The organism is Alkalibacillus silvisoli (genome assembly GCF_039521975.1).
GTDB lineage: Bacteria > Bacillota > Bacilli > Bacillales > Alkalibacillaceae > Alkalibacillus > Alkalibacillus silvisoli.
This window is the reverse complement of sequence record NZ_BAAACZ010000029.1, coordinates 1-57,671: the sequence shown is the minus strand read 5'-3', so window position 1 is coordinate 57,671 and position 57,671 is coordinate 1. Positions and strand designations below refer to the sequence as shown.

Below are 57,671 nucleotides of genomic sequence, written 5' to 3'. Positions count from 1 at the left end.
AAAGTTATTAAATGTAATGATTGGCCTAAAGCCCTCTTCCAACTCGTTAAACGAATTAACGATAACCTTTCATTAATGCTACTCCATGTTTTCGGTTTAAATAAAAAGTTATAAAATAATAACGTTAATACATATAAAAGTGAAATAACAGCGACATAAGCTTGCTCTAGCCAAGACAGTGCGTTGATTTCAGTTAAATGTTGCTCATCAAATAGACTGTTTCTTCCTAACGATAATAAAGTAAAATGAACGGTCATCTGCTGGACAAAGTCACTCCGTTCATCGCCTTCTAATTGTGAACCAATAAAATAGTTAACTGTATTAACACCACTTTGGGCTGCAGTAATATAATCTTGACCACTCTGTAATAACAAATAGCCTAATTGCGAGGCGAAAGGTTGTCCTTCATTTAAATAAACATCAATCGGCTCATTAATTCCACTTCTTAATTGTGAAGTAAATCCTTCTGGCACACGAATAATCGCTGCAATGTTAGATTCATCAGTAAATGCCTCAACCTCACCATCGACTCGTATAAATTCAACATGTTCTTCTAAGGTTTCATCTCCTTCTAACTGCTGAATTAATGTTTCTGTTTCAAACGTTTGGTCCTCATCAATAACGACTAACTCAACCTCGTCCAACTCTGATTGGGCCGCTTGTAATACTAACATGCCAACTATGAAAACGAACGCTACCGGTAAACTTATAACAAATAATAAAAGAGCAGGCGACTTTAAGACACGCTTGAATTCAAATAAACTATAGTGAAAAATCATTTCCCCCCGCTCCCTTCATTTAAAACGGCCACAAATCACCCAACACATCATCTAACTGGCTAGAAAACCTTGACTCAATTTGTTCAATAAGTGGGACTATTTCTTCAAAAATGTCCTCATCTAACCAAGTAACCGTTTCTTCATCGATTTTTGTAATATTAACCTCATCCGCCAATTCAACATCTCTTTCAACTGAGAATTCCAATCCATCTACCGGAAAGTCATACCAATCTAAATCATCACGATTAAGGATTAAATTAACATAAGTATGATGGTTGCCCGTTTCACCTTCATAATGATATTCATTCGTCACTTTTCCTTGAAGAGGCTCTTGAATCATATCATCAGCTACAAATAATTCAAAATCGGTTTGTTTTCTGCCCTTTGTATAATTAGTTGCCCAGTCTAATCTAATGGCTTCATAAGCTTGGGCTGAAGCTATATCATCTTGAATAAATAGGGCATGATCAACATGAAACCCATTTTGAACTTCTTCACCTTGAGCCAAATACTGAAGGTCAAGTAGCTTTTCATGATTCACTTCATCAATTAAAACATTAATCATCGTTTCAAAATCATCATCTTTAAGGTCTGTCTCGATCAATAACTCAACATCAAATTGTCGTCCTTTGTAATCAACATTTCCTTTCAACTCACGCTTTTCCACCCATTCAGAAGTAAATCCAACTTGATAATGCACTTTATTAGAAAATGTCATATGACTTATTTCAGTTAATAGATCTTGACTCAAACCATCATCTTCCACAATTTGTTCTAATAGCTCTTCTAAAAAGTCATTCGCCTCTTGTTCACCAAGCTCTATCGTTAACTTATTTCGCTCTGAATCACCATTAACTCCTTGTTCCAACTGGTAATTTAACTGACTAATATACCGAACAAACATTAAACCATACTCAATTGTTTCACGACTCATCATTTCATTAACGGTCCAATGGTTTGCTGGTTCATACAACTTTGGCACATTTAAAGGAACCGCATTCAAAAAAGGCATATCAACTTGATTTTTAATGCCATAAGAATTTGGTAAGAGCCAATCAGCTTGTAATGCTATAAAAGATTCATTCTGATACAGTAATCCTTCTAGCAAATGGACCCCCATTGCTTCTATGTCATATTGATAAGCCACTTCATTCTGCTGTGGTGCTATTGTTCTAACCCCGTTAACCTCAGTCGATAATAACAAACTTCTAATCGTACTTAAGCGGTTTTCATCTGATTGTATATTACCTTTTGTAATAAATTCCGTTTCAGAAGGGCTATTCGCTAAAGCTTCACTTAGTTTCATTTCATCTTCTTGATGAGGCGTAATATATTCTTGTAACTGTTCAATTGTTTGTCTCTCCACTTCAGCATACTCAACCATTGGATGATTAAACAAAACGTTATATAAATAAATCCCAACGCAAATTAAAATAATAGCTAATACAATGATTAGTTTTTTAAGACGTGTATTGGTTAAGGAGTGGATTATTTCTTTAATGAGTTTCATCAGATTCTCCTCTAGATATATTGTTAATATTATACTATTAATTTCTTTAAGCGTTAAGCATCATAACAAAAGAGAAATTTGAGATAGTAAAAATTCCTAAGCGCTGATAAATTTCCGCGAGCGCTGATAAATTCTCTCGAGCGCTGATAAATCCACCCGAACGCTTATAAAATAATTCAACCAAATCGCACTGCCTCCCCAGAACTGCACCTTCACTCATCACTATACAACATCTCTTATTCATCACTTAACAAAGCCAAAATTAAAATCAAAAAAGACTGTAGATTCACCTACAGCCTCATAACCTTACTTAATTGTTTTATTTCGTTGTCCTGGGGGTACGAAGTCATCATCTTGTCCTGGTGGTACAAAGTCTGAATCTTTACCTGGAGGAGTTTTCCCGTTACCGTTCCCACCATTCCCAGGATGCTCCTCACCTGAACGTTTGCCTGGTGGACCATCTTCTCCGAAAACTGGATGATCATCATCAGACTTTTCTTCGTTTTGATCGCCATTGCCATTATTGTTGCTTTGGCTATTATTATTATCGCTATCGCTATTTTCATTTCCACTGTTTCCGTTATTATTCCCTTGACCTTGATTATTTCCCTGGTCATGATTCCTTTGACTTTGGTTATGTTCATTTTGATCGTTTTTATGTTCACTAGATTCTTGTTCACGATTATTCGAGGAATCGGAATCTCCCTCTCTATTACCCTTTATGTCACCAGAATCTTGCCCTTCTAATTCTTCAATGAGCTCTGTTAAACGATCTTCATCTATCTTTTTCTGTAAGTCAGGTGGTAACTCATCCCGGTTAGTACGATCTAAAAACCTTGCTAATACCCCTTCGATTCTTTCATCTTGGTTGGTTTTATGAATACTTTCATCATCGTCCACGCGTTGATGAACGACTTGTTCAGTTTTTTCGCCTTCATCCTCTTCACCATATAGTACTTCTGTTGCATACATGAGATTCATTGACGTGTTTTTTTTAGTTGCTTCTTCTCTTAAGTCTTCGGGTACTTCAAAGGATGCAATATTTATGTCTTCATCAAACTCACTTAATAATTGGCTAGATAATGAATATAATAATGGCTCTTCATCTTGTAATAGATGTTCGACATAACTAACACCAAGTAAAATATGGTGATCATCCTCTAAATAACCTAAGTCACGACTTAAATTGATCACATTTGATGATACCGCTTCAAGTGATCGTCCTTCAAATGAATCTAAATCTTCCAACAATTCACTTCCATTATTATTTAATGCCTCAGCACTTATGACATCATAGGATTCATCTATTACAAACTCAATGCTCGGGTTTATATCAAAATTAACATAAGCATAGGCATACGTCTGGCTACTGTTCATCCAAAAGTAAAGTGGGGCGATTAACGCCAAAGACAACACAACAGTTACTAGAGCCTTCCACCTATTTCGAGCTTGCAATATATTAAGAAAAGATAACACTCGAGATGTTTGTTCCACTGGTGTAAAAACAACTTCCTCACCAATGTAAGGATCATTTTCTAGTTGAGCTTTATAAAATGACCCATCTGATGTCAACATAATATGGTATCTTTTCTTTCGTTCAATGACAATGCCCTTATGCACTAACTCACCCCCTGGACATATTCTTTTAGATAAATAAAGTCTTCAACGAGTAAAACAAAGACAGCGAGAATATACTTTCGATTCCGTTCGATTGTCTTTTTACTCACATTAACATACGGTTCAATTTTCTTAATTGGTAATCGCTTTTTTGCTAAGACATACTCTCTAAACTCTTCATTCTCATAAACAAACCTGGCAACCTCTTTAGCAGACTCTTTAGCATCTTGGTGCTTAGGGGAGATTGATACTAATTCAGAAAAAGACAATTTAAACTCTTTTAACTTACGGTTGTATTCTTCAATCTCCATTTGTCGATACCAAGTCGCTTGATCTTGTTCAAAGGCATCTTTTGATACTTGTGATAGCCTCCAATTCTCTGTTGACTGCTCATCTTCATCATCTGATTGATCAAGCGGGACCGTTGTAATATAGGCAGATTCTTTTCTTATATAATCAATAACCTTACGTGTAATGACTAGTCGTGCAAAGGTTAAAAATGAACTACCTTTCTCTTCTGAATAAGAATCAATCGCCTCATTAAATGCCATTAACCCTACACTAAATTCATCATCTCTCTCGGTATCAATATATCGTTTACAAACCTTAGAAACAGAAGTCGCTATGAAAGGTTGATAGCTCGATAACAGATAATGACGGGCATCTTCATCCCCATCTTGAACAGCGCGCACCTGCTCCTCGAGGGGAACGTCTTGCTCATGTTTCAGACGTTGTAACACCCCTCATCACCCCCAACTAATTATATTTTTCGTAATCAAATTGTAATATTTGTCCGTTTAATTAAATTCCATATATTCATAAAAAGCGTCAATTGGAACCGCTAATCCGACACGTCCATGCTCATCATCATTTCTTGTTGCGTAAATGATGGCAATGACTTCTCCATCTTGGTTGATGACAGGACTACCACTATTGCCGCTATATATAGGTGCATCAAGCACTAATACATTAGAATCAATATTTAAAGCAGAACCTTCTCCAATAACCGTACCTTGATTAGCAATGCCACTAAACCCAAGCGGACTACCAATAAAATAAAACGGCTCACCTGTTCTATAGCTTGTCTCTTCAGCTAATGCTAACTTAGGAAAGTCACTGCCATCTAATTTCAATAAAGCTAAATCTATTTCAGGGTAGCTTTCTTCAACTGTAGCACCATAAGGACCATCATTATTAAAGTAGACCCATAATCTTTCACGTTCATCAATGACATGTTCATTCGTGATCACATAACCATCCTCAGAAATCGAGAACCCCGTACCTCGCCCTACACCTGTATCGATCGTTACAATTGACTCTCGGTAACTTTGCACATCTTCATCTACCATTAATTGTGCCGATGTTCTTAAGAAATCAATTGCCGGTATTGAAAACATAGCCGGTAAAGTAGCAGTAATATTAAAAAATAAAAAAGCAGCAATTAGCCAAAACATCCATTTCGGGAAAGGGCGTTTCGACTCCTGCTGTTCTTGCATTCTTTTATGACGAAGCCGTTCTTTTTCAGCATTTAATAACTCTTTTATCTCATCTTCATCAAGTTCTTCGTAAAGGTCCGTCTCATCTTCGGTCTCAAGACGTTTATGCTCATCAGTCATCCCTATTTCCCCTCATCCAACCCATAAGGTCTAACATTATTTGTTATATCATATCACTTCTCGTAAGACCTTACCATGAGTATTATACCAAAGGCCTTGTTAGACTTTAATAACAATAGAATTACAACCTTATTACATACTTAAAAATAATACGACTAAAAGTGTAATAAACAATAAGCCAACAATAATAAATGACAAGATTCTAGAGACATTGATCGTCACCTCTTCCATCCACTTAACAGGTCTAATCCCACTCACAAAAAAGATGATAATACCACTTAAAAAGATACATGTCACATTTGTTGTAATTAGTAAAAATGACCAATATGTATCGACCCAGAGCGCTTGTCCAATTGAAATCCCAAAAGTCACAGTTGGAGGAAGTAACGCCACTGCTACCATAACCCCAACCATTCCGCTTGAAACTCTATTTAATAATGCTAAGGCTCCAGCTGCACCTGAAGCGAGTGCAATAAATATATCTGCTATAGATACAGCTGTCCTTGATGTATATTGTGTCGTTTGAGTCCCTTCTTCAAAGAAATAACCAAATGAACTCGCAATGCCTATGATTATGACAAATCCCATTAATAAAGTTGCCAATGCTTGCCATAGCCTTCTAAGGTCTCCTAAGACAGCTGCAAACGATACTGAAATAGCCGGTCCAATTAATGGTGCAATCGCCATAGCTCCAATAACAACCGCTTCACTATCATTAACAAAACCACCTGCAGCGACAATCGCTGAAAAAATAATAAGTAACGTATAATTCATCGTCAGCTTACTTTTCTTTTCGATCATATGGGTTAACTCCTGTCTACTCGCTCTTAGTAGTTTTCCTTTATCTTTTTGGTCCTTCTCTTCTTTTTTTTCATCTTTCTCCCTTTCTTCAATCGTCTCTCTAGAAAAATAAGTATGAACAGGAAATAGAATCGTCTCAAACCCTTCTGACATACTCGATATAGCCTCTAAATAATCTAACACTTCTTCTACTTCATCTTCTGCAACAATCATACGCATTAAGACGCGATTATTAATCTCATATTCTTTCCAGACGCTCTCTTGTGAAAATTCATCTAAAGCCGGCTTGACATCTTCATACTTATGCTTTGGGATATAAACTTCAATTAGCTGCATACTCATTGTTCTCGCCTCTTTCCCCTTCCAAAGTTTCTCTTAGTATTTACATATTTTCACCAAACAATCGCATACTATGTTCAAACGTTTGTGAAGGAGTCATCTATGAAACGCCGATTTAAAAAATCAAGCTACTTTCCATGTAAATTAAATCAACTAGAGAGCGATTTAAAAGAACAATATTTTAACTCATCACCCGACTTATCATCTAAAACGCTTAATAAAGACGGGAAAAAATGCATCGTTATTTTCATTGATTATTTAGTAAACAGTGATAATTTATACGACCAAGTTGTAGACAAAATACAACAGACACCACAATGGGACAACCCATCAATTAAAAACAAAGTTCCTATTTCAGGGGCCCAAGAAAGAAGCGATATTAAATCGATAGGGGATGATTTACTAGAAGGTGGCGCTTGCGTTTACGTTGAAGGTGAGAAGAGCTGTCTCACCTTTATGATTCCTCGAGTAGAAAAGCGAGACCCAGAACGAGCAGAAACTGAATCACTTATTTTCGGCCCACAAATCGCATTTACTGAATCGCTTGATACAAACTTAAACATTATTCATAAGCGAATGGATACAAGCTCACTTAAAGTTGAGAAGTTCGTTGTCGGCGATACCGTTCCTACTGAAGTACGAATTGTTTATTTAGAAGACGTAGCCAATGAAGATAATGTACAAGAATTAAAAGACCGGCTTGAATCGTTAAAAATCGACGATGCCATGGAGGCCTCTGTATTAACCCAATTTATAGAGGACAATTCCTATTCGATCTTCCCTCAATTTCTCTCAACAGAATTGCCAGATCGATTCTGCTATTCACTGAAAGAAGGAAAATTAGGCATATTAGTTGATAAAAGCCCATCTGGAGTTATAGCACCAGTATCATTCTTTAGTTTTTTCGAAACAACTGAAGACTTATATACAAGATGGAACATGGGTTCATTCACACGTATGTTACGTATCATCGCTATGGTTTTATCTATAACATTAACACCAACTTATGTAGCGGCACTAACTTATCATTATGAGATCATACCTGATGCCTTACTCGTTTCACTCGGACACTCAAGAACAAGAGTTCCATTTCCCCCCTTGCTTGAAGCTCTTATATTAGAATTTCTTATAGAACTCATTCGTGAGGCTGGGGCTAGGTTGCCGACTAAGGTCGGTCAGACAATGGGTATTGTTGGAGGAATCGTAGTTGGACAAGCTGTTGTACAAGCCGGATTTACGAGTAACATTCTAATTATTATCGTTGCTTTAAGTGCATTAGCATCATTCACTGCCCCTAGTTACTTAATGGGGTCTGCAATTCGTATTATTCGCTTTCCACTGATCATCTTTGCTGGTTTATGGGGCTTTATTGGAATCGTAGCTAGCTTTGCCTTTATAGCAATTCATCTAATTAAACAGCGTTCTTTAAACAGACCATACTTTGTACCATTTTATCCATTTCAACCAAGAGACATTGATAATTCAATTATTCGCTTACCGTTCTTACACAGTAATAAACGAGCTTATTCTAATAACCCTAAACAAGTTCAACGTTTCCCTAAACCAAAAAAACCTAAAAACAATGATATTGATGAAGAATAGGTGCTATTATGCAATCACAACTGCAAATACCATTAGACAAGAAAATAAAGGCCGTTTACTTATGTATCGTCCTTCATACGGTACAAATCGGGGTTGGTATTGCCGGGTTTCCTAGGCTTGTCTTTATGGAAGCTGGGCAAGATAGCTGGATTTCGATTATTATTGCTGCCATAGGTTTACACATCGTCATTGCTTGTCTTGTTTTCGTTTTGAATTCTTATGGTGATCATGATTTACACGGTGTTTTAACGACTACTTTTGGTAAGTTAATTGGGAAGATCATAACTTTTGTTTTTTTAGTATATTTCTTTTTTTCGTTTTTTAGCGTTCTACTAAATTATATTGAAATTGTACAAGTCTTTATCTTTCCACAAATGTCTTCTTGGTTTATTGCAGCAATCTTACTTATTCTCGTTTTGTATGCGGTAACTGGTGGAGTTCGGGCTGTAGTCGGTACTAGCATTATTTTCTTTTTCGGTACGATTTGGATGATGTGGTTATTATATGAACCTATAACATATGTTCAAGTCGATAGTTATTTACCTATGTTTACAACAGAGCCAAGTGCTATTCTAGCAGGGGTTTTAACTACATCTTACTCACTCCTTGGTTTTGAATTGCTTTGGTTCTTATATCCTTTTATACATGATAAGCCTAAAGTTCACCGTTACAGTCAGCTTGCTATGGTCTTTACTATTTTAATGATTTTAATCATCACAATGGTAACAATTGGGTTTTATAGTAAAGGACAATTAGAAGAAAACATTTGGCCTGTTTTATCCTTGATTAAAGTGATCTCATTTCCTATGTTTCAACGATTTGATTTAATCGCGGTTGCTTTATGGATGATTATTATTTTACCTAATTTAATTCTATTAGCCTGGATGGTTAGTATTGGGGCTAAGCGTGTTTTCGGGTGGAAGCAAAAGTATTATCTTTATTTAGTTTGTTTAATAGCCTTCATATGTCAATATCATTTTGACAGTCGTCATGAAATCAATGACCTGACTGGTTTTGTTGGTGAAGTTGGGGTGTACTTTGGCTTTCTATTTCCTGTGTTAATGGTTCCTTTTGCTATTTATAAGCGGAAGAAAGGAAAGAAAAAAGACAATGCGAAAAATTAAATTTACAGGGATTCTAATCTGTCTTATAACAATGACATTACTATCATCATGTGTAGATGAACGTATAATTGAAGAGTTAGGTATTGTAACGGTCTACGGGTTTGATTACAGTGACTCAGCTGATCAAATTGATGGGACAACTGTGTTATATCAGTTTAATCCAGATATTACAGATGCATCTCAGATCATTCATAGTACAGGTAATACATTTGATGGTATTAGAGACAATGCTAATAAACAATCAGGGTATAAAATTGTCAACGGCCAGCTTCAAAATGTTATATTCGGACCAAATATGTCTGAAAATGGTATATTCCCATATCTCGATTCCATTGAACGAAATACGGCTGTTTCTGTTATGTTATACGTTGCATTATCAGATGAACCAACGAGAAATTTATTATCAGCCTCTAATTACGAGGAAGCGCCTAATATAGGGATCTACTTACAACGACTAATTGAAACTGCTGTTAGAGATGAAAGAATCGTGAGTAGTACATTCCATGAATTTATGCGATCTTATTTTCAAGTCGGGAAAGACCCTGTCGTTCCGATCTTATCAGAAGAAGATAATAAAGTTAGGGTAAATGGGATCGGTGCTTTACAAGATGATGTGCTTGTTGGTGAATATACGATGGAAGAAGCGTTTTACGTTCGCTTATTAACTGACCGCTTTGACTCTGGGAGAGTTGAACTCGCGTTAGGTCTTGAACAATTTGAAGGTTTTATATCCGAACATGCAAATAGAGAACAAGAAGAAGAGCAAATGTTTTTAACGATCGATCAAATTACTAGCGATACCACCATTGATTTAAAAGACAAAGATGCTATAAATTTCATGGTTGAAATATCAATGGACGCACGTGTTATTGAATTATCACAACGTATAAATTTGGATAACCCAGAAGCTATAAAACTTATTCAAGAAGCTGTTGAAAAGAAGTTAGAAAGTAATTTAAAAGAAGTCGTTAAAAAATCAAAAGAAATGAATACAGATGTATTCGGTTTTGGTGTGGAATACGATAACAGGACTAGAGACGAGGAGTTAACAAAAAAACAATGGAGAGATTTATTTCCAACGGTCGAAGTGGATTATCAAATTGACTTAGAAATTAAACGCTTTGGTACTGTTCAGTAATTAAGGCGTTAGCAGGATTTGATTAGTGCTCTGTGTTTTTTTCAACGTTCACTTTATTTTATCAGCGCTCGCGTTATTTTATCAGCGCTCGCACATAAAAAAGATCGCCAAAAATGGCGATCTTTTTTATCCTAATCTTCATCAGCAATTAAACTAGATAATACATGAACACGCAAAATGATCCCTTCTAGACGTTGTTCTTCATTGACAACGGCGATTGGATATTTCGTTTCGACTGCTTTTGGAATAATTTCATCTAAGTAAGCTTCTTTTGTGACTGTTTCGATTTGTTTAGTCATGACATCTTCGAGCGAGCGTTTGTCTTTAATTCCTTGAATCGCATCATCAATCGTCACAATCCCTTGTAACTGACGACTACGATCTGTAACAAACACACTTGATAAGCCATTCGACTCCATTTCGCGTACTGCAACATTCAAGCCATCTTTTAACGATACAATCGCATTAGGCTTCATCATGACATGATCGGCTTGAATAACCTTAGAACGGTCAATGTCTTTAATGAACTCTGCTATATAATCATTTGCCGGTTTTTCTAAAATATTCTCTGGTGTTCCAGTTTGAACAACTTGACCATCTTTCATGACTGCTACACAGTCACCAATCTTAAATGCTTCATTGATATCATGCGTAATGAAAATAATGGTCTTCTGTAAACGCTCTTGAAGGTCTAATAATTCTAATTGCATTTCACGACGAATGAGTGGGTCAAGTGCACTAAATGGCTCATCCATTAGTAATATGTCAGGATCATTTGCTAGGGCACGTGCTAGTCCAACTCGTTGTTGCATACCACCAGAAAGTTCATCTGGATATTTATCTTCCCAACCTTTTAGCCCCACATTTTCTAAATTTTCTCTAGCTATCTGACGACGCTCCTCAACTGGGACACCACGAATTTCTAACCCATATTCAACATTTCCTAATACTGTTCTGTGACTAAACAGACCAAAGTGCTGAAAAACCATTGCGATCTTCTTCTGTCGATACTGCTTTAACTCTTCACCTTTAAACTTCACAATATCTTCTCCATCAACTTCAATCGAACCCGTCGTTGGCTTGTTTAATAAATTTAAGCAGCGAATTAAAGTCGACTTACCACTACCAGAGAGCCCCATAATAACAAACAGTTCACCTTCATTAATATCAAGCGTAGCATTGTAAACCCCAACCGTATTACCAGTTTCCGCTAGTATATCTTCTTTAGACATACCTTGTTCAACCATAGGGATCGCAGCTTTAGGTTTTGGACCAAATATTTTAGATACATTTTGTAGTTTCATTTTAACAGTCATTAATGATCCCCCTTATCTCTTTGGAATCGATCACCAATCCCAGCCGTTACACGGTCAATAATAATGGCTAAAAATACAATACTAATGCCCGCTTCAAACCCTAATGCAATATCAAGTCGGTTAATTGCAATTAATACTTGCTCACCTAAACCACCAGCTCCAACCATAGAAGCAATTACAACCATCGCTAATGCCATCATCGTCGTTTGGTTAATACCTGCCATAATAGTTGGTATTGCTTGAGGTAACTGAACTTTCATTAAGATTTGTTTCTTTGATGACCCGAATGATTCTGCTGATTCTACAACTTCATTGTCGACATTACGAATTGCAAGTTCAGTCAAACGAATAACGGGAGGTACAGCGTAAATAATCGTTGCAAATACTGCTGGCACATTACCTAGTGCAAAGAAGAAGATGACTGGAATTAAGTAAATGAAGCTTGGCATCGTCTGCATTGCATCTAGAATTGGACGCATAAATACAGAGAAGGGTTTGTTCAACGCCATGAAAATACCGATAGGAATACCGATTAATATACATATAACAACAGCTGTAATGACAATTGCCACTGTAATCATTAACTCTTCCCAAAAACCAAAGCTACCAACTAAAAAGATAAACGTACTAAATAATAAGCCCGACTTCCAATTTTGAAAATAGAATCCAATCAAAAATATAACAACTAATATAAGCCACCAAGGCAAAAAGTTTAAAAAATCATCAAAAATAGAAATCGTATTTGATGTTAACCAAAATATAAAATCAAAGAATGGACCTAAATTATTATCTAAAAACGTTACAATATAATCAGCAACATCCCCTAATGGTATCGATATATCAGGAAAATCTTGCATATGTTTCACCCCAAATATGAATTAAATTGTTAAATCTATTAACAAAGCCAACAAATAAAAAAGTAGTCAACCACCATATGGATAGTGGCTAACTACCTTTTTAGTCCTTGAGTTAAATGTCTAACTCTGCTTTTACACTCTCAGCCACATCTTCTGGAACCCATTCTGTCCAAAGATCTTCGTGTTCTTCCATCCACCAGACCGCTGCTTCTTCAGGTTCAGCATCATTATCTAAAATGTAAACTAATGCTTCTTCTGTAAGCGCAGTAGACGTTTCATAGTTATTTAGAAACTCATATACATCTGGTGCCTGTTCAGGGAAATCTTCATGAACAGCTACTGTTACATCATTTGGTGGAAATTCAGTACCACGTGTTTCTTGCCAAGTCTCCTCATCATATGGTTCATCCTCTAATAACGTTAAGTCATAAGATGCTGTCACCCATGTAGGAGACCAATAGTAACCAACCCATGGCTCACCATCTTCATAGGCTGAGGCTAATGATGATACTGCTGCTGAATCAGAGCCAGGTGACATAATGTTAAACATTTCATTTAAACCGTAATATTCAGCCTTTTCTACAATTGTTTCATTCACTGCCCAACCAGAAGGCCCATTAATAATTTGTCCCATTTCACTATCTTCTGGGTCTTGGAATACTTCTGGATAATCTTTTAAGTCTTGAACCGTTTCTAATTCAGGTGCTAGTGGATCAATACCACGTTCTTCATCACCTTCAATAACATAAGTCGGTACATATAAACCTTGGTCATTGTCATCAAAGTTAACGGATACTTCAATTATTTCTTCTAATTCTATAGCTTCTTCATATACTTCACGGATATTATCTGTCCAAACCTCTGAATAAACATTAATATCTCCATCTCTTAAGCCCTGTACTGTATTAGCAGTAGAGCCTCCTAATGTGTCCGTTTCAAAGCCATAACCATGCTCCATAATGTTTTGCATGATCGCATTATGTACTTTGATGCTATTCCAATCTGCATCAGCTAACACAATTTCATCTAGTGTACCATCATCATCTCCACATGCTGCTAATACAAGCATGGCAGACATGACTATAAATACTAACCATTTTTTCATTATTTAACTCTCCCTTAATTAAACCTATTTAGTAGGCAACGTACCTCCCACTTATTCAAGCCATGTTTCATTATATTGCTTCGACAATTTTCTATCAATTTTGAAATAGGTTGATTTATCGCTGTATTTGTACAAATATTTCTATAATAGTTAGTTAGGGTGTTAAAATAGCAAGATCATACTAAATCGCTCCAATATTTTCCGAAAAACAAAGGTGCCACCCTTTATTAGGTCGCACCTTTTCCAATTAATTACTTCATTGTCTTTTTAATCAACTTAATAACATCATCTTTTGTTTTTAATGGCTGGTAAGTTTCCATGTTCTGTTTATATTGATCGCGATTATTATAAAGCTCATTTACTGATTTCACAAAAGATTCACTCGTTACTTCCTCATCTTCTAAAACTTGAGCATAGCTGCGTTTTTTAAACGATTCAGCATTTAGAATCTGGTCACCTCGACTCACTTGTCTAGATAATGGGATTAATAGCATAGGCTTCTTTAAAGCAAGAAATTCAAATATTGAATTCGATCCAGATCGTGAGGCAACAACGTCTGAAAGAGCTAATAAATCTTTTAATTCATCGGTTACATATTCAAATTGAATGTATCCTGTTTGCTTAACGGACTCATCCAATTTACCTTTACCACATAAGTGAATAATCTGATATTTAGCTAATAAATCCGGCAACGCTTCTCGTACGGCTTCATTAATGCTTTTAGCACCTGCACTTCCCCCCATAACGAGTAGTGTTGGTTTGTCTTTAGTAAAACCAGTAAACTGCTCTGCTCTAGTTAAATCACCATCAAACAATTCATCACGTACAATCGCACCTATGTTAATTGCTTTCTTATGTGGCAGGTGTTCATTTGTTTCAGGGAATGTTGTTAAAATATATTTAGCAAAATTCGTGGCAATTTTATTCGCTAAACCAGGTGTGTAATCAGACTCATGAATAATAGATGGAACCCCTGCCATACGTGAAGCCATTATTACAGGTACAGAAACGAACCCACCTTTTGAGAAAACGATTTTAGGTTTTAACTTTTTAATAATGTTGCGCGCTTGCATGACACCTTTAAGGATACGAAACGGGTCTTTCATATTTTCTAAAGACATATAGCGTCTTAATTTACCTGTTGCAATTCCATGATAAGTAACACCATCTATACCCTCGACTAATTCCCGTTCAATCCCTTCATATGAACCAATATAATGAACTTCATAACCTTCATTAATAAATTCTGGTATTAAGGCCAAATTAACAACAACGTGTCCTGCTGTACCTCCGCCTGTAAATACAATTGTACTTTGACTCATTTTATAATACTTCCTTTCTATTCAGATCAAGCAAACTAAGCTATAATGACATATTAGCAAACATTGACGCGTCATAATATAGGAAGGAGTTAAAAAATGTACGAAACACACTCCACCTTCGAAAAAATTACACTTTTTATTAAAATTCTAATACCGATCTTAATTACACAAGTCGGAATATATCTAATGAACGTATTCGACACTGTCATGGCTGGCCAAGTTTCTGCTGAGGATTTAGCTGGTGTTGCGATTGGATCTTCTTTATGGATTCCAGTGTTAACGGGTATTAATGGGATTTTACTCGCTATATCACCTATTGTTGCTCAATTATCAGGCGCCAACGAACGTGCTAAAATACCTTTTGCTGTTAAACAAGGACTTTATTTAGCTATTGCGATTTCTTTAGTTATGCTTATTTTAGGCTATCTTTTCCTAGATTCGATTTTAAATTTATTATCGATTGAACCTGAAGTACAGCATGTTGCTAAGTATTATTTAACTGCGCTAGGTTTAGGGATGGTATTTTTATTTTCTTTCAATTTAATGCGTTCATTTATTGATGCACTTGGTCAAACAAAAACATCCATGCTCATTATACTATTTGCACTACCGTTAAATGCATTCTTTAATTACATGTTTATATTCGGAAACTTCGGTGCACCTCAACTAGGTGGGATTGGTGCTGGAGTGGCATCTGCTATTACTTATATGATTTCATCGATCCTTTCAGTTATGATTGTCCACAAAGTACAGCCATTCAGAGCATATCAAGTGTTTTCAAATTTTGTTCGTCCATCCATCTCTGCCTGGATTGAACAACTGAAGATTGGTATTCCAATTGGGTTCACGATCTTTTTTGAAACGAGTATATTTGCTGCTGTTACATTATTTATTAGCGCTTACGATACAATCACGATCGCAGCCCACCAAGCAGCCATGAATTTTGCTTCCATCTTCTATATGCTACCATTAGCGATTGCTATGGCATTAACTATATCTGTTGGCTTTGAAGTAGGTGGAAAACGATTAATAGATGCACGAATGTATAGCTTTATCGGGATTAGTTCTGGATTAGTTTTAGCCACGGTAAGTGGTGTGTTAATATTTATTTTACGAGAAGAAGTAGCCCAATTATATAGTAATAATCCTGAGGTTATTGTCTTAATGCAACAGTTTTTAATTTTTGCAGTCTTTTTCCAACTATCAGATGGATTTGGAACACCTATACAAGGGGCGTTACGTGGCTATAAGGATGTTAATATTACGTTAGTCATTGCCTTTATTTCTTTTTGGATTATCGGTTTACCATCCGGAATTGCGATAGCTAATTTAACAACGCTAGGCCCGTTTGGTTACTGGATGGGCCTTATTATTGGCTTAGCAACTGGTGCGGTTATTTTAATAATTAGGCTAATTTATGTCATAAAGTCTACAAAGATTTAATTAGGCGAACGCCCATATAATTAAGCGTTCGCCTGAATAATTAGATTTTCGCCTGATTCCAACACAATTAGGCGAATTAAAAAATCCCGTTTTCAGCTTAATTACTGAAAACGGGATTTTTATTTTATAGGAATAAACCAGCGATTGTTGCAGATAGGATAGATGCTAGAGTAGCACCGACTAGAAGTTTCATACCAAAGCGTGAAACTGTCTTACCTTTTTCTGTATCCATACCAGCAACTGTACCTGCAATAATACCAATTGAACCGAAGTTCGCAAAGCTTGTTAAGAATACAGATACAATACCAACTGTTTTCTCAGAGAATTGGTCTTGCATTTCAATGAACTGTAGCATTGCTACGAATTCGTTCGTTACAACTTTAAGACCCATTAAACTACCTGCATCAAGCATTTCTCCTGGGCTAATACCCATTAGGAATGTTAATGGTAACAATAGGTAACCTAGACCTAGTTCTAATGATGCACCAGGGATTACTGCACCTACAACATAATTCACAAGTTCTAGAGCTGCTAAGAACGCAATTAACATTGTTGCTACGATTAGAGCGATCTTACCGCCATCCATCGCACCATTTGCCATCGCCTCGAAGATACTCTTAGAGTCACTAACATCATTAACATCAACTTCATCATCTTCACCAGATACATCTGGTGGTGCAATAATTGATGCAACAATTAATGCACTGAACATATTAAGTGGAATTGCCACTAGTACATATTCTGGTGGAATCATTGTCATATAAGCACCGATAATTGATGCTGATACTGACCCCATTGCTGATGCTGAAACAATGTATAAACGGTTCTCCGTAATACGGTGGAACTGTGACTTAATCGCGATTAATGCCTCAGACTGACCAAAGAACATACTATTTACTGCTGTGAATGATTCAATCTTTGGTAATCCAGTAACCTTGGATAAAGCACCACCTACATATTTAATAATAAGTGGAAGCACTTTCAAGTAAGTTAATACTGAAAGAATTGTTGCAAAGAAAATAATGATTAACAATACATCAAAAAAGAAGACGTTTGGATCATCTGGGTCCGTCATCGCAATACCGCCAACAACGAATTCTACACCTTCACGTCCAAACTCTATTAATTTTTCAAACACATCTGCAATCCATTCAATAATAATGCGACCGATTTCAGTGTTGAACATGAACCAAGTAATTAATGCTTGAAGCACTAACATGATTCCGATACCTTTGAAAGGAATCTTATTGCGGTTGCTAGACATTAACATAGCTAGTCCAATAACTGATGCAATGGCTAACAGGCCTAATATGATATCCATTTCCTTAGTCCCCCTACCCCATAAAAGTTATTAATATTTCATTGACGCTATTGCATTTTACCAAGTAGTTTATGAAAACGCAATCATATTACATCAAATTTTCGGGAAAAATCGCATCACTTCGACACACTAAGTTATTAATTGGATGAAGAACTAAAATATAGAAGAAATAATGGTATTTTATCTCTGAATAAACATTTGTGTCCAATAATTTGAATATTGACCACCTTCTATGAATCCAACGCCAATATGTGTCATGTTAGGATCTAATATATTTTGTCTATGCCCTGCACTATTCATCCAAGATTCAACAACTGCATTAGCAGTTCTCTGTCCGGCTGCAATGTTTTCTGCTGTTCTTCTATAAGACACATTAAACTGATCAATCATATTCGATGGTGAACCATAGTTTGGTGATTGATGCGAGAAATAATTATGATCTCTCATATCCTGAGATTTATATCTTGCCACACGAGATAATTGCCAATCGTGCTGCAATGGTTGCAAACCGTGCTCTTGTCTATATTGATTAGTAATTCGAACAACTTCTTCCTCAATTGCTTTAACCTCAGTTTTTAATGGTACAGTTATTTCATCACCAGGATAAATTAAGTCAGGATTATTTAGCTGTGGGTTAGCTTCTATTATTTCACTAAGTCCAATTTGATAAGCTTTTGATATTTCCCACAATGAATCACCTGGTTGTACAACATATATATCGACAGAAGCTGCATGAGTTCGTTCATGAGGAGTACTTACGTGAATAACAGATATAATCATTAAAACAATCATACTGAATTTAATCATTCTCATCGACCTATACACTCCTTTCACTCTTTCATATTGTGAGCTAAAGGCGTGCATTTTATGTCATTATTTTCTAATACTGTTTTTACGGTTAGAGATTCATTGTTAACACTTACTAACTTTAATTCATAATCATTCTTTATTTGACTAAGTAACTCAACAAGCCCACTTAGTTCAACTCCATGTATAAACCCATCACTTATATGGTCAACTTTTACTTGTGCTTGTATTGAGTGAACTGAATTGTACAACATCTTGATCGGCTTTAAGAATGAGGTCCCACCTATGAAGTGATCTTTAGTTAACTGGCTTACCTTTAGTTCAAACAATTGTTCACGATGTAATAAAATAAGATCATAAGGACGTTGAATCATCTTATTGATGGCATGAATATAGTGAGGTTTTTTCATCGAGTTTGAAACGTCGATTAATAAAATATTTAAATTCGACACTTCTTGATTTTCGATCTCATTGAAAACTAAGCTCTCTTCAAATGGCTGTTGTGTACGTATTTGGTTGAGAATCGTTTTTCGTTTATTTATATGGGTAGGAATTTTAAGACCTTTTATGACGTTTGATTTAACGTGCATTTCAATTAATTGATTAAGCCGTTGTTGTTTGATTGGTGGTGTATGAATGAATTGATTATGAACTTTCGAGCCTTCACCCCTATGAATCAGATGGTCTAATTGTTTATGTCCATGTAAAAATTGCTTACTACCATAACCCAATATTAAACACCTCAATCTTTTAAAAGAGGGATTTCCTTATTATTAATCGATTTGTTTACTCATCTATCATCCCGAAAACACACTGCGATTTTCCGTCGGCGACTGATAAGATCCTCATACTAGCACTTCAGGGGCTCACCCCGAAAGAGAAAACACTGCGACAAACGACCGTAGGGAGGTTTAAGTAGATGTTGTAAACCATCCACCAAAAGCGGATTACCTAAAGGCCAACGTACACAATTAAAGACACTCTCCCTATACTGCAAAGTGAAATTGTACCGCTACCCTTAAAGCCAAAAAATCCCCTTACATATTATTATGCAAGGGGATTCGTGATCAGAATTTTAGCCTTCTAATAGTAAATCATATGGATCTTCAATCAATTCTTTAACACGTACTAAGAATTGTACAGCTTCACGACCATCAACAATTCTATGGTCATAAGATAATGCAAGGTACATCATTGGGCGTACTTCAATGCTATCATCCGGCATAACAACTGCACGCTTATCAATCTTGTGCAAGCCTAAAATACCAACTTGTGGTGTATTTAAGATCGGCGTTGAGAGCATTGAGCCGAAAATACCGCCGTTAGTAATCGTGAATGAACCACCTTGTAAGTCTCCCATTGATAACTGACCATCACGTGCCTTCTTAGCAACGTTCATAATCTCTCCTTCAATACCAGCGAAGCTTAAACGATCAGCATCTCTTACTACTGGTACAACTAGACCTTCTTCAGTTGAAACTGCCATACCAATGTCATAGAACATCTTCTTAACAATTTCATCACCTTGAATTTCAGCATTTAGAAGTGGGAACTCTTTTAATGCTCCAATTACTGCCTTCGTAAAGAATGACATGAAACCAAGTTTAATGCCGTGCTTCTTCTCGAATTCATCTTTACGTTCACTACGTAAGCTCATAACGTTTGTCATATCAACTTCATTAAATGTCGTTAACATGGCTGATTGCTCTTGTGCTTCTACTAGACGCTTAGCAATCGTTTGACGACGACGAGACATTTTCTCGCGCTCTACTGGTTTATCAAATTCCGTTTTTACAGCAGACTGATCTTTCTTTTTAGATTCTTTCTTAGAATCTTGCTTTTTACCACCATCAGTTTTAGCTTTTGCAGCTGCTTCTACGTCTTCTTTAGAAATGCGACCAACTGGATCTTTAGGTTTAATTTCACTTAAATCAATGCCTAATTCACGCGCGCGCTTACGAGTTGCAGGAGAAGCCACTGGTTGATCAGCATCATGATCAGCTGTTTCTTCTCTACTTGCCTGCTTATCTTCAGTTTCTTTTTTATCTTCCTTAGCTGACTCTTCTGTTTTCTCTTCTTTTTCATTAGAGTCTTTATCTGAGCTTCCAGATTTCTCTTCCTTTTCATCAGAGCCTTTATCTGAGCTTTGACCTTCACCGCTCTCATCAACTTTAGCAATGGCGTCGCCAACTTCTACGTCATCACCTTCACCGACTAAAAATTCTGCAATGACCCCTGAATAATCAGAGTTAACTTCAACGTTAACTTTATCTGTCTCTAGTTCTACAATTGGGTCACCCTTCTCAACTTGATCTCCCTCTGAAACTAACCATTCAGCAACTGTTCCTTCTGTAATGGACTCAGCTAACTCTGGAACAATAATTTCCTTCACGACATTCTCCTCCTTTAATCTAGCTTCAATGCTTCATTGATAATACGGCTTTGCTCTGCTTTAGAAACATTCGGATCACCAACTCCAGGTGACGAACGATAAGGGCGTCCAACGTAATGAAGCTTTTGCTTAACTTTCTTAATATCTTGAATTCGTTCTTTAACGAAATCCCAGCTTCCCATATTTTTCGGCTCTTCTTGAACCCAAACAATATCCCCAACGTTTTTATACGTTTTAAGCATTTCTTTTAGTTCTTTATCAGGGAACGGGTAAATCTGTTCAAGACGGGCAAAGTGGATCTCATCAGTGTTATCACGCTTTTCCATCGCTTCTTCTAAATCCACCATCACTTTACCACTTCCGATGACTAAGCGCTTTACCGCCTCAGCATCTTCCCCAGTACCTTTTTGTTCAAGAATATGTTTAAACTTACCTTCAGAAAGCTCTTTATGCTCAACTGCTACACGTTGATTACGTAATAAGCTCTTAGGTGTCATAACCACTAATGGGCGCGCTGCTTCAGTTCCTACAATAGCTGCTTGACGTCTTAGTAAGTGGAAGAATTGAGCTGAGGACGTTACGTTAGCAACTGTCCAGTTGTTCTCAGCAGAAAGCTCTAGGAAACGCTCCAATCTTGCACTTGAGTGCTCAGGACCTTGGCCTTCATAACCATGTGGTAATAACATCACAAGGCTTGCAATCTGCCCCCACTTTGCTCGACCAGATGCTATGAACTGATCAAAGATTACTTGAGCTGCGTTGGCAAAATCACCAAATTGCGCTTCCCATAGTACTAATGTATCATCACTTTCAACACTATAGCCATACTCAAAACCTAATACACCAGCTTCAGATAATGGGCTATTATAAATACTAAATGCAGTGTTTACATCTTCTAATCCATGGAATGGGCTATACTTCTTTCTAGTTTCTATATCAGTTAAGACAGCATGACGGTGTGCGAATGTACCACGTTCAGAATCCTGTCCCGTCATACGAATTGGTGTTCCATCTTTTAGGATCGATGCATAAGCTAATGCTTCACCTAACGCCCAATCAATCTTCTCATCTTCATTAAAAGCTTTCTCCCGGCGTTGCAGGATCTTTTCTAGCTTTTTAAAGCCATTGAAGCCTTCTGGACGCTTTAACATATCTTCATTCAATTTCTTCAAGACTTCTTCATCAACTGCTGTTTCAATCTGATCTAAACCATTAACAACTTCTTCTGGAAGGTCAGGAATTGTATGTTCAACGTCCTCAATTTCTTCCATATTGTTATAAGTCTCACGCAATTTTGACATAACGTTATCTTTAAATTCTTTGGCGTCATCCTTTGAGATCACACCGGCTTCTGATAAACCTTCAGCGTATAGTTCATAAGTTGTCTTATGCTCATCAATTTCTTTATATAATACAGGTTGTGTACCACGTGGTTCGTCCATTTCATTATGACCGTATCTTCTATAACCGACTAAATCAATAATGACATCTTTTTGGAACTTTTTACGATACTGATAGGCTATTTCAACTGCAGATAAGCTAGCTACAGGGTCATCTGCATTGACGTGAATGATTGGCATCTCAAAGCCTTTCGCTAAATCACTCGCATATTTAGTCGAACGACCATCACTATGATTCGTTGTAAATCCGACTAAGTTATTGGCGATAATATGAATTGAACCGCCTGTCTCATAACCATCAAGTTGAGACATGTTTAATGTTTCAGCAACTACACCTTCACCAATAATTGCTGCATCACCGTGAATTTGTACAGTGAATGCTTTATTGAAATCTGGCTCAGCATAACCTGCCACATCACGATTATCTTGCACAGCACGTGTATAACCTTCTACTACTGGGTTTACAAACTCTAAGTGAGAAGGGTTGTGAGCTAACGAAATCTTCGTTGTTTGATCATCTTCACCAATTTCACGATTACCACCGAAGTGATATTTTACATCTCCAGTCCAACCATAATTAATCCCTGTTGAACCTTCAGATGGAACTAATTCTTTGTCTGGTGAATGAGCAAATTCAGAGAAAATTAACTCATATGGTTTTCCAAGGATATGGGCTAATACGTTAAGTCGTCCTCTATGGGCCATTCCCATCAAGATGTGTTCAACCGAATCTTGGTTACCGTGTTTCACCATGCGCTCAAGCATCGGAACCATCATATCTAAACCTTCGATTGAGAAACGCTTTTGACCTACGAATGTCTTACCTAAAAATTGTTCAAAGCCTTCTACATCAGCCAAACGCTTCAGTAAGTCTTTTTGTTCATCTTCACTTAAAGACACGTCAAAAGCACCAGTCTCTACTTTATTGTAGAGCCACTCGCGCTCATCATCGTCAGGAATATGATTAAATTCGTAAGACACCTTACCAGAATAACGTGACTTTAAGTGCTTAATTAAATCCCATGCATTCTTTACATGATTCGGTGGATCAGATACTAATATATTAGCATCTATTTGTTTTAAGTCTGACTCTGTTAAATCATAAGTTTTTGGATCAACTAACGGTGTTGAACGATCATCTTGTTTTCCTACAGGGAAGATGTCCGCTTCTAAATGCCCATGTCGACGAACAGCGTCAACAAGTTTCATAGCAGCTGTTAATTTCTTCAAATCTGTAGTACTTGCTTGATGTCCACTTGAAGGTTCTACACCACCTGACTGCATCCAATCAGGAGCTCCATGTTCTTCAAACATTTGACGCAGTGATTCATCAACTGCATCAGGGTCATCTAAAAATAATTCATACTGCTCTTCAATATAACCCATGTTTGGGCCATGAAAAGCATGCCATACATTGTCGTTAGACCCTTTGATTGCCACTTTTTACTACCCCCATCGATTTGTACATAATTAGTTTATAACAGTTTTTCTCTTCATTCTCTACCATATTGTTTACCCACTTTATGTACCTTTAAAACAGTGAATAGAGAACAAATGGAAAAACATAATATACCTTCAATTAGTATATATGAAAAAGAGGTTATAGAAAAGGTACATGCGCGAAAAATTGCAGAATTATCCCCGTGTTGTCGAAACCTTCCTATATATTACTCAATTCATAAGTTAAGGCTTGATAAGTATAATTAATTAACTCATTTGAATAAGGTACATTTTTTTTAGTAAGGTACTGAACTAAATCACTATTTAACCAATTCCATAAGTAATGCTTAGCATATAGCTCCTTTACATATTCTTGCATTAGCCTTTGCTTAAAAAGCTGTTGATATTCTTTTGCCAATGAAGAAAAATTAACTTCTTCCTTACTCAATTGCTTTAAATGCTGCTGAAGCTTTTTATACATTGCATAATCAAATCCTAACCCCGCTTGAAGCGATTGAGGGTCAGAAAGAAGTAATTGCTGAACTAAGTTATCCAAACGATGCGGCATTTTAATTGCCATACAATCTTCAACATATGTCAACAACTTGTTCCGATAAACTAATTCAGCGCGTTCAATTAATTCACTGTACCATTGCTTTTCTGATTCTAATAGCAGGAAGTCTTCTTGTATTTCGTGATGTAATTCATTTAGTAATTGTTTTGCCGTAATGACTTCACTACCACTCATACAACGGCCCAACAATTTAAATACTACTCTCGACTCCACTCCTACCATACCATCTTGGTTACGCTTCGTAAAAAGATGACCTTCATTGAACTGTTGGACACGATTTAAAATCGATTCACTCTTTATACTTCGGTCTAAACGTGACATTATGACAGCATGAGCAAGCGTTTCTAGTGCTAAATAATCCAGGCGGTCTAAGTCTGATGGATATAGCTTCGTTCGATATAGCTTCACTTCTTCATCCAAAACCATATTGTGAGGTACTTTAATAAAGATCATCCGACTTAATATAGCTTCATTTGTCCCTTGTTCAATATACCTAAGGAGGTCTTCTTCATTCGTATGGCCAATGACAACTTGGTCTGTATATACCATTGATTGCCGTGAGATTTTATACATTCCCTCTTCTGCTAAGGTTAAAAACGGATATAATAATTCTCTTTGGCACTTGAACACTTCATGTAACTCTAATAGCCCTTGGTTAGCTACTTGGAATTCCCCATCATAACGATAAGCTCTAGGGTCAGATATAGAGCCATACTTCGTAATCGTTGAAAAATCAACATCACCAACTAAATCATTAACCTCTTGCGAATAAGGGTCTCCTGGAACAAATGAACCGATCCCTTCCCTTTTATGTTCATTGATCGAAAATTGTTCTACTTTAACTTTCTTCCAATCACCTTCATATATTTCTCTTAACTTTAATTGATTAAGTGGTGATAGAAAGCCTGTAATCGTAAATCCAGTTTTTCTTTCAATTTGTTGTTTAATCTCTAATGGTAAGGCTAAAAGTGGGTTTTCATTCAATGGACATGCTTTAATACGATATACTACTCCTTCGTCCATTTGTGAATATTTAGCCAACGCTTCTTTTAACACCTTTACAAACGTTGATTTCCCACTTCCAGGAGGCCCAACAAGCACTAATATTCGCTTATGAGCATCATACCCTTTTGCAGCTGGGGTTAAATAATCTGACATGACCTGCTTAATAAGAGAGTCCATCCCGAATAATTGGTTGGTTAAATCGCCTTCCAATGCCCACTTTAAAGCGTTATACAATCGTTTATGACTTGATATTGGTGAAATCTTACCATCCAATATATATTGCACAAACTCTTCTAACGTTCCTTCCCATTTCATCTGTATAACCCCCACTTAAAGCTTTCATTTCATTTTATTCATTGATTGAGTGGGGTTATACTAACAGTTCATAAAATAAATTTTAGAAGATTATTTGAACAAGTTTACACTTTTATTCACATTTTATTATCTTTTGGTTATAATAAGGGTACTCATAGTCTTGAACAATAAGGAGGATTCTCCATGACAACAGCAATTATTATGGGTGTATGCCTAGTATTTTTAGTATCAATTTTTACTGCTGGTTATGATGCTCAGCCGGGCGAACCACGTAAATAATGACCAATGAGAAAGTCAGGCTTGTCACCAAGTCTTATTAAAAGCTTACTTAAAGGATAAAAAGCAGAGGGGAGTCCCCTCTGCTTTTTATCCTTTAAGGCTCTATTTAACATTCGGAAAGCCTTGTTGTCGTAAAGCTTCATAAACAATGATCGCTGCTGTATTAGATAAGTTCAATGACCGAACGTGTTCTGTCATATGCACTCTTAAGCATTGATCTTCTTTTCCAACTAACAACTCTAAAGGAATACCATCTGTCTCTCGACCAAAAACAAAGAAGATATCTTCCTTCTGATCACTATAATCATAATCTGTATAATGCTTAGTCCCAAAGTTTTCAATATAATAAAATGAACCATTTGGATAAGTTTGATGTAGCTCGTCTAAAGAGTCATAATACTTTACGTTAACATCATGCCAATAATCTAAACCTGCACGTCTTAGCATTTTATCATCTGTCGAAAAACCCAATGGCCTAATTAAATGTAAGGATGCATTTGTTGCCAAAGCTGTGCGGGCGATATTGCCTGTATTAGCAGGAATTTCTGGTTGGTATAATACGATGTGTAACCCCAATGTTTCCACCTCTTTGTTTATTCTAACGACAGTATTATACCACAAATTATTGACTTATTTTTAACCATTGTTCGTCTTTTGTTTCAAGATTTAACAAAGCTCTTTTACGGTCTAATCCACCTTCATAACCAACTAAATTACCATTACTGCCAATAACACGATGGCATGGAATAATAACTGAAATTGGATTTTTATTAACAGCTCCCCCTACTGCTCTTACCGCTTTCGGACGATTAATTGCATAAGCAATATCTTTATAAGTAACAAGCTGTCCGTATGGAATTTGATAAAGTGCATTCCATACCTCTTTTTGAAATGGGGTTCCTACTAGATTTAGTGGCAAATTGAAATTAACCTGTACTCCTTTAAAATATTCCGTTAATTGATTAATGACTTGATTATTAAAGGTGCAATCTTTTACCAATTCATAACGATCTGGTGCAATTTTCCTTCTTCTTAACCAGTCATGACTGCGCTCATCTCTTACATGTTCAATGAAATGGAGTTGTTCCTGATGACTTCCAACTACTAGACTTCCTATAGGTGAATTAAACGATGATACCTTCATTTTCACCATCAACATAGCTCCTTTCTTATGAAGCTTTACGTATATTCTACTTCAAGTAGTGCTAATCCTTTATCCATCTCTTCTCTTACATCATCATCTTCTTCATAACATTTTGCTAGTTCGATGACGTCTTTAGCATCTTCCCTTCCGATCTTTCCTATTGCCCAAGCTGCTGTACCGCGTATCACGGGCCTTGGGTCTTTTTTCATTAACTCAATCAACGTATCAACAGATTGTACTTCTTTATAATGGGCTAAGGCGATGATTGCATTACGCTGAATTGGCTTCTTCCCTCTCCAAGAACCTGACATATAACCAAAGTTCTCCTTAAACTCCCGATTGGAAATCGTGAGTAAAGGCTCTAGTTTAGGTTTAGCTAGTTCAGGATCTGGTTCCATTTCATCGTGTAAATGAAAATCGACTCCCTTATTTTTTGGACAGACAACTTGACACGTGTCACACCCGTATAAACGGTTCCCTATTTTCGTCCGGAATTCATCAGGTAAAAACCCTTTCGTTAACGTTTGATAGGCAATACAGCGACTTGCATTTAATTGCCCACCTTGAACTAAAGCACCGGTTGGACATTTATCAACACAAATATTACAGTCACCACAACCTTCTTCAATTGGCTCATCTGGTTCAAAAGGAATATTTGTAATTAATTCACCTAAATAAACATAAGACCCATACTCTTCTGTGATTAGATTGCAATTTTTACCGACAAAACCAATACCAGCTCGTTCAGCAACAGCCCGGTCATGAAGCTCACCTGTATCAACCATCGGCTTAAATTCAGCACCGTCAACTTTGTCTTGAAGAAACTCACCAATTAAGTTTAACTTCTCACGCAGTACATCGTGATAATCTTTACCCCAAGAAGCTCTAGCAAATATTCCACGTCTTTCACCTTTTTTACTTTTCGGCGCATCTTTCATTTTCGATGGATAGGCTAATGCGATTGAAATAATAGACTGTGCTTTAGGGAGTAGCTTTGTGGGGGTTGTGCGCTCTTCGATTGAACCTTTTTCAAAGCCTGATTGATAATTAAAAGCCTGCTGAGTCACTAAGCGTTGTTTCAGCGTATCAAACGTATCTGCTGAGGCGATCCCTACCTTTTGAATATTAACCTCACCACAGTATTCAATTAGCTCTTGTTTTAGTTGAGTAAAATTCATCACAACCCCTCCTTTCTAATTCAATATTTCGGCTGTTCAGATCATAGAAACAGCTTGTTAGTTAGGATTTAATAGTTAAATGACGAATACGATTGATGGCAGCAGCGATTTCAAACCTTCTCGGTCTAGCTAAATCTCCTGGATGTTGCCTTTGGCTTCTGCCTTGTTGCGTAAAACTCAATCCATACTTTTCCATATAAACTTCAAAGGCATCGAGCCATTCCTCTAACGTCTTCGCCTTTTGATTTTCTTTAGATAACGCCATATATTTTAACATATTAGCAATCATTCTTGTTTGGGAATCATCGACAATTTGTTCAACTAATGCAAGATCGACAGCTTGTTTACCTAACATAATCGTCTTTTTCCCTTTAGCTTGTACCTTCGCTTTATGGCCTAATACCTTATATATCGATTGTGTATCAATAGTCCGGTTAGTCCACTTTTCAAATGATTCTTTAACACTTGATTGAGTTTGAGGTGAGTCTTTAGCAATTAAGCGAGCTTGCTCTGTTACATTCACTGGTACATAACGGTCCATCATAATAACATCATCTGCTACATCAAAGTAATCACCAGAACCACCCATTACTAAAATAGTTGACACATTTAACTCGTCTTTTAATTGCTTAACTTTTTGAACAAATGGAGTAATCGGCTCTTGGTCTTTAGCTACTAATTGTTGCATACGCTCATCACGAATCATGAAATTCGTCGCACTTGTATCTTCATCAATTAATAAAGAGTTCGCCCCTGCTTCTAATGCCTCGACTACATTAGTAGCTTGTGAGGTACTACCACTTGCATTCTCGGTAGAAAAAGCTCGCGTATCTGCCCCATTAGGTAAATTATTGATAAATGGTGAAATCGACACATTCGAAATACTTCTTCCATCTTCGGCTCTAATTTTGACTGCATTTGGGTCGGTTAACACATACTCGCGACCATCATTTGAAACATGGTCATAAACACCTAATTCTAGCGCTTCAAGCAATGTACTTTTTCCATGATAACCGCCCCCAACAATTAACGTAATCCCTTGAGTTATAGCCATTCCTGATATCGGCTCTTTGTGATGTGGAATCTGAAAAGTTACTTCATTCTCTTTTGGACTTTGAAAAGGAACTGCTTGTTTTAAAGGTTTAGAACTGATTCCGCTCGCTCTTGGTAAGATTGATCCATTAGCAACAAAAGCAATCCAACCTTCTTTCCTCATTTTTTGACGGATAGCATCGTGTTGATCTGCCAATTGGATAGCTTCATCTAAATGCTTTTGACTTAAGCGTAAAGCTGAGGACCCGATAATACTCGGTAGCGCTTTAAACAACAACTTATCTGCTTCTTGACCATTAACTCGACGTCCATTTGCAGGTAAGCCAATCGATAAGCAAACGGTCACCCCTTCTTCAGTTATGTTAACAGCTGTTCGCTCTAATATTTCTTGATCTGGTGCATCAATCGAAATAGTACCGCTTTTTCCACTTCCTTTTACTTGAACTGGTTCATTCATAATCGACCGATGAACTTGCCTTGCAATATAGTCCTCCACATAAATTCTGCGCTTTTTGGTTTGTAACCATTCAGGTTGAACAGACTGAACGTCATTTGGTATAAACATGCGGATTTTAGATGGTGTTGCAAATGGGTCACCTTGAACATAGTCAATGTGTAAAGTGTGTGTATTAAATTGATAATTTCCTTGTATGTCTTTATACGCTTTATAACTTTTGCGATCTATTCTTTGAATAAGTTGCTGTAATTGTTTCATGTCAACTACCTCCATTAAACTTAATCCGTTTTCAACTCTTCAATTCTTTGTATACTGTAACATATCCCTAAAAGATTCACCCTCATGATACTTTTATACTTTTATTACCATGATTTCCCGTGAAATACTTGTCATAATCCCCAAAAAGGAAAAATAACCTCAAGTTAGTTGTAACATTCTTACTGAAAAGACGTCTACTACCTTAATAATATAGAATAGGTGGGGTCATGATGGTGACTAAGTCCAAGTGGAAGATTTTCATTTTAACGTTATGGTTTATCGTGTTTGTAACTGTATTATATGCATGTTCTAATGATGATGAAGTAGAGACTACACAAGAGAGTTATGACTTAAATGCTGATGAAGACGCTGGTTTTACAGAAGAGCAAGCAACAACTGAGGAAGTAGAACAAGCTGAATTGCGAAATGAAAGCGAACCACAATTATCAGAAGACCGCGCTGAAAGTCGTATGGTGATTTATTCAGGAAGACTAGCAATTGAAGTCCCTGACTTCGATGACTCTGAACGCGAATTAACTAAAGAAATTGAAGCGAGAGATGGTTATATTGTTGAATCATCCTCATATGAACATGAGGAAGGGTTAGTGTCTGGTTCAATCGTTGCTCGCATACCTGATGATTATTTTCATGATTTTATGAACAATATTGAAGGTGAACATACGAATGTAACTGAGAAATCGATCCAAGGCCAAGATGTGACTGAAGAGTATGTTGATTTAGAATCTCGATTACTCTCAAAAGAAGCAGTCGAAGAACGGTTATTAAACTTTTTAGATGAAGCAGAAGACACCGAAGACTTATTAAATATTTCAAATGATCTCTCAGGCGTACAAGAGGAAATCGAACAAATCAAAGGTCGAATGGGCTATTTAGAAAACCATAGTGCATATTCAACAGTCCATATTGACATTAGCGAACAACGCGTTAACGTTCCAGAAATCGAAAATCAAGACTCACTTAACACGATTGAACGCGCACAACAGTTATTAATGAACACCGTCAACTTTATCATTAATATTTTCTCTGGAATTACCGTTTTAGTAATCGGTCTCTCCCCGGTCTTAATTCCACTTACAGTTATAGCGCTTATTTTTTATATTAAATATAGAAGGAATAAAGGATAATTATAGTGAAGGAAGAAAAATCTCTCTTCTCCTAAGTACCATAAGGAGGTTGGGACAAGGCAAGAAGAGTTGTTTAATGATGAACATGATGCCTTGTGTAAGGTGAGGAACTCCCGAGAGGAATCAAATTTTATCAGCGCTTAGGGCACTTTTATCAGCGTTCAGACGACTTTATCAGCGTTCGGCAACTTTTAACAGCGCTCAAAACAATTTAGTGTAACGATATAATAGCGTAGAAATCCGAACGAGTCCATTTATAATGAATCGTCCGGATTTCTATTATGACAACTAATCTTGACCTAACTCAATTCACACTTTCATCAATATCAATTGTACGCCTTAAAATCTTCATGATAAATATACCAATAATAAATCCAATGATGTGAGCTAGAATCCCTGTCCAAATCGGTCCTAAAAGAACACCACCAATGTGAAAAGTCGGTGAAGAAATAACCCCAATTGTCCCTATAAATGCAGCAAGTGCAAACGGGATATAAGAAAAAGGTTGACCTCCTCCACCTGCATCTTTATACGCATCCCATATAGCAAACATATAAAGACAAGGATAAAACATAATCCATTGATAATTAGTTGCCTCAACAGCAACATCAATATTCCCTTGAAAACTTGCAATGATCACGTAGTTAAACCTTGCTTGGACATTAATAATAATTTCTAACAAAACTAAGAATATGCCTTTTATATATTTTTTTCTGAGCAATTGAGCAAATCCAGGTAAGGCTATACTCCATATAATGGCTTCTACACGTTTATCTTTAGTCATAATGACCTCTACTCATTTTTTAATTTATTACGATTTGCTGCTTGTGGTGGCTGCTCTAACCAACCATAGTCAATCATCAAATTTGTTCCATCTTGTGTGAATTGTGCTACTTCTGCCATCATTTTTGTATAATGTGCACCTAGGTCATGCCTTGGACTATTTGCCATACTTAACCCGTAATAAGATAATCCTAGACTGTTTAAAAATGTAGTCAAAAATAACATTAACTTATCAGAGAAAACAAACGACGTATGATCGGTGACTTCTGTATCCCAAGTCATCGGAACAGGTAAATCGTTTTCCCTCATAATGGTACTGAAGACTTCGATATGTTTATTTGCTATTTCTTTACCTTGTTGAAAATATTGTCTAAGCTCTTTCGATTGGGTTGTCTGAGCAAATCCTGTCATCGTTGCAGCACCCAATGCATTTCTTTGAATATTGGATACTAAATGTGTAATCTCAGCTCCTATAACGGGCCTTCGATCACCTAACCACCCAGTCAAAAAACTTTGCTTCTTTACAAAGTCAGGTTTTTTTGGAATAGGTAAATAAGGTGGACGCATGTTAGTACCTTGTTCTAATGATACTTGTAGCGTTTGTTCATGAATTTGCTGCATTTCATTTAAGCCATTGACGAAAAGCTGATATACATCTTGTCTTGTTGCAAAAGCAATGGATAAACTATACGTTTTCATTCCGATTTGCCCCAACTGCTTTAAAAACTCCAACATATAGCCATCAGAATATAACCGATTAGATTGAAGGTCGACATCTTCATTCTCATTAAAACCAACAGGAATTGGATAACCTTCCTGTGTAAAGATTTTCTCTGTTTCATTCATTCCATTTTCTGATATTACCAAAGCTCTTTCTATTACAGACTTGACCTTTTCATCCTGAACTTGATTCATAAAATTCTTTAACACACAAACAACGCCCGAATCATTAATGTACGCTACCCAAAGTTCTGATATTTCTGGTGCAGTTAATCGAATATGTTCTGAATCCATGTGCGAATCCTCCATTGTTAAAATCTGATCTAAGATTATATTCTCCTATAATGTTTAGAACATTCATATGTTGGACATAAATTCCCAAATCTCCTAACTACCAAAATTAAGCTCATTTATTAGAAGCTACAAACAAATTTTAGCTTATTCACCTGTTGTTAGTCCTTTTCGATCTGAGGCCATTGGCGGTTGTTCCATCCATCTATTATCAATCATTATGTTAGCTCCATCCTCTGAATATAGTTGTATTTCATAAGATAATCTGTTGTACAGAACACCTAAATCGACTCTTGGACTTTGAGAGGCACTTGTACCATAAAATCCTGTACTCAAAGCAATTAATGCTGATGTATAAAACATCATCAGTTTATCTGAAAAAGTATAGGTTGTGCTTTCAGTTATTTCTGTTGCCCATGTAACAGGTATTGTAAGATTACTCTCCTCTAATTTATTACCAAACAATTTAATATGTTTTTTTGCAATATCGACCCCTCTAGTAAGGAATTGTTTTACTTGTTTATCCTGAGCCACCTGAGAAAAACCCGTTAAAGTTGCTGCTCCTAAAGCATTTCTCTGTATATTAGCATAAAGATTAGTCACTTCACTTGCTATTAGCGGTCTCTTTTCGCCTAAGACATCTAAAATGAATCCTTGTTTTTTAACAAAGTATACCTGTTTCAAATTAGGTAAGTATGGTGGCCTTACATACAGACCTTTTGACAATAATAAATCCTTTGACATTTTAAATAATTGCATGGTGTTAGTAAGGCATTCCATATAATAATCAGTCATGTCCTGTCTTATGGATGTTGATAAACTAGTTGAATAAGTTGTTAGACCGATCATAGACATTTGATGTACAAAATTTAATACGTAAATATCAGAGTACAATCTAGGAGCATTAAGATCCACGTCCTCTTCTAACTTAAAGCCATGAGGAGTTACATTATTTGTTTCAGTAAGTATTGAAGTTATTTCTTGAATATTAGATTTCGATAATTGTAAAGAATATTCAACTACTTGTTTAATTTCTTCATCCTCAACCTTTTCTAAAAAGTAAGATAGCATACAAATACTTGCACTATCATTCATGTATTGACTCCAAAGGGGGGCTATTTCTGATGATGTAAGCCTTATTTGCTTTTCCTCTTGATCCATTTAAAGTACCTCCGATAATATAAATTATATAGTTATACTTTGTAATAATCAGATTGATATGTATCAATTTTTAAAGAACTAATCGTATCAGAAAACGCCACGCCCTGCGCATTACTTAAAAAGGTAAGATGGGCATTTCACCTCTTTTTATCAGCGCTCGCGCTTTTCCTAAACAAAAAATCCGAACGCATTCATTTATGATGAATCGTTCGGATTTTTCATTATTCTATCTTTTTAGTTCCTAGCTCGCTTTTCGTTTTTATACCTCTATTTGGTTACAAAACGGTTCAAGAAATCATTCAGTCTTTCTACATACGTTTCTTCATAAATAGCAAAAGCTTCTCCATGACCTGCATTATCAAACAGTTTCATTTCTGTATGACTATTCGTTGCTCCATACAACTCCTCAGTCATAGACGTTGGGACAAAAGTATCTTCTTGACCATGGATATAAAGAATCGGGATATCCGTCTCTTTTACTTGTTCTAATGCAGATGCTTCTTTTAATGAATAGTCTGCTCTAACCTGTGCCACAACACTGGTAGTAGGTAAAATCGGGAAAGATGGAAGGTTATACATGCGGTTCATTTGATAACCAAACAAGTCATAAGTGCTTGTATATGGACTATCAGCCACAATAGCTTTAACATTGTCAGGCAATTCTTCACCACTTGCCATTAAAACCGTTGCTGCTCCCATAGACAAGCCATGCAACACAATTTCAACATCTGATCCTTGATGCTCAATAACACGGTTAACCCAATCAATTAAATCAAGCCGATCATGCCAACCAAACCCGATATAATCACCATCACTATCACCATGTCCTCTCATATCAGACATGAGTACATTATACCCAAGCTCTTCATAATAATATTGTCCAAACAGCCCCATATCTCGACCCTGACCAAGATACCCATGAGAAAAGACTACTGTGCGATCTATCTTTTCTTCAGCTTCTAAATAATAGCCTTGTAACGTTAAACCATCATACGATTCCATCTCCCAATTTTCGAATGACTGGGTATTCACCCACTCACGCCAACCACCTTCTAAAAATACATTCATCGCACTCGCAGACACGACAAGGTCTTCATTATCTGCTAGAAAATCTTTTTGCTCTCGCTTAATAGCTAAATCGTAAAAGAAATTACTCGCCAATATATTAACCACCATTAAAAGTGATAAGAAACTAAACCCAATGATTAACCATTTTTTTTTATTCATAGATGCTGAACTCCCCCTATAAATATGACTATATATCTATTATAACAGGAGAATGTTCAGAAAAGTTTATCATTTATTGGTAACTAAAGCTTACTTATTAATAACGTTAAAACACCAACTTTTATTTGATCCTCCAAGATCACCATTCTTCCTTATCTAATGCAGAAAAACTTCTGTCTAGTGTGTTAACAACTTATAACCTACGCCGCGAACTGTTTTTATGTAATGTTGACTTAGTTTATCTCTCAAATTTGCGATATGAACATCAATAATTCTTGTTTCTATTATATATTCATACCCCCACAAAGCACTCATTAGTTGTTCTCTGGATAAAGCTTGACCCTTATGTCTGGCTAAATATAATAATAACTCAAATTCCTTTGGTGTTAGTGTTAATAGTTTATCCTTAAAATAAACTTCATACTCTTGGACATAAATCTTTAAATCCCCAACTGTAATCATTTCACCTTGAGACTTCGAATTAAAATCAATTACCCTTCTCATTAAAGCTTTAACTCTAGCTATTAGTTCTTTAGGACTAAATGGTTTGGTCATATAATCATCTGCACCAAACTCTAAACCTAAGATCAAATCCAATTCATCATCTTTTGCTGTCAGCATTAATATAGGAATTGTATACTGTTGTTGACGAAGCTTTTTACATATTTCCATTCCGTCAAGGCCAGGTAGCATAAGATCTAATATAACTAAATCAAAATAGACTGTATTGATTAAATTAATGGCCTCTTTCCCATCTTGAACAGATAATACTTCATAGCCACTCTGCTCCAAATGATGCTGAACTAATGTAATAATTGAAGCTTCATCATCAACAACTAATACTTTCTCAGCCAAAAGAACCCTCTCCTTTATAAACTACGTATTACTCTTAATTACTATTCTACATGATGAATTTTCTTAATAGTGTTAAGAATTTGTAAAGATAGCAATAAACTAAACAAATTGATTTAATATATATAACAGTAATTAACGACATATACCAAAGTTGAGATATAATGGTGTAATAATAGAAAATCCGAACGAGTCATTATTTGAACTCGTTCGGATTTAGAGTTTCGATAGTGCTAGTTCAAAAAGCTTGAGAGCTAATAAATGGACACAAACGCCAACAAATCAAGTTGATCGCTATTAACGACTCATACGTTTCTAGCGACGCGTAAATCTCATTATTAAAAGTAAGAGAAACCTTATCCAAAACGGCCACTGACATAATCTTTAGTTCTCGGGTCTGATGGTAAAGAAAATACTCGATCAGTTCGATCATACTCAATCACTTCACCGTGTAAGAAAAAAGCCGTATTATCAGAGATTCGTGCAGCTTGTTGCATGTTATGAGTAACGACAACGATACTATAATGCTCCTTCAACTCACCAATCAACTCTTCAATCTTAGCTGTTGAGACTGGGTCTAATGCGCTAGTTGGCTCATCCATTAATATCACTTCTGGTCCCACAGCTAAACACCGTGCAATACATAAACGTTGTTGTTGCCCACCAGACAAACCTAGTGCATTGTCATTAAGACGATCTTTAACTTCATCCCAAAGTGCTACTTGTTTTAAACTTTTTTCTACTATCTCTCGTAGCTTAAACTTATTCTTAACACCATGAATACGTGGACCAAAAGCAACATTATCAAAGATTGACTTCGCGAATGGGTTAGGGTTTTGAAAGACCATTCCAATTGCACTACGTAATTCTACTAAGTTAACTGATGGATCAAAGACATTAACATGATGATAAATAATCTCCCCATCTGTTCGAACATTTGGTGTTAACTCTACCATTCGATTTAAAGTCTTTAAAAATGTTGATTTCCCACAGCCAGATGGTCCGATGATTGCCGTTACCTGCTTTTCATTAATCGTTAAATTAACATCTTTTAATGCTTGATTTTGCCCATACCATAAATTTAAACATTCAACTTCAAAAACTTTATTAGCGTGAGTATCTTCAAATAATTCATTTTTCTTATCCAAATCTAATTTCACAGGATCAGCTATTTTTAATGTCATACGCTCTCCTCCTCATTAAAGTTATAGCAACTCATTCTTCTTCCGGAAATGGTTGCGGATCATTATAGCAAAGCTATTCAGTAGAATAACTAGAGCAATTAAGACTAAAGCTGTACCAAAAGCAATTGGCCTTACTGTTGCCGTTTCGGAGTGTTGAGTTACTAAAATATATAAATGATATGGCAATGCCATGAATTGTTCTTTTATATCATGCGGAATTATCGGCAAATAATAAGCAGCTCCTGTTAAAATGATTGGGGCTGTTTCACCAGCCGCTCTCGCTAATCCTAATATAGCCCCAGTGGCCATCCCAGGTATAGCAGGTGGTAATACTAATTGACGGATCGTTTGCCATTTAGTCGCCCCTAAAGCCAATCCTCCCTCTCGAAATTTACGTGGAACTGACTTTAATGCCTCTTCCGCTCCAGTAATAACCCAAGGTAGTACCATAATAGAAAGTGTTAATGCAGCTGCTAATAAACTTCTTCCAAACCCTAATGTCGCAGCAAATAATCCTAAACCAAATAAACCATATACAATTGAAGGCACACCTGAAAGATTACGAATCGCTAATCGAATCATTCGTACAAGTCTTCCTTGTTTAGCATACTCATTTAAATAAATCGCTGCCCCAATTCCTAAAGGGACTGAAATGGTGATAGTTAAGACTGAAACGTAAACTGTCCCAACAATTGCTGGCCAAATACCTCCTGCTGTCATATTCTGTTGAGGCATTTGCGTAATAAAAGACCAACTAATGACTTCTGCTCCGCCACGTAAAATCCAATAAAACAACAAGCATAAGGTGATCACTGTAATTAAAGCAAATGTATAGGAAATTGAAATCCAAATATTTTGTTTGATCTGTTTTTTCCTAAGTATTGCTGTGTTAGTCATTTCGCATCGCTCCTCGCTGTCTATTAATGAGAATATCTGCAATTAGATTCACAACGAAAGTGATGACAAATAAAATGATCCCAACTACAAAAAGCGCACTATAATGTAAGCTTCCCCACGCTACATCTGAGCCTTCAATTGCAATATTAGCTGTCAGTGTTCGAACTGAAGTTAGGAAATCAGGGATTGTAACACCTAAAAACTCGCGTATCGGCATATCAATTGCATTACCAGCAGCCATTAATACTGTCATCGTTTCACCAACTGCTCGACCAAATCCAAGCATAACAGCAGCTATAATCCCAGACTTTGCTGCTGGTAAAGATATGTCTTTCACTACTTCCCATTTTGTTGCACCTAATGCATAAGCCGCTTCTTTAAAATCACTAGGTACGCTATTGAGAGAATCTTCAGCTATACTTATGATCGTTGGCAATGCCATCACAGACAGAATGATTGAGGCAGTTATAGCTGTTAAACCATTAGACAAGTTAAATACATTAGCTACCATGGGTGATAGAACTACTAAAGCTATGAACCCTAATACGACAGAAGGAAAAATAGCAAACACTTCAACAACTGGCTTCAGTATTTCCTTTAATCGTTTAGGAGCTATTTCTGCGATGAAGATCGCCGTAAAAATCCCCCACGGCACTGCTAAGGTTAAAGCTCCAACCGTTACCATGATTGAACTAATAATAAAGGGTAGCGCACCATACCTAGGATCACTAGAAGATGGGTACCAGCTCTGATGAATCAAGAACTCACCTATTCCTACTTCTCTTAAGGCATCCATTCCTTCACGAAATAAAAAACCAACAATTAAAGCTAAAATAAAAATCGCAAAGGTACCTAACAGTAAAAACACCTTTTCCATTAAATAGTCATTAATGTTCGTAACAAAAGACTTTTGTGTCAGCTTCTTTTTAGATACATTATTTAATTGCCCAATATCATTTACTACCTTTAAACCTGGTGGCCTCATGAAGACATCCTCCCCCTTGATTATGTATGAGCCAAGGAAAGAGTCACTTCCTTGGCAATTCTTAAGCTCTTACCAATCCAAACCTAATTCTTCATAAAGTTCTATATTTTCTTCTTCATAATCACCAATTCCATAAAACCCTGTTATATTTAATTGTTCTGTTGCTTCTTCTGATTTAAGCACCCAGTCTAAGTAATGCAACATTAATCCATCTGGTACACCATTTGTATAGAAGTATAAAGGTCTAGCAATCGGATAAGAGCCGTCATTTACGTTTTCAGCTTCTAAAGGGGTAACATAATCACTGTCTTCGTCTATAGCGACATTCACTACATTCACAGTGTCTTCGTTATAACCAATCCCACTATAACCAACACCACCTTCGTCTTGAGCCACACCTTCTACAAGAGCAGCTGAACCAGACATAAATTGAGTGCCTGAAGCCCAGTCTTCACCACCCATTATATTTTCATTGAAATACACATACGTACCTGAGTTACTTTGTCTTGAGAATACTGAGATCGTACCACCTTCATCCCAGCCTAATTCAGACCATTCTGTAATTTCTCCAGTGAAAATGTCTTTAAGCTCCTGAATAGTTAGGTTTTCAACTGGGTTGTTTTCATTTAAATAAATCGCTAATCCATCTTGCCCAACAACAAACGCCTGAACTTCGACATCATTATTTTGCGCTTCTTCTACCTCTTCATCTGAAAAAGCTCGTGAAGCTTGTGCTATATCAACATCATCGTTAATTAATGCTGCTATTCCTGTTCCAGTACCTCCACCTGTTACAGCAACATCACCTGGATAATCCGACATATAAGCTTCTGCAAAAGCTTGGCCTAAGTTAACCATAGTATCTGATCCTTGAGCACTTAAGTAACCTTCTGGACCTTCTTCTAGCTCATTTTGTTCCTCACTATCCTCGCTTGCTGAAACAACATCTTCATCACTTTCTGAATCAGTCGACACTCCTTCTTCTTCCTCTTCAGCACAGGCAACAACAAACATCAACATTACACCTAGTAAAAAGATCAAGCTAAACTTCTTTACTTTTTGATCCACTTGAAAATCCCCCTGTTTTTTTAAGAATTAAGCATGTGGGAAAACAAAGCTTGTCGTTATTGAGTTTAAGAAACGAGAACAAGCTAGGTCCTTCACAACTCCTTACAGATCTCATTTTACTTACCGTTTATTAAGCTAGTATTAAGCACATGTAAAGATTTCGTATAGATTATTCATAAATCATACAAATTACTGAAATACTAAGACTTGGATAGTGTGACGTTTAATATAAGGAGCTGAAAACATGAAAGTAAAAAAGCCAATCCCTAAAACAGGTGGAATTGACCATACGTTGACACTTATTGACCAAGGCTTTCACTTTTTACCGAACAGACGTAAAGAATTAGGCTCAGACATTTTTGAAACACGCTTAATGGGGAAAAAAACAATTTGCATGGCTGGGAAAGAAGCAGCAGAAATGTTTTATGACAACACGATCTTTAAACGAAAAGGTGCAGCGCCACTTCCTCTTAAAAAATCATTACTCGGACAAGGCGGTGTTCATGGTTTAGACGGGGAATTACACAAACAAAGAAAACGGATGCACTTATCATTAGTGACACCTGAACGTCTAGAAGATATGAAAAATATTGCTGTTAACGAACTCGATGCCAAAGTGAAGAACTGGGAGAATAAAGAACAAGTCGTTCTTTTCGATGAATTAAGAGAAATATTAACTCGAGCGGGGTTGAAATGGGTTGGGGTACCTGTAGAGGAGAATGAGGTGAAGGATCGAACAGACGAGCTTAACAAAATGGTCGATTCATTTGGTGGTTCTATTGCTCGTTTTCGCCAAGGTAAAAGAGCTAGAGATCGTCATGAAAAGTGGCTTAAAGAAATTATTAAAGATATACGCTCTGGTAAAATCAAACCACCAGCCTATACGTCTGCTTACATTGTTTCTAATCATCGTGAGCCAAACGGAAAACTGCTCGACTTACAAACAGCAGCTGTTGAATTGAACAACACTTACCGCCCTTTGGTTGCAGCAGCATATTTTATTATTTTTGGTGCATTAGCATTTCATGAATACCCGGAAACTTTTAAAAAAATGCAAGAAGACCAAGACAGCTATAGCCATATGTTTTCACAAGAAGTGCGTCGTTTTTATCCATTCGCACCAGCTATGGCTGCCAAAGTAAAGAAGAGCTTCTACTGGCAAAGTTACCATTTCAAAAAAGATCAACTAGTTGTATTAGACCTATATGGAACAAACAGACATCCTGATGATTGGGAGTCACCAGAAGAGTTTATCCCAGAAAGGTTTAAAGGCTGGAAAGGTAGCCCGTTTAGCTTTATTCCACAAGGTGGCGGTGATTTTCATATTGGTCATCGTTGTGGTGGTGAATGGTTAGCCGTCATGGTCATGCGAACATTTTTTAAATACTTGGTTGGTCATATGACTTATGAGCTACCTGAGCAAGACTTAACCTTTAGCTTAGAACGAATGCCAACTATACCGAAAAGTCATTTTATTATACAAAATGTTAAACGAACTAAAGACTCTGTAGAGGAATTAGAACAACACGTGCAAAGTCGTCCTGTCATTTAATTTAGTATTCACCAGAATATTAGGGAAGTAACAAAAGCGCCGGGGTCCTAAACCCCGGCGCTTTTCATTTCATTACAAAACATTTTTAGATAAAAAATTGTGCATAATGGTATTGAGTTCCTGACTTTTGTTTGATGGAATTTGATGGCGTGCACCATCAATTATTTCTATCTGACTATCTCTAATCTCTGTTGCAATATTATAACCATAACGCCCTAAAAGCTTGTCGTATTCACCATAAACTAATAGAGTCGGCTTCTTTATTTCATTCAACCTCTCAGTACATTTATAAGCTAAGTAAGCACGGTAAAACGACTCCGCATCTATCGGATTTGCTTTTAGTGCTGACTTCATTAACGGAAATAGGACATTTATTTTTCGTGTATTACTAAATGAACCAAAGAAACCAATCGTTTTGGTTATACCTCTTTTAGATATTGCTGCACCTCCTTTAGTAACAGCAGTTAAAATCGGACTATCAACTTCATCTACTGCACCAACTTGAATTAACCCTTTCACGTAATTAGGAGCTGAAATTGCTAATTCAAATGCAATTGAACAGCCAGCAGAATAGGCATATACCCAAACAGGCCCTACATTAATGTCGTCTAAAAGAGACTTAATATCTTCTACAATTGTTGTGAAATCCCACTTTTCATTAGAAGCTGAACTTTTACCATGTCCTCTTAAATCAAAATTTATAACTTGATAAGACTTAGATAAATTTTGACTTTGTGGTCGCATCACGTCACTTGGAAAGACAGGACAATGTATGAATAAGATCGGTTCACCTTCCCCTTTTATTTCATAATATAACTCCATATCATCAACTGATAAAAATGGCATACCACTGACCTCCATTTAACATAAGTTAAAAATTCACTTACTTTTTAAAATGGCTTTCTTTTTAAAAAGAATACAAAACAAGGCTATGTGGTATTGATAAAAGTGGTTACTAATTAAGCTAGGATTAATATTAAGTGGTTCAATACTGGTCTCATTAATGAATAATTTCCAAATATACACCTTTTCATTTGAACTAATAACTTCTAGAAGTATAGTTGCTTAATCAGTTTCTGTTGGAGTAGCATAAATAATATAACGATCTGGGGCATTACCAATATAACCAAATGGATAACATGTCGTTAATACTAAAACTTCATCTGGAGCAGTAGATTGAATCACGGTTCGGTCGTCTGCATCAACTATTTCAGTTTCCTGAATGTCATATGTAAATGTTCCATATTCCATTTGGACAGTGAGCTGATCGCCTATTTCTAAGTCTCCAAAGTTTTGAAAGACGGTATCTCTATGACCTGATAGAACAATTTGGTCACTTTGATTAGGAAAGGCAGTGCCTGAATAATGACCAACCCCTTGTTCTAGATCATCTTCATCTGTTCCTTCAACTATCGGCAATTCAGCATCAAGTCTAGGAACTTCTAAAATTCCAATCACCTCGTCAGTAGCAGGGTTAAAATCCTCGGGTACAACCCCTTTTTCTTGAACATTTTCTGATGCAGAGACTACCGAACGAGCCTTACCTAATGCTTCATCTTGAGCTATATTTCCTGAGAAAACCTGCCAGCCACCGTACACAAGGAAGAATAACCCTCCACCAATTAATATCAATGAAAACCATTTTCTCAAAAGCGATCAACCTCCTTCTATGAAAATCAACAGCACACAACCTTAAGAGAATCTACGTCTCTTTAAATAATCCATATTTTCGCTTAAAGCGTTCTAATATTTTGATCCATGTTACACTAAATAGTAATATGAAAAACACATTGGAAAGAGCATGAGCAAGGTCAAACCAAAAGCTTGCACTATAATAAAGAATAATGGCATTCCAATCGAACTCTTGAATGACTGCAATAACAAACCATAAATTCATCACCCAACCGAATAAAAAGCCCACGATAAAGCCGTATATACAACGACCAATCATGTTTTTCATAAGCCACCTATTATTCAGTAACCCTGCAACCAAGCCAATCATTCCCCAAGAATACATTTGCCACGGTGTCCACGGCCCTTGACCTAAGAAAAGGTTGGAAACGATTGCAGCCAATACCCCAACAACAAATCCACTTTGAGGACCAAGAACAATACCTGTTGCAATAATGACAAAGGTAGTAGGCTGTACACTAGGCAAAGAACTAAAAGGAACTCGACTAACTGCTGCAATGGCTCCTAGTATGGCTAAGAGAACTAGTTCACGACTTGACAGGTTTTTTTGAGCAAAGCGTATCACAAACGGGACAAAAGAGATCAATAACATGAGTATACTAAACAACATGTAATGACGTGCACTTAATAGTGGAGCACTCACAAGTACTATAAAAAAAATAGTACTTAATGTGATTAATAGTCCTTTTGAACGTGCCATTTCTCGTTTGCCTCCTCTATAGTTATAACTGATGGAGCATTAGACTTCCTTGTGATCCGATTCACCGTTGTCGTATAATACATATTTTCTTTAAAAAACTTTCTAGTGTCTTCAGTAGTTGTTATTTGTCCTTGAAATAACAAACTACTCCTAGAAGAATAGCTTGCAGCAAACTCAACATCATGTGTAACCATAACAATGGTTAATCCATCTTTAATTAACGTTCTTAATACTTCTGCTAATCTACTTTTTGATTCCGGGTCTAATCCTTTAGTAGGCTCATCAATCAGTAAAATTGCAGGTTGCGTCAGTAACGTTCCAATTAAGGCTGCTTTTTGTAATTGACCACCACTTAAATCATGAGGATGTCTGTCTTTTAAATCATAAATTTGAAACTGATTAAGAAGTTGGGATATCTTTTCATTTGCATTTTCTATTTGAAAATGTCGAGCAAGCATTCTATATTCTTTCATTAATGTATCTTGAACAAAGTACAAAGCAGGGTTTTGTGGCAAATAACTAACTATTTCATGATAATTATTTTTGATTTTTTTGCCGTCATACTTAATGGAGCCATGCTGATGCTTTAATAGACCAGCAATGATCTTTAACAATGTTGATTTACCAGTTCCATTCGCCCCAAGAATGGCATGCCATTCACCCTTACATACATTCAGTGATAAATTATGTAATACTGGAGGTACACGTTTAACATATTGAAAGTCAATTTCTTTTAGCTTTAGAATATTTTTATTTACATCCCTCGTTTTCTCCATAGTCTTTGATGGATGAATCACCTGTGTTTCTAACCATCCTTGCGCCTCTTTTACGGTGATCGGTATTTGTTTAGACTCGTTACTTTCACTAAAATTCAAAAATATTCTAGATGCACTCGGTAAAAAACGACTAAGTGTAGGGTGATTAATTAGCTTTTTGACAACTTCTTCTGGCATGTCTATATATGAGATCCTTCCTTCATCCATAACCATCACATATTCAGCAACAGTAAATAAATCTTCCAATCGATGCTCAACAATCAGAACTGTAATTCCAAATTCATCATTTAAACGCTCCAAAGTATAGATGAATTCCTTTGCTGCTATAGGGTCCAATTGTGAAGTTGGCTCATCCAAAAGAATAATATCTGGGTCTAGTAATAATACGGATACCAAATTAACTAGCTGTTTTTCCCCGCCTGATAATTCATCTGTTTTCTTTTTTAAGAGACCATTTAAACCAAAAAACTGTGTCATTTCAGCAATCTTTTTATTCATTTCCGGAGTGCTATACCCCATATTTTCCAACCCAAATAATAACTCATTCATCACCGTGTCCATTACTATTTGGTTTTCAGGATCTTGAAAGACCATTCCGATTTCCTTTGCCCGTCTAATTGGTGAATGATCTTCCAATCGCTTCTCCTTATAGTAAATATCACCTTGTAAATCGCCGTGCGGAGCTAGATCATGCTTAATTAATCTTAATAATGTTGACTTTCCACTTCCAGAACTACCACATAGAACTATAAAATCCCCTTTGTGAATAGTAAAATTAATGCTTTTCAAAACTTCCTCGTTGGAATCAGGATAGGTAAAACCTACATTTTCCATTGATAGTATTTCCAATGAATGACCTCCTTACCTTCTGTCAAAATTGGAAAACCAATTAAAAACAGCCAAGTGATGAAGTAAATATACTCGCTTCCACTAAACATGATTGTTTCTAAGACAGGCTCTAACTGTAATACTCCATCGCCTTTGGCCCAACCAAATAAGAGAATAATAGCAAAGCCCATTAAATAGCCCAATGTCAGCCAGTCTTTCGATTTCATCTTAAAAGCCTTATAATTGCTTCTCTTCTGCAATCCATACCCTCGTGCTGACATTGAATCAGCCGCCTGAATCGAATCCTCCAATGCATTAGTTAAAAGCATTTGCATAATCTGCATCCCGTTTTTGGCTCGCTTATGAACAGAGCCTTGATTAATTGCTAGACCTTTAACTTGCTGGATGTTCATCATTTCTTTGACCTTTCTAATCAGAAGTGGAACAAACCTCATTGACAGCATAGTGAGTAACGCCCATTGAGGCAAAACCTTTGAAAATAAATATAAAAGCTTATCCGGTGTTAACACGATATTAAATGTTACGAAAATAGCTAAAATCCCCACCAAAGTTGAAGCAATCATGATCCCTTGGATTACTGCTTCAAGCATAATTGGCTGATCAAAAAGATGAAACAAAATCTGATTACCCCTACGATTAAAAATCGGGGTGAGAAGAATGATGAGTGTACTCATCATTCCAATCATAAAGCCCCATTTTTTTAATTCCCTTCCTTTATCTAAAATGTAATTAAAGGTACCTATTAGAAATAGGGCACCTAACAAAAATAAAGGATGTTGATATAACATTAATCCAATAATAATCAGCACATAATAAACCAATAAAACGAAAGGATGGAATGATTGAATCCCTCTTACCAATCTGAATCCTCCAAATAATTCACTGTGTAACTCCAATCAACGGATTGCCCTTCATGAACTGAATAGATACCAGAGCTTCGATCAATCATAACGTCATCCACTCTTATATGCCATCCACTTAATGGTCCTTCATCAAACTCATATAAACCATCAATTCCTTCAACATACGCAGTAGCACCAGAGCCACGAACACTCATATCAATCTGTTTTTTCTGGGCTATTCGTTGTGTAACATCTAATGCAGTATCTCCATCTTCTAGCGCTACTTCCGTTTCAGGTAAAATGGTTCCTTTTACATCCCCGGTTGTAATTGAAACAGTGACTGTACTCTCAGATTCTTTTTTATCATCGTCTGACTGCCCATCATTTTCGTTTTCATTAGATTCACTATTTTGATTTGAATCCCCTTCACTGGAGTCATTTGATTGTTCTGAACTTCTATTTGAAGAGGAGCTTCCTGAGTCATTCTGGCTTGAATCTTCATTGGACTCTTCTACTTCATCACTATTTGATTCTGTGGTGGTGCTTTGATCACTTTCTTCATGGGTTGAATTTCCCTCATCACTACTATGACCCTGCTCTTCATCATCAATAGAAGAATCTTCTTTTTCAGTTTCTTCCCTTTTTTCAACCTGTTTATTATTTTCTTTTTTGTTTAGTAATGTATCTAATAAATCAGGTGCTATTGATTGTTTATACTCAACTACCCGTTCTACCTCTCCAACCTCATTTACATCAGTTAAAGATTCTTGGTTAGAGTGTGGTTCTTCCGGTGAACAACCTATTATAAAAAAGAGAATAAAACCAAGCATGACCTGAATCAGTAGACGTCTCATGGTAATTACCTCCTCTTTGATGTAAGCATCAGGTAATCCAGTCAACCTGAATTATCCATCAACTCACTTAAAGATTAACACGTAGTCTTCTTTTAAAAACAACGAGCATAATGCCTGCAATCACCATAAATATTCCGATTGCAATAAAAGTATAATTGGATGTTGCCGTATCAGGCAGCTCTTCACCTGATGCTGTATGTTTGATTTCAGTATTTTCATTTGAAGTATCTTGATCTACATCATTATTATTTTCAGTTGAATCCTTCTTGTCATCCGTACTAGATTCTATTACACCTGTAACATTTTCACCTCGATCGTCCTCTTTTTCATCGATTTTATCTTCTTGCTCTTTTGGAACATCCACATCTTTATCTTCTTCTTTTTCTTCATCTTCTTCTTTCTTACCTTCATCTTGCTGCTCTTGATCTTCTTGCTCATCTTCTTTATCTTTATCCTCACCAGTCACTCTAAAGTCAAATATTGCTCCATCATTATTTAGAAACTTATAGTATGCTGCTAAGCCAAATACGCTTTGATTAGAAGCAATACTATTTGATTCATCATCACCAATATTTTGGTCAAAGCCGCCATCATCATTTCGAAATTGAAGTAAACGCTCCACTAAATTAACGCCTTTTTCAGTGGTAAATTCTTCACCTGTTGGGTCAATACCAACCGATACAAGTCCTGTTATAGCCATTGCTATTGATGGACTGGAATCCCCCCCATGGAATGGATCTGGGTATCCACCATCTTCATGTTGAGCTTTTGATAAGTGGGCTGCTGCATTGTCAATAACGGTTTTAATATTTTCATCACCTTGATATGGAGCAAGTGCTGCTAGTCCCATACCGGTTAAATCCACATGAAAGGAATTGCCGAAAAGAGACCAACCACCATCATCCAACTGTTCTTCAATTAAGTATTCAATCAATTTGTCTTTTGACCATGTTGCATCGTCTTCTGTATCATAACCACCACTATTAATCGCCAATAAGGAATAAATAGGGCCATTATTACCTTGACTTGTCATGCCTTCATGATTTGTTAATTTTTCTATCAAGTTATACCCTTCAATATCCGTTGCGTCTTTACCGGCAGCAGTTAAAATTAAAATGTTTCTTGCTGCGTCTGTAACAAGTCGAAATTCACCTTCATTCACTACAACACTTTCAATCGAATCCTCAGCAATTTGTTGCGCTACATCTCTTTTTAATGCATTCAGGGTAATGGATCCATACCAATCCAGGCTGTCATTTGATAAGAGATAATCAATCGATTCATCTGTTAATTGTTTAATATATTCAAGTGTTAATTCCTCTAGATTATCACTTTCAGGCTCATCTACTTCCTCTTCATTTGTAGATTCTTCTTTTCCATCATTGCTTCCTTGTTCTCCTTCAGAATCATCACTTCCAGAGTCTTCATCAATTAGCTCAGTAGCAATTAACTCCAAGTGGTCCCCTTCTTGCATTTGATAATTAACAAGACCTGTCTCCATAGAGTCATCATTTAGATACATGCCCCAGTAAAAAGAATCATCAAGGGCATCATCTAGATCATTAATAAATGTTAGAAACTCGGAATCAACAGAAACATCCAAGTTAATACCTTCTTGGTCTGTTGCTTGGAGTATTGCATCGTATGCTGTTCCAAATTTAACAATATCAACATTCGTTTCCGGTAAAACTTCTTCATCATTCAAACCAACAGCCGATACCTTAACATCAATTGTGGTATGTGGCCATATGTCTTCATCTACGACCTTAAATAATAGATTGTCTCCATGATCTAACTCGTATCCTTCTGCACCTACATCAGCTGTTGAACCATTAACAAAAAATCCCCAATAATAACCCTCTTCAGGTGAGTTTTCATTAATACCTGTAATAAATTGACCAAGGTCTGTATCTTCATAAGTCACTTCTGCTACGTCATCCAACGCATCAAATGCTGTATCCTCGTCTTCAAATGAAACAGCTTTAGTTTCAAATACATCTTCCCCGTCTTCATCAATCGCTGTAATGGTTACTCCACTAGGCAATTCATCTGCATAGGCAGGTGAACTCGAATACATGCCTGATTGAGCAATTAAAAAAATCGTTGCAATAAAAACAATGAATGAACTTTTAATTCCTTTTCCTTTAAATCTATTCACTATATTCCCCTCCAAATTAATCGATCTAATCCAACAAAAAAAACATCTCTTCAACAACGAAGAGATGTATACTTACATTATGCTACAGCGACACTATGTAAAATAAACTTAAAAATTCATCATGCGCTGGCACACCTCCCTATCCTCGTAGGTTGAATGGCGTAAAAAGATAGGCAGGTTTCCTGACTCATGATCATCATTTTCTATTACCTTCCCGTCTATTGACAGTGGTATCTTAATAGAAAACTTCCAATTACAGTGGCGGGACCGTGTCGGATTTGAACCGAACTTCCCTTTTAATGACTTATAGCGTGCTACAAGCCAACCCAACTTTTTCCTATTCAGTTATAAATATCATAAGCTACAAAATCTTAAACGTCAAGCCACTTTAAATAAAAGATATAATTACAATTTATCATCCATATAGAGAGTGTAATCTAAACTGTGTAAGTACAAGAGCGTACGGCTGCTACTTGCCTGTTTAGATTACACCCTCATAAGATTCACTTTTGGTTTTACGTTTTTAACGCTATGGCGAACTTCTGTGAATAGATCTCACTCTTTTGCAAGTGAAGAAATGATATATGTGAATAATTGAATTAATTTAAGAACTAAAAAAGCCTTCACATCAATATGGTGTAAAGGCTTTTTTATTCATTGACTTTTTGAACCTTTCTTCTCCATTTCCTTCCATTTTGAATAATTAAAACCTAACTGAAAGACACCGGTGATTGCCATGATTATAGAAAATACAATTACAGGACCTGTCGGAACATCAAGAAATAAAACAAAGGTGACTAAAAATATGGCGAAAATCCACATCCAAATTGTTCTTATAAACCTTTCTTTATAATTTAATTTTTTGTAAAAGAGCTTACTTCCCATTAAGTACCTCTCCTTTTACTTTGCTCACTATTATTATAATACAAAATCGTGTTATTTGTATTTATTGTAAAAAATTTCATTATAATATTTTGAACAAAAGTTCTTCTAAATAAATCCAACTTTTCGAGAAAAAACTTTACAAAAATTAATGATTACTATCAAGTTTACTTGTCTTTTAGTTACTAAATTTTTCTTTAAAAAGGAGCGATTACATGTTCAACAATGGAACGATATTACTAGTTTTATATCATAATATAACCCCATATCATCAACTGATAAAAATGGCATACCACTGACCTCCATTGATCATGACTTTTCGCACCCATTGATTAAATAGTGCCCATCTTTAAAATGTCACTCTTTAATTAAAAGAATACAAACAACAAAAGGAAAGATGAAGCACAAAAATCCGAACGCTTTCATTTAAGATGAATCGTTCGGATTTTCTATTATGACAACTAATTTTGTTTCAAAATCGCCCTATTAAGTTAACTCCCGCTCTAAAAATGCGTAAAAGTCCACCCACTCTTCAATTAACTTCGAAGTCGGCTTCCCTAAACCATGTCCTGCTTTAGATTCTAACCGTAAAATCGATTTTGTATCCGGTGACTTCTCTAACAATGTCGCATGGAATTTTTTCGCATGTGCTGGGACAACTCGGTCATCACTCGCAGCCGTTGCAATTAAGACAGGTGGATAATTCACACCTACTTTAACATTATGAAGAGGTGAGTATTTGTATAAAAATGGGAAGTGTTCTTCATTTTCAGCACTACCATACTCTGGAATCCAAAACTTCCCGATCGTAAACTTATGATAACGAAGCATATCAATAACTGGGACACGACAAATCACAGCACCAAATAGATCAGGGCGCTGAACCATGCAAGCCGAAACTAAAAGACCACCATTCGACCCACCCATAATCGAAAGCTTTTCTTTCTTCGTATATTTCTTTTCAATTAAGTATTCACCAGCTGCAATAAAGTCATCAAATACGTTCTGTTTATTCTCAAGCATGCCAGCCTCATGCCACTTTTCACCATACTCTGAACCACCACGCAAATTAGCAACCGCATAAACCCCACCTTTTTCTAACCAACGTAGAATTGCAGGGTTAAATGAAGGGGGCAAACTAATATTAAAGCCACCATAACCATATAATATAACTGGGTTTTCACCATCTAAAGGTAAATCCTTATGTTTTGTTATAAACATCGGAATACTCATGCCGTCCTTTGATGAATAAAACACTTGTGTAGTTTCAAACTGTGACGTTTCCACTGCTAATTCTGATTCAGCAAATATACTTAACTCATTAGTATTTAAATCATATTGATAAACAACTGTTGGACTTAAGTAAGAAGTCATCCCGAAAAACATTTCCGATTGATCATGATTTCCTGTTAAATCTGTAATTGAACCCAGTAATGGCACTTCTATATGATGGCTTTCAGTACCATCAAAGTTATACACCTGTAATTGATGATGCGCATCGTGTAAAAACGCCACAACGAACTGTCCATTTATAAACTTTACAGCATGCATTAAATCATTTTGCTCACTAATGATTTCTTCCCAGTTTTCTCGTTCAGGCTGATTCAGATCAATACAAATAATTCGACCTTTGGGAGCCGCCAAATTCGTCTTAAAATAAAAACGCGAACCTTCATTATGAATATAAGTATATTGCGCATCACCCTCATCTAATAAGCGGTGAAAGTCAGTTTTTGAATCCAACTCTTTAACAAAAAAAAGATTTTGTGCAGCTGTCCCTTGCTTTGAATATATACAAATATACTCTCCATCAGTGGTAACAAACGGAATAAACATATAATCTTTAGCATCTGAACGTTCATAAATTAACTCATCTTCACTTTGGTCTGTCCCAATTCGGTGAAAGTAAACCTTATGGTACTGTCCATGCTCATCTTCACTAATAATCTCTGGATTTGGAAAACGACTATAGAAAAACCCTGAGTCATCTGGCGCCCACTCTAATGTTGTAAATTTGACCCACTTTAAGTGATCACTTAACACTTCACCTGATTTAAGATCTTTCACATAAACCTCTTGCCAATCACTACCTTGTGATGAAGTTGCATAAGCTAATAAATGCCCTTCTTGGCTCGAAGAAAAGTTCGTCATCGCAACTGTTCCATCATTACTTAAGTCATTCGGATCTATGACTTTAGACTCGCCATCCTCATCTAGTACATATAGAACTGCTTGATTTTGAAGTCCGTCATTTTTCTGATAAAACAACTTATCCTTCACACGTGTTGGTACAAAGAACTTCGGATAATTCCAAAGCTCCGTTAAACGCTCACGATCCTTTTCTTTAGATGGCGCACCTTTAAAATAAGCTTCAGATTGCTCATCCATTTCTTCAACCCATTTTAATGTATCCTCACTATTAGAATCCTCTAGCCAACGATACGGATCTTCCACTTTCGTCCCGTGGAAATCTTCTACAACATTACTCTTTTTAATAACTGTCATGTTAATTCCTCCTCTCCTTATTTAATTCGATACACGAAATGAAGTTCCTTCTCACTCATTAATCTAACTTTGATAATACAGAACTAATCGTTTTAAAGGCTTGTTTTAACTGGATTTGCTCATCTTTCGTTAAAGTCGATAAACGGTTTTCCACTTTCTCTTCTAACATCTTCTTCTTATCTTCTAGAAAGGCTTGTCCTTCATTTGTTAAATGAATAAACGTGACGCGACGATCATGAGATGACTTCTCTTTTTTTATATAGTGATAGTCAATTAGCTTTTGAATTAAAGGAGTTAAGTTTGATTTATTAATCCCTAAGGCCTGTGCTATCTCTGACATTCGAATGGGACCCAATTGTTGAACTATATGTAAAATATGAAAGTGCGACGGATGTAAGTCACCAGTTTGAAGTAATTGCTCTTGTCCGAATAGTTTCTTAGGAATATAAGGTAAAGCTGATAACGCCTCATCGACTAAGTCATTTGCATGTAAATGATTGCTCAAAATATCCCCACCTTGACTTAAAGTACTATTTGACATTTAGTTTATAATAGTTAATAGTTATTATAGCATAACTTTCTAAACTAAGGGGGAGCGAAATGAATTCAGTTATTACTGTTAAAGACTTAAAGAAATCATATAAAAAAGTCGATGCTGTTAAAGGCATTAACTTTGAAGTCAAAGAAGGCGAAATCTTTGGCTTCTTAGGTCCAAATGGGGCTGGTAAAAGTACAACAATTAATATGATTTGTACGATGCTACCACCTTCTTCTGGTCAAATTGTCATTAACGGCTATGATGTCAATAAAGAGAAAGACGAGGTTCGTTCAAGCATTGGGATTATCTTTCAAGAAAATACTTTGGATGAAAAGTTAACTGCCAATGAAAATCTAATGCTTCATTGTCGCTTTTATAATGTACCTAAAGACAAACGTCACACCAGAATTCATGAAGTGCTTGAAATTGTTGATTTAGTCGATGAGCAGAACCAACGCGTTGAAGAATATTCTGGCGGAATGAAAAGGCGTTTAGAAATCGCTCGTGGTTTATTGCATTATCCTAAAGTACTATTTCTAGATGAACCAACTGTTGGCCTTGATCCTAACACTCGCGCTCACCTTTGGAAATACATTTTAAAGCTTAAAGAACAAGAAGGAATTACAATGTTCTTAACGACCCACTATTTAGATGAGGCAGAAATTAGTGATCGTGTTGCCATTATGGACCAAGGACAAATTATTGCGATTGATTCTCCCACTTCACTAAAAGACCAACTAGGTGGCGATCTAATCGAATTATCAACTGAAGATAATGAACAAGCCTTAAAAGAAATCAATGAAAAGGTTGAAAATGCTGATGTTACTGTAAATGGCGATACAATTCACCTTAAAGTCGCAAGTAGCGATGCTTTTATTTCATCGTTTATTAAAACGTTAGAAATTCCAATCACAACACTAAACATTCGTAAACCGACTTTAAATGATGTCTTTTTAGCATTTACCGGCCGAGAAATTCAAGCTACGGGGGAATAGGAGTGTTAATATGGAAGGAATCATCGCCATATGGCAACGCGATTTAATCAAATTTTTAAGAGATCGAGCTCGTTTATTCGGCTCATTTACCATGCCGATTTTATTTCTATTAATCTTTGGTGGTGGGTTAAGTGGCACGATGGAATCCATGATGGTCGAAAATATCGGTGTGGATTCAAATGAATTTAACTATATCGAATTCGTTTTTCCAGGTATTGTCGCTATGACCCTTCTTATGACGGCAGTGTTTTCTGCTATGTCAGTCATTGAAGATAAGAATTATGGCTATATGAAAGAAATATTAGTCTCACCAATCTCACGTGTCAGTATCGCAATTGGTAAAATGGCAGGAGCAGCAACTGTTTCAACCATTCAAGGCGTGCTTTTATTCGCCTTAATCCCATTACTTGGACTGTCATATGATCTCTTCTCACTCATCCAAGTCATTCCATTTATGTTCTTATTTGGCGCAGCTCTATCTGGTGTTGGCTTATTGTTTGCGAGTGTTATTAGTTCAACTCAAGGATTCCAGTTAATTGTCAATATCCTTGTTTTACCGATGATCTTTCTATCAGGGGCATTATTTCCAATTAATAATATGCCTGGATGGTTAGATGTGATTGTCAAGCTTAATCCCGTAACCTATGGGGTTGATGTCATGAAAAAGATTATGATTGATGTTGAGAAATTATCAGCTTCAATCCAAGAAACGATGGGACTCAACATCACTGTATTCGGTAGACAAGTTACCGTCTTTGAAGAAATTCTCTTTATCGTTGGATTTACGATCGTCATCATTGCCCTTGCTACGTTTAGTTTCAAACGTGCTAATGCATAAAATAATAGACCAGCTTAAGGGGAAACACTTCTCTTTAAGCTGGTCTTTATTTTGCAAACCTTACAATCTGTTCATACACTTCCTCTGGTCGTTCATCAGTAATTAAGTGTCCTGCTTGCTCATAGACAACTAACTCAGAATTTGGTAAATCTTGATGTAGTCTTTCCCCTTTCTTTAAAGGAACAACTTCATCCTCTTTCCCCCAAATTAACAATACAGGTGTGTCGATTTCCATAAGTGCTTCTTGGGACAAATCCCCTTCCCGATGACGCAACAACCTTAGAAGCGCTTTATAAAAATTCATATCCGTTAACGGCTGTTTATACTGCTCGATCATTTCATCAGTAATTAATGAATGATCATACAAAACTTCCTCCATAACATTACGAACATCTTTCTTCTTAAAGTATCGATAGGCATACCAATGAAAGAAAGGTAAATAGGAACTATAACGAAGAAACCGATTCGACTTTTTCAGATATCCTGAACTACATAGAAGGACTAACTTTTTAACACGACTTGGTGAGTGCCTAGCCACATTTAACGCGATTTGTCCACCCATTGAATGACCTACAAAAAAAGCATCTTCAAAATCAAAGTAATCCATAATCGCTAAAACAAGTTTCGTATAATTTTTAAATGAATAATTAAATGTTGTAGATTTCTCACTTTGACCAAATCCCGGTAAATCAATAGCTACAACAGAGTAATGCTCGGTTAATTTGGGTAAAATCTCGTTAAATGTATAAGTAGATGCTAGAAATCCATGAATTAAGATAATCGGGGGTTTCCCATTAAATGAATACTCACAATACACATCTACATCCATTATATTGATCTTTTCTTTCCAAATTAACTCACTCATAATAATCGCTTCCTCTGTTGGTTATTTACACCTTATCATATGTTATATTTTAACCATACAATAATTCTTAAAACTTGAATTAGAAGGAGAGATCAACCATGTCGAAAAAAATAATCCTAGCCTCATCATCTCCCAGAAGACAAGAACTGTTAACACAAATAGAACAACCCTACACCATTCGTAAACCAGACGTTGACGAATCACAAATTATAACCCATGACCCAGTTGAAAAAGTAAAACAACTAGCGATTCTAAAAGGTCGCAACGTTCTACTTCATCATAACGATGAAATCATTATATCAGCTGATACCGTTGTCTCTTATCAAAATACTATTTACGAAAAACCTAAAAGTCGTAAAGAAGCTTACGAAATGATGAAGAACTTTAGCGGTGATACACATGAAGTATATACAGGAATAATGCTTCGCTCCAAAGACGATGAAGTAGTATTTGTTGAAAAGACTGAAGTCGAATTCTGGCCATTAACCGAAGAAGAACTAGATTGGTATGTCGATACAAATGACCCTTATGATAAAGCAGGGGCTTATGGCATTCAAAGCCTAGGAGCCCTGTTTGTAAAGCAGATAACCGGGGATTATTATAACGTCATGGGATTACCGATCTCACGTGTTATTAAGGAAATAAGGAAATTTTAAAACTACAGACAATCTAAAACTTGCTTAATAAGGTTGTTAGAAAATAGCAAGTTTTAGAGTAACTGGTATGAACACTTGCAATTGCCATAACTCTTTTTTTAGATTATTTTTTGGTTTTATGCAATCTTTTAATTAAAGGTTGCATATACTAACATATATACTTATTTATGTGAGGGGGTTAGTGTGTGCGAAGAGAAGGAGGGCACTGAAATGGCTATAGAAAAGTTAGACGAAAAATTTGTTATTGATGAAAAAGCGTTCAGTGAACTACTCCCACCACTTACCACCCTTACGGGTTGCTTGAAGTGGGGGCTTCTTGGGTAATCGCCACTTTTGGTAGCTGACGAAATGGACCAAGCTAACCCTCTTGTTCCAAGAGTTTAATTTCATCAGGCACTTGCTAATAAGCGAATGCCTTCTTTTTTGATGTTGAGAGCTGAATTGTAATCTCTATCGAGTGTTAG

49 protein-coding genes, 1 pseudogene and 1 riboswitch (1 of these 51 running past the window's edge) are annotated in these 57,671 nt (G+C 36.3%); of the genes and pseudogenes, 9 read left to right on the top strand and 41 right to left on the bottom strand.

Going from position 1 to position 57,671, the window contains the following annotated elements; all coding sequences use genetic code 11:
- The 7 genes from ABDZ63_RS14560 to ABDZ63_RS14530 form a co-directional block, all read right to left on the bottom strand.
- A protein-coding gene (locus ABDZ63_RS14560) for an ABC transporter permease (protein ID WP_343784741.1) crosses the window boundary here: on the bottom strand, window positions 1–779 show its 5' portion. The gene continues 397 nt to the left of window position 1, outside the view; only the first 779 of its 1,176 coding nucleotides appear in the window; its start codon is at window positions 777–779; the stop codon falls past the left edge of the window.
- A 19-nt stretch (window positions 780–798) separates the two neighbouring features.
- Window positions 799–2,289 (bottom strand): hypothetical protein, encoded by a 1,491-nt coding sequence (locus tag ABDZ63_RS14555; protein WP_343784739.1) that lies wholly within the window; start codon window positions 2,287–2,289, stop codon window positions 799–801.
- Between the two features lie 46 nt (window positions 2,290–2,335).
- On the bottom strand, window positions 2,336–2,509 hold the full coding sequence (locus tag ABDZ63_RS14550; RefSeq protein WP_343784737.1) for a hypothetical protein: 174 nt from the start codon (window positions 2,507–2,509) through the stop codon (window positions 2,336–2,338).
- Window positions 2,510–2,595: 86 nt separating this feature from the next.
- Complete coding sequence (locus ABDZ63_RS14545; protein WP_343784735.1) at window positions 2,596–3,909, bottom strand: anti-sigma factor domain-containing protein; 1,314 nt, start codon at window positions 3,907–3,909, stop codon at window positions 2,596–2,598.
- Window positions 3,909–4,646 carry an RNA polymerase sigma-I factor gene (sigI, locus tag ABDZ63_RS14540; protein WP_343784733.1) on the bottom strand — a complete coding sequence of 246 codons (738 nt, stop codon included), beginning with the start codon at window positions 4,644–4,646 and terminating at the stop codon, window positions 3,909–3,911. Before sigI ends, ABDZ63_RS14545 begins: the two co-directional genes overlap by 1 nt.
- A gap of 57 nt (window positions 4,647–4,703) precedes the next feature.
- Window positions 4,704–5,522 (bottom strand): S1C family serine protease, encoded by an 819-nt coding sequence (locus ABDZ63_RS14535; RefSeq protein WP_343784731.1) that lies wholly within the window; start codon window positions 5,520–5,522, stop codon window positions 4,704–4,706.
- Window positions 5,523–5,654: 132 nt separating this feature from the next.
- The gene (locus ABDZ63_RS14530; protein ID WP_343784729.1) at window positions 5,655–6,665 is read right to left on the bottom strand and encodes a TIGR00341 family protein; all 1,011 of its coding nucleotides are present in this window, start codon (window positions 6,663–6,665) and stop codon (window positions 5,655–5,657) included.
- A 99-nt stretch (window positions 6,666–6,764) separates the two neighbouring features.
- Between ABDZ63_RS14530 and ABDZ63_RS14525 the strand changes: the two genes are divergently transcribed.
- Genes ABDZ63_RS14525 through ABDZ63_RS14515 form a run of 3 tightly spaced genes read left to right on the top strand, consistent with a single transcriptional unit; the run spans window position 6,765 to window position 10,526 of the window.
- Window positions 6,765–8,264, top strand: coding sequence for a spore germination protein (locus ABDZ63_RS14525; RefSeq protein WP_343784727.1), 1,500 nt, complete (start codon window positions 6,765–6,767; stop codon window positions 8,262–8,264).
- Between the two features lie 8 nt (window positions 8,265–8,272).
- Window positions 8,273–9,388 (top strand): GerAB/ArcD/ProY family transporter, encoded by a 1,116-nt coding sequence (locus tag ABDZ63_RS14520; RefSeq protein ID WP_343784725.1) that lies wholly within the window; start codon window positions 8,273–8,275, stop codon window positions 9,386–9,388.
- Window positions 9,375–10,526 carry a Ger(x)C family spore germination protein gene (locus tag ABDZ63_RS14515; protein WP_343784723.1) on the top strand — a complete coding sequence of 384 codons (1,152 nt, stop codon included), beginning with the start codon at window positions 9,375–9,377 and terminating at the stop codon, window positions 10,524–10,526. The genes ABDZ63_RS14520 and ABDZ63_RS14515 overlap by 14 nt, the downstream gene beginning before the upstream one ends.
- Before the next feature lie 131 nt (window positions 10,527–10,657).
- Here the strand turns inward: ABDZ63_RS14515 and ABDZ63_RS14510 are convergent, their stop codons facing one another.
- The 4 genes from ABDZ63_RS14510 to ABDZ63_RS14495 all read right to left on the bottom strand — a co-directional run bounded on the left by ABDZ63_RS14510 (window position 10,658) and on the right by ABDZ63_RS14495 (window position 15,126).
- Window positions 10,658–11,842, bottom strand: a complete 1,185-nt coding sequence (locus ABDZ63_RS14510) for a quaternary amine ABC transporter ATP-binding protein (protein ID WP_343784721.1) — start codon at window positions 11,840–11,842, stop codon at window positions 10,658–10,660.
- Window positions 11,842–12,699 (bottom strand): ABC transporter permease, encoded by an 858-nt coding sequence (locus ABDZ63_RS14505; RefSeq protein WP_343784719.1) that lies wholly within the window; start codon window positions 12,697–12,699, stop codon window positions 11,842–11,844. Before ABDZ63_RS14505 ends, ABDZ63_RS14510 begins: the two co-directional genes overlap by 1 nt.
- 112 nt (window positions 12,700–12,811) lie before the next feature.
- Window positions 12,812–13,804 (bottom strand): glycine betaine ABC transporter substrate-binding protein, encoded by a 993-nt coding sequence (locus ABDZ63_RS14500; RefSeq protein WP_343784716.1) that lies wholly within the window; start codon window positions 13,802–13,804, stop codon window positions 12,812–12,814.
- Between the two features lie 251 nt (window positions 13,805–14,055).
- Complete coding sequence (locus ABDZ63_RS14495; RefSeq protein WP_343784713.1) at window positions 14,056–15,126, bottom strand: undecaprenyldiphospho-muramoylpentapeptide beta-N-acetylglucosaminyltransferase; 1,071 nt, start codon at window positions 15,124–15,126, stop codon at window positions 14,056–14,058.
- A gap of 96 nt (window positions 15,127–15,222) precedes the next feature.
- On the opposite strand from ABDZ63_RS14495, the gene ABDZ63_RS14490 reads away from it, so the two are divergent.
- Entirely contained in the window at window positions 15,223–16,569 is a 1,347-nt protein-coding gene (locus ABDZ63_RS14490; RefSeq protein WP_343784711.1) for an MATE family efflux transporter, read from the top strand.
- A 124-nt stretch (window positions 16,570–16,693) separates the two neighbouring features.
- Here ABDZ63_RS14490 and ABDZ63_RS14485 read toward each other — a convergent pair whose 3' ends face one another.
- The 10 genes and pseudogenes from ABDZ63_RS14485 to ABDZ63_RS14440 all read right to left on the bottom strand — a co-directional run bounded on the left by ABDZ63_RS14485 (window position 16,694) and on the right by ABDZ63_RS14440 (window position 30,192).
- Window positions 16,694–17,890 (bottom strand): NupC/NupG family nucleoside CNT transporter, encoded by a 1,197-nt coding sequence (locus ABDZ63_RS14485; protein WP_343784709.1) that lies wholly within the window; start codon window positions 17,888–17,890, stop codon window positions 16,694–16,696.
- 180 nt (window positions 17,891–18,070) lie between these two features.
- Entirely contained in the window at window positions 18,071–18,703 is a 633-nt protein-coding gene (safA, locus tag ABDZ63_RS14480) for a SafA/ExsA family spore coat assembly protein (RefSeq protein WP_343784707.1), read from the bottom strand.
- 17 nt (window positions 18,704–18,720) lie between these two features.
- The gene (locus tag ABDZ63_RS14475; protein WP_343784705.1) at window positions 18,721–19,428 is read right to left on the bottom strand and encodes a hypothetical protein; all 708 of its coding nucleotides are present in this window, start codon (window positions 19,426–19,428) and stop codon (window positions 18,721–18,723) included.
- A gap of 344 nt (window positions 19,429–19,772) precedes the next feature.
- The gene (gene odhB / locus ABDZ63_RS14470) at window positions 19,773–21,089 is read right to left on the bottom strand and encodes a 2-oxoglutarate dehydrogenase complex dihydrolipoyllysine-residue succinyltransferase (protein ID WP_343784703.1); all 1,317 of its coding nucleotides are present in this window, start codon (window positions 21,087–21,089) and stop codon (window positions 19,773–19,775) included.
- Window positions 21,058–23,875 (bottom strand): annotated as a pseudogene (locus tag ABDZ63_RS14465) (2-oxoglutarate dehydrogenase E1 component). Before ABDZ63_RS14465 ends, odhB begins: the two are co-directional and overlap by 32 nt.
- Before the next feature lie 274 nt (window positions 23,876–24,149).
- Window positions 24,150–25,823 carry a hypothetical protein gene (locus ABDZ63_RS14460; RefSeq protein WP_343784701.1) on the bottom strand — a complete coding sequence of 558 codons (1,674 nt, stop codon included), beginning with the start codon at window positions 25,821–25,823 and terminating at the stop codon, window positions 24,150–24,152.
- Window positions 25,824–26,204: 381 nt separating this feature from the next.
- Window positions 26,205–26,678 (bottom strand): tRNA (uridine(34)/cytosine(34)/5-carboxymethylaminomethyluridine(34)-2'-O)-methyltransferase TrmL, encoded by a 474-nt coding sequence (trmL, locus tag ABDZ63_RS14455; RefSeq protein WP_343784699.1) that lies wholly within the window; start codon window positions 26,676–26,678, stop codon window positions 26,205–26,207.
- A 46-nt stretch (window positions 26,679–26,724) separates the two neighbouring features.
- On the bottom strand, window positions 26,725–27,255 hold the full coding sequence (locus ABDZ63_RS14450) for a methylated-DNA--[protein]-cysteine S-methyltransferase (protein WP_343784697.1): 531 nt from the start codon (window positions 27,253–27,255) through the stop codon (window positions 26,725–26,727).
- A gap of 26 nt (window positions 27,256–27,281) precedes the next feature.
- A complete protein-coding gene (gene queG / locus ABDZ63_RS14445) occupies window positions 27,282–28,424 on the bottom strand; it encodes a tRNA epoxyqueuosine(34) reductase QueG (RefSeq protein ID WP_343784695.1) in 1,143 nt (380 codons plus the stop codon).
- A gap of 61 nt (window positions 28,425–28,485) precedes the next feature.
- Window positions 28,486–30,192, bottom strand: coding sequence for an ABC-ATPase domain-containing protein (locus ABDZ63_RS14440; protein ID WP_343784693.1), 1,707 nt, complete (start codon window positions 30,190–30,192; stop codon window positions 28,486–28,488).
- A gap of 230 nt (window positions 30,193–30,422) precedes the next feature.
- On the opposite strand from ABDZ63_RS14440, the gene ABDZ63_RS14435 reads away from it, so the two are divergent.
- Window positions 30,423–31,337 carry a DUF4349 domain-containing protein gene (locus ABDZ63_RS14435; RefSeq protein ID WP_343784691.1) on the top strand — a complete coding sequence of 305 codons (915 nt, stop codon included), beginning with the start codon at window positions 30,423–30,425 and terminating at the stop codon, window positions 31,335–31,337.
- Window positions 31,338–31,641: 304 nt separating this feature from the next.
- Here the strand turns inward: ABDZ63_RS14435 and ABDZ63_RS14430 are convergent, their stop codons facing one another.
- The 9 genes from ABDZ63_RS14430 to ABDZ63_RS14390 all read right to left on the bottom strand — a co-directional run bounded on the left by ABDZ63_RS14430 (window position 31,642) and on the right by ABDZ63_RS14390 (window position 40,505).
- Window positions 31,642–32,121: a hypothetical protein gene (locus ABDZ63_RS14430; protein WP_343784689.1), complete on the bottom strand. Its 480-nt coding sequence runs from the start codon at window positions 32,119–32,121 to the stop codon at window positions 31,642–31,644.
- An 8-nt stretch (window positions 32,122–32,129) separates the two neighbouring features.
- Entirely contained in the window at window positions 32,130–33,134 is a 1,005-nt protein-coding gene (locus ABDZ63_RS14425) for a DUF3231 family protein (protein WP_343784687.1), read from the bottom strand.
- A gap of 144 nt (window positions 33,135–33,278) precedes the next feature.
- On the bottom strand, window positions 33,279–34,292 hold the full coding sequence (locus ABDZ63_RS14420) for a DUF3231 family protein (RefSeq protein WP_343784685.1): 1,014 nt from the start codon (window positions 34,290–34,292) through the stop codon (window positions 33,279–33,281).
- Between the two features lie 267 nt (window positions 34,293–34,559).
- Entirely contained in the window at window positions 34,560–35,519 is a 960-nt protein-coding gene (locus ABDZ63_RS14415) for an alpha/beta hydrolase (protein WP_343784683.1), read from the bottom strand.
- A gap of 177 nt (window positions 35,520–35,696) precedes the next feature.
- The gene (locus ABDZ63_RS14410) at window positions 35,697–36,374 is read right to left on the bottom strand and encodes a response regulator transcription factor (protein ID WP_343784681.1); all 678 of its coding nucleotides are present in this window, start codon (window positions 36,372–36,374) and stop codon (window positions 35,697–35,699) included.
- A gap of 353 nt (window positions 36,375–36,727) precedes the next feature.
- Complete coding sequence (gene pstB, locus ABDZ63_RS14405; RefSeq protein ID WP_343784679.1) at window positions 36,728–37,555, bottom strand: phosphate ABC transporter ATP-binding protein PstB; 828 nt, start codon at window positions 37,553–37,555, stop codon at window positions 36,728–36,730.
- A 21-nt stretch (window positions 37,556–37,576) separates the two neighbouring features.
- Window positions 37,577–38,452 (bottom strand): phosphate ABC transporter permease PstA, encoded by an 876-nt coding sequence (pstA, locus tag ABDZ63_RS14400; RefSeq protein WP_343784677.1) that lies wholly within the window; start codon window positions 38,450–38,452, stop codon window positions 37,577–37,579.
- Window positions 38,445–39,437, bottom strand: a complete 993-nt coding sequence (pstC, locus tag ABDZ63_RS14395; protein WP_343784675.1) for a phosphate ABC transporter permease subunit PstC — start codon at window positions 39,435–39,437, stop codon at window positions 38,445–38,447. The genes pstA and pstC overlap by 8 nt, the downstream gene beginning before the upstream one ends.
- A 69-nt stretch (window positions 39,438–39,506) precedes the next feature.
- On the bottom strand, window positions 39,507–40,505 hold the full coding sequence (locus tag ABDZ63_RS14390) for a PstS family phosphate ABC transporter substrate-binding protein (protein WP_343784673.1): 999 nt from the start codon (window positions 40,503–40,505) through the stop codon (window positions 39,507–39,509).
- A gap of 244 nt (window positions 40,506–40,749) precedes the next feature.
- Here ABDZ63_RS14390 and ABDZ63_RS14385 point away from each other — a divergent pair, with 244 nt between their 5' ends.
- Window positions 40,750–42,057 carry a cytochrome P450 gene (locus ABDZ63_RS14385; protein ID WP_343784671.1) on the top strand — a complete coding sequence of 436 codons (1,308 nt, stop codon included), beginning with the start codon at window positions 40,750–40,752 and terminating at the stop codon, window positions 42,055–42,057.
- 72 nt (window positions 42,058–42,129) lie between these two features.
- On the opposite strand, the gene ABDZ63_RS14380 is transcribed toward ABDZ63_RS14385, so the two are convergent.
- The 10 genes from ABDZ63_RS14380 to ABDZ63_RS14335 form a co-directional block, all read right to left on the bottom strand.
- Window positions 42,130–42,903, bottom strand: coding sequence for an alpha/beta fold hydrolase (locus tag ABDZ63_RS14380; RefSeq protein ID WP_343784669.1), 774 nt, complete (start codon window positions 42,901–42,903; stop codon window positions 42,130–42,132).
- A 219-nt stretch (window positions 42,904–43,122) separates the two neighbouring features.
- A complete protein-coding gene (locus ABDZ63_RS14375) occupies window positions 43,123–43,707 on the bottom strand; it encodes a class D sortase (protein ID WP_343784667.1) in 585 nt (194 codons plus the stop codon).
- A gap of 52 nt (window positions 43,708–43,759) precedes the next feature.
- Window positions 43,760–44,449 (bottom strand): ECF transporter S component, encoded by a 690-nt coding sequence (locus ABDZ63_RS14370; protein WP_425541995.1) that lies wholly within the window; start codon window positions 44,447–44,449, stop codon window positions 43,760–43,762.
- On the bottom strand, window positions 44,425–46,074 hold the full coding sequence (locus tag ABDZ63_RS14365) for an ABC transporter ATP-binding protein (RefSeq protein WP_343784665.1): 1,650 nt from the start codon (window positions 46,072–46,074) through the stop codon (window positions 44,425–44,427). The genes ABDZ63_RS14370 and ABDZ63_RS14365 overlap by 25 nt, the downstream gene beginning before the upstream one ends.
- Window positions 46,047–46,934, bottom strand: a complete 888-nt coding sequence (locus ABDZ63_RS14360; RefSeq protein ID WP_343784663.1) for an energy-coupling factor transporter transmembrane component T — start codon at window positions 46,932–46,934, stop codon at window positions 46,047–46,049. The genes ABDZ63_RS14365 and ABDZ63_RS14360 overlap by 28 nt, the downstream gene beginning before the upstream one ends.
- Window positions 46,928–47,770: a DUF4430 domain-containing protein gene (locus ABDZ63_RS14355; RefSeq protein WP_343784661.1), complete on the bottom strand. Its 843-nt coding sequence runs from the start codon at window positions 47,768–47,770 to the stop codon at window positions 46,928–46,930. The genes ABDZ63_RS14360 and ABDZ63_RS14355 overlap by 7 nt, the downstream gene beginning before the upstream one ends.
- A 67-nt stretch (window positions 47,771–47,837) precedes the next feature.
- Complete coding sequence (locus tag ABDZ63_RS14350) at window positions 47,838–49,928, bottom strand: DUF4430 domain-containing protein (protein ID WP_343784659.1); 2,091 nt, start codon at window positions 49,926–49,928, stop codon at window positions 47,838–47,840.
- 155 nt (window positions 49,929–50,083) lie between these two features.
- A riboswitch (cobalamin riboswitch) is annotated at window positions 50,084–50,273 on the bottom strand.
- A gap of 309 nt (window positions 50,274–50,582) precedes the next feature.
- Window positions 50,583–50,813: a hypothetical protein gene (locus ABDZ63_RS14345; RefSeq protein WP_343784658.1), complete on the bottom strand. Its 231-nt coding sequence runs from the start codon at window positions 50,811–50,813 to the stop codon at window positions 50,583–50,585.
- Window positions 50,814–51,296: 483 nt separating this feature from the next.
- Window positions 51,297–53,315 (bottom strand): prolyl oligopeptidase family serine peptidase, encoded by a 2,019-nt coding sequence (locus tag ABDZ63_RS14340; RefSeq protein ID WP_343784657.1) that lies wholly within the window; start codon window positions 53,313–53,315, stop codon window positions 51,297–51,299.
- Window positions 53,316–53,373: 58 nt separating this feature from the next.
- Entirely contained in the window at window positions 53,374–53,820 is a 447-nt protein-coding gene (locus tag ABDZ63_RS14335) for a MarR family winged helix-turn-helix transcriptional regulator (RefSeq protein ID WP_343784655.1), read from the bottom strand.
- A 95-nt stretch (window positions 53,821–53,915) separates the two neighbouring features.
- Here ABDZ63_RS14335 and ABDZ63_RS14330 point away from each other — a divergent pair, with 95 nt between their 5' ends.
- The gene (locus tag ABDZ63_RS14330) at window positions 53,916–54,848 is read left to right on the top strand and encodes an ATP-binding cassette domain-containing protein (RefSeq protein WP_343784653.1); all 933 of its coding nucleotides are present in this window, start codon (window positions 53,916–53,918) and stop codon (window positions 54,846–54,848) included.
- A gap of 10 nt (window positions 54,849–54,858) precedes the next feature.
- Window positions 54,859–55,686 (top strand): ABC transporter permease, encoded by an 828-nt coding sequence (locus ABDZ63_RS14325; RefSeq protein WP_343784650.1) that lies wholly within the window; start codon window positions 54,859–54,861, stop codon window positions 55,684–55,686.
- Window positions 55,687–55,732: 46 nt separating this feature from the next.
- Here the strand turns inward: ABDZ63_RS14325 and ABDZ63_RS14320 are convergent, their stop codons facing one another.
- Window positions 55,733–56,551, bottom strand: coding sequence for an alpha/beta fold hydrolase (locus tag ABDZ63_RS14320; RefSeq protein WP_343784647.1), 819 nt, complete (start codon window positions 56,549–56,551; stop codon window positions 55,733–55,735).
- A 98-nt stretch (window positions 56,552–56,649) separates the two neighbouring features.
- On the opposite strand from ABDZ63_RS14320, the gene ABDZ63_RS14315 reads away from it, so the two are divergent.
- Window positions 56,650–57,207 (top strand): Maf family protein, encoded by a 558-nt coding sequence (locus ABDZ63_RS14315; protein ID WP_343784646.1) that lies wholly within the window; start codon window positions 56,650–56,652, stop codon window positions 57,205–57,207.
- Window positions 57,208–57,671: the final 464 nt, after the last annotated feature.

Excerpts from the sequence above, each read along its gene's own strand:
- ABDZ63_RS14555 (WP_343784739.1), bottom strand. The coding sequence starts at position 2,289 with ATGAAACTCATTAAAGAAATAATCCACTCCTTAACCAATACACGTCTT.
- ABDZ63_RS14550 (WP_343784737.1), bottom strand. The coding sequence starts at position 2,509 with ATGAGTGAAGGTGCAGTTCTGGGGAGGCAGTGCGATTTGGTTGAATTA.
- ABDZ63_RS14535 (WP_343784731.1), bottom strand. The coding sequence starts at position 5,522 with ATGACTGATGAGCATAAACGTCTTGAGACCGAAGATGAGACGGACCTT.
- ABDZ63_RS14530 (WP_343784729.1), bottom strand. The coding sequence starts at position 6,665 with ATGAGTATGCAGCTAATTGAAGTTTATATCCCAAAGCATAAGTATGAA.
- ABDZ63_RS14525 (WP_343784727.1), top strand. The coding sequence starts at position 6,765 with ATGAAACGCCGATTTAAAAAATCAAGCTACTTTCCATGTAAATTAAAT.
- ABDZ63_RS14520 (WP_343784725.1), top strand. The coding sequence starts at position 8,273 with ATGCAATCACAACTGCAAATACCATTAGACAAGAAAATAAAGGCCGTT.
- ABDZ63_RS14515 (WP_343784723.1), top strand. The coding sequence starts at position 9,375 with ATGCGAAAAATTAAATTTACAGGGATTCTAATCTGTCTTATAACAATG.
- ABDZ63_RS14510 (WP_343784721.1), bottom strand. The coding sequence starts at position 11,842 with ATGACTGTTAAAATGAAACTACAAAATGTATCTAAAATATTTGGTCCA.
- ABDZ63_RS14505 (WP_343784719.1), bottom strand. The coding sequence starts at position 12,699 with ATGCAAGATTTTCCTGATATATCGATACCATTAGGGGATGTTGCTGAT.
- ABDZ63_RS14500 (WP_343784716.1), bottom strand. The coding sequence starts at position 13,804 with ATGAAAAAATGGTTAGTATTTATAGTCATGTCTGCCATGCTTGTATTA.
- ABDZ63_RS14495 (WP_343784713.1), bottom strand. The coding sequence starts at position 15,126 with ATGAGTCAAAGTACAATTGTATTTACAGGCGGAGGTACAGCAGGACAC.
- ABDZ63_RS14490 (WP_343784711.1), top strand. The coding sequence starts at position 15,223 with ATGTACGAAACACACTCCACCTTCGAAAAAATTACACTTTTTATTAAA.
- ABDZ63_RS14485 (WP_343784709.1), bottom strand. The coding sequence starts at position 17,890 with ATGGATATCATATTAGGCCTGTTAGCCATTGCATCAGTTATTGGACTA.
- safA (WP_343784707.1), bottom strand. The coding sequence starts at position 18,703 with ATGAGAATGATTAAATTCAGTATGATTGTTTTAATGATTATATCTGTT.
- ABDZ63_RS14460 (WP_343784701.1), bottom strand. The coding sequence starts at position 25,823 with ATGAAATGGGAAGGAACGTTAGAAGAGTTTGTGCAATATATATTGGAT.
- ABDZ63_RS14450 (WP_343784697.1), bottom strand. The coding sequence starts at position 27,255 with ATGGTGAAAATGAAGGTATCATCGTTTAATTCACCTATAGGAAGTCTA.
- queG (WP_343784695.1), bottom strand. The coding sequence starts at position 28,424 with ATGAATTTTACTCAACTAAAACAAGAGCTAATTGAATACTGTGGTGAG.
- ABDZ63_RS14440 (WP_343784693.1), bottom strand. The coding sequence starts at position 30,192 with ATGAAACAATTACAGCAACTTATTCAAAGAATAGATCGCAAAAGTTAT.
- ABDZ63_RS14435 (WP_343784691.1), top strand. The coding sequence starts at position 30,423 with ATGGTGACTAAGTCCAAGTGGAAGATTTTCATTTTAACGTTATGGTTT.
- ABDZ63_RS14430 (WP_343784689.1), bottom strand. The coding sequence starts at position 32,121 with ATGACTAAAGATAAACGTGTAGAAGCCATTATATGGAGTATAGCCTTA.
- ABDZ63_RS14425 (WP_343784687.1), bottom strand. The coding sequence starts at position 33,134 with ATGGATTCAGAACATATTCGATTAACTGCACCAGAAATATCAGAACTT.
- ABDZ63_RS14420 (WP_343784685.1), bottom strand. The coding sequence starts at position 34,292 with ATGGATCAAGAGGAAAAGCAAATAAGGCTTACATCATCAGAAATAGCC.
- ABDZ63_RS14415 (WP_343784683.1), bottom strand. The coding sequence starts at position 35,519 with ATGAATAAAAAAAAATGGTTAATCATTGGGTTTAGTTTCTTATCACTT.
- pstB (WP_343784679.1), bottom strand. The coding sequence starts at position 37,555 with ATGACATTAAAAATAGCTGATCCTGTGAAATTAGATTTGGATAAGAAA.
- pstA (WP_343784677.1), bottom strand. The coding sequence starts at position 38,452 with ATGACTAACACAGCAATACTTAGGAAAAAACAGATCAAACAAAATATT.
- pstC (WP_343784675.1), bottom strand. The coding sequence starts at position 39,437 with ATGAGGCCACCAGGTTTAAAGGTAGTAAATGATATTGGGCAATTAAAT.
- ABDZ63_RS14385 (WP_343784671.1), top strand. The coding sequence starts at position 40,750 with ATGAAAGTAAAAAAGCCAATCCCTAAAACAGGTGGAATTGACCATACG.
- ABDZ63_RS14380 (WP_343784669.1), bottom strand. The coding sequence starts at position 42,903 with ATGCCATTTTTATCAGTTGATGATATGGAGTTATATTATGAAATAAAA.
- ABDZ63_RS14370 (WP_425541995.1), bottom strand. The coding sequence starts at position 44,449 with ATGGCACGTTCAAAAGGACTATTAATCACATTAAGTACTATTTTTTTT.
- ABDZ63_RS14355 (WP_343784661.1), bottom strand. The coding sequence starts at position 47,770 with ATGAGACGTCTACTGATTCAGGTCATGCTTGGTTTTATTCTCTTTTTT.
- ABDZ63_RS14345 (WP_343784658.1), bottom strand. The coding sequence starts at position 50,813 with ATGGGAAGTAAGCTCTTTTACAAAAAATTAAATTATAAAGAAAGGTTT.
- ABDZ63_RS14340 (WP_343784657.1), bottom strand. The coding sequence starts at position 53,315 with ATGACAGTTATTAAAAAGAGTAATGTTGTAGAAGATTTCCACGGGACG.
- ABDZ63_RS14330 (WP_343784653.1), top strand. The coding sequence starts at position 53,916 with ATGAATTCAGTTATTACTGTTAAAGACTTAAAGAAATCATATAAAAAA.
- ABDZ63_RS14325 (WP_343784650.1), top strand. The coding sequence starts at position 54,859 with ATGGAAGGAATCATCGCCATATGGCAACGCGATTTAATCAAATTTTTA.
- ABDZ63_RS14320 (WP_343784647.1), bottom strand. The coding sequence starts at position 56,551 with ATGAGTGAGTTAATTTGGAAAGAAAAGATCAATATAATGGATGTAGAT.
- ABDZ63_RS14315 (WP_343784646.1), top strand. The coding sequence starts at position 56,650 with ATGTCGAAAAAAATAATCCTAGCCTCATCATCTCCCAGAAGACAAGAA.